General features: G+C 62.6%; 53 protein-coding genes (2 of these 53 only partly in view). 19 read left to right on the top strand and 34 right to left on the bottom strand.

The window, feature by feature from the left end; translation table 11 throughout:
• Both ACX93L_RS14805 and gatB read right to left on the bottom strand, forming a co-directional pair.
• Nucleotides 1–181, bottom strand: partial view of a GNAT family N-acetyltransferase gene (locus tag ACX93L_RS14805; protein WP_459405561.1) — the 5' end (the start) only. It extends 317 nt beyond the left edge of the window; the window shows 181 of its 498 coding nt (coding positions 1–181); it begins with the start codon at nt 179–181; its stop codon lies off the left edge, out of view.
• 3 nt (nt 182–184) lie between these two features.
• Nucleotides 185–1,690, bottom strand: a complete 1,506-nt coding sequence (gatB, locus tag ACX93L_RS14800; protein WP_459405560.1) for an Asp-tRNA(Asn)/Glu-tRNA(Gln) amidotransferase subunit GatB — start codon at nt 1,688–1,690, stop codon at nt 185–187.
• 149 nt (nt 1,691–1,839) lie between these two features.
• On the opposite strand from gatB, the gene ACX93L_RS14795 reads away from it, so the two are divergent.
• Entirely contained in the window at nt 1,840–2,172 is a 333-nt protein-coding gene (locus ACX93L_RS14795; protein ID WP_459405559.1) for a DUF1294 domain-containing protein, read from the top strand.
• On the opposite strand, the gene ACX93L_RS14790 is transcribed toward ACX93L_RS14795, so the two are convergent.
• Nucleotides 2,169–2,678, bottom strand: a complete 510-nt coding sequence (locus ACX93L_RS14790; RefSeq protein ID WP_459405558.1) for a GNAT family N-acetyltransferase — start codon at nt 2,676–2,678, stop codon at nt 2,169–2,171. The genes ACX93L_RS14795 and ACX93L_RS14790 overlap by 4 nt on opposite strands.
• A gap of 431 nt (nt 2,679–3,109) precedes the next feature.
• Here ACX93L_RS14790 and ACX93L_RS14785 point away from each other — a divergent pair, with 431 nt between their 5' ends.
• On the top strand, nt 3,110–3,367 hold the full coding sequence (locus tag ACX93L_RS14785) for a YjhX family toxin (RefSeq protein WP_459405557.1): 258 nt from the start codon (nt 3,110–3,112) through the stop codon (nt 3,365–3,367).
• Nucleotides 3,368–3,423: 56 nt separating this feature from the next.
• Here the strand turns inward: ACX93L_RS14785 and gatA are convergent, their stop codons facing one another.
• The 3 genes from gatA to ACX93L_RS14770 form a co-directional block, all read right to left on the bottom strand.
• A complete protein-coding gene (gene gatA / locus ACX93L_RS14780; protein WP_459405556.1) occupies nt 3,424–4,905 on the bottom strand; it encodes an Asp-tRNA(Asn)/Glu-tRNA(Gln) amidotransferase subunit GatA in 1,482 nt (493 codons plus the stop codon).
• Nucleotides 4,906–4,996: 91 nt separating this feature from the next.
• Nucleotides 4,997–5,284, bottom strand: a complete 288-nt coding sequence (gene gatC / locus ACX93L_RS14775) for an Asp-tRNA(Asn)/Glu-tRNA(Gln) amidotransferase subunit GatC (RefSeq protein WP_169588732.1) — start codon at nt 5,282–5,284, stop codon at nt 4,997–4,999.
• Nucleotides 5,285–5,353: 69 nt separating this feature from the next.
• Entirely contained in the window at nt 5,354–6,058 is a 705-nt protein-coding gene (locus ACX93L_RS14770) for a metal-dependent hydrolase (RefSeq protein ID WP_459405555.1), read from the bottom strand.
• 204 nt (nt 6,059–6,262) lie between these two features.
• Between ACX93L_RS14770 and ACX93L_RS14765 the strand changes: the two genes are divergently transcribed.
• A complete protein-coding gene (locus ACX93L_RS14765) occupies nt 6,263–6,562 on the top strand; it encodes an alkylphosphonate utilization protein (protein ID WP_169588736.1) in 300 nt (99 codons plus the stop codon).
• A gap of 17 nt (nt 6,563–6,579) precedes the next feature.
• Nucleotides 6,580–7,077: a Holliday junction resolvase RuvX gene (ruvX, locus tag ACX93L_RS14760; RefSeq protein WP_459405554.1), complete on the top strand. Its 498-nt coding sequence runs from the start codon at nt 6,580–6,582 to the stop codon at nt 7,075–7,077.
• On the opposite strand, the gene ACX93L_RS14755 is transcribed toward ruvX, so the two are convergent.
• The gene (locus tag ACX93L_RS14755) at nt 7,011–7,346 is read right to left on the bottom strand and encodes a DUF6105 family protein (protein WP_459405553.1); all 336 of its coding nucleotides are present in this window, start codon (nt 7,344–7,346) and stop codon (nt 7,011–7,013) included. The genes ruvX and ACX93L_RS14755 overlap by 67 nt on opposite strands.
• Nucleotides 7,343–7,516 (bottom strand): hypothetical protein, encoded by a 174-nt coding sequence (locus ACX93L_RS14750; protein WP_459405552.1) that lies wholly within the window; start codon nt 7,514–7,516, stop codon nt 7,343–7,345. The genes ACX93L_RS14755 and ACX93L_RS14750 overlap by 4 nt, the downstream gene beginning before the upstream one ends.
• A gap of 253 nt (nt 7,517–7,769) precedes the next feature.
• On the opposite strand from ACX93L_RS14750, the gene ACX93L_RS14745 reads away from it, so the two are divergent.
• Nucleotides 7,770–8,705 (top strand): AEC family transporter, encoded by a 936-nt coding sequence (locus tag ACX93L_RS14745; RefSeq protein WP_459405551.1) that lies wholly within the window; start codon nt 7,770–7,772, stop codon nt 8,703–8,705.
• Here the strand turns inward: ACX93L_RS14745 and ACX93L_RS14740 are convergent.
• Nucleotides 8,687–10,339, bottom strand: a complete 1,653-nt coding sequence (locus ACX93L_RS14740) for an acyl-CoA dehydrogenase family protein (protein ID WP_459405550.1) — start codon at nt 10,337–10,339, stop codon at nt 8,687–8,689. The genes ACX93L_RS14745 and ACX93L_RS14740 overlap by 19 nt on opposite strands.
• 122 nt (nt 10,340–10,461) lie before the next feature.
• Between ACX93L_RS14740 and ACX93L_RS14735 the strand changes: the two genes are divergently transcribed.
• Genes ACX93L_RS14735 through dprA form a run of 4 tightly spaced genes read left to right on the top strand, consistent with a single transcriptional unit; the run spans nt 10,462 to nt 14,501 of the window.
• Nucleotides 10,462–11,418 (top strand): aspartate carbamoyltransferase catalytic subunit, encoded by a 957-nt coding sequence (locus ACX93L_RS14735; protein ID WP_169588749.1) that lies wholly within the window; start codon nt 10,462–10,464, stop codon nt 11,416–11,418.
• Nucleotides 11,415–12,707: a dihydroorotase gene (locus ACX93L_RS14730; protein ID WP_459405549.1), complete on the top strand. Its 1,293-nt coding sequence runs from the start codon at nt 11,415–11,417 to the stop codon at nt 12,705–12,707. Before ACX93L_RS14735 ends, ACX93L_RS14730 begins: the two co-directional genes overlap by 4 nt.
• A gap of 22 nt (nt 12,708–12,729) precedes the next feature.
• Nucleotides 12,730–13,347 carry a glycerol-3-phosphate 1-O-acyltransferase PlsY gene (gene plsY, locus ACX93L_RS14725; protein WP_169588753.1) on the top strand — a complete coding sequence of 206 codons (618 nt, stop codon included), beginning with the start codon at nt 12,730–12,732 and terminating at the stop codon, nt 13,345–13,347.
• A 5-nt stretch (nt 13,348–13,352) separates the two neighbouring features.
• Complete coding sequence (dprA, locus tag ACX93L_RS14720) at nt 13,353–14,501, top strand: DNA-processing protein DprA (protein WP_459405548.1); 1,149 nt, start codon at nt 13,353–13,355, stop codon at nt 14,499–14,501.
• Here dprA and ACX93L_RS14715 read toward each other — a convergent pair.
• On the bottom strand, nt 14,454–14,687 hold the full coding sequence (locus ACX93L_RS14715; RefSeq protein ID WP_169588757.1) for a hypothetical protein: 234 nt from the start codon (nt 14,685–14,687) through the stop codon (nt 14,454–14,456). The two genes, dprA and ACX93L_RS14715, sit on opposite strands and share 48 nt — an antisense overlap.
• 242 nt (nt 14,688–14,929) lie before the next feature.
• Here ACX93L_RS14715 and topA point away from each other — a divergent pair, with 242 nt between their 5' ends.
• The 6 genes from topA (at nt 14,930) to rpmG (ending at nt 22,590) form a co-directional block, all read left to right on the top strand.
• Nucleotides 14,930–17,599, top strand: coding sequence for a type I DNA topoisomerase (topA, locus tag ACX93L_RS14710; protein WP_459405547.1), 2,670 nt, complete (start codon nt 14,930–14,932; stop codon nt 17,597–17,599).
• A gap of 101 nt (nt 17,600–17,700) precedes the next feature.
• Complete coding sequence (rnr, locus tag ACX93L_RS14705; protein ID WP_459405827.1) at nt 17,701–19,959, top strand: ribonuclease R; 2,259 nt, start codon at nt 17,701–17,703, stop codon at nt 19,957–19,959.
• 24 nt (nt 19,960–19,983) lie between these two features.
• Nucleotides 19,984–20,436: a DUF983 domain-containing protein gene (locus ACX93L_RS14700; RefSeq protein WP_459405546.1), complete on the top strand. Its 453-nt coding sequence runs from the start codon at nt 19,984–19,986 to the stop codon at nt 20,434–20,436.
• Nucleotides 20,433–21,137 carry an NUDIX hydrolase gene (locus ACX93L_RS14695; RefSeq protein ID WP_459405545.1) on the top strand — a complete coding sequence of 235 codons (705 nt, stop codon included), beginning with the start codon at nt 20,433–20,435 and terminating at the stop codon, nt 21,135–21,137. The genes ACX93L_RS14700 and ACX93L_RS14695 overlap by 4 nt, the downstream gene beginning before the upstream one ends.
• 10 nt (nt 21,138–21,147) lie before the next feature.
• The gene (locus tag ACX93L_RS14690; protein WP_169588767.1) at nt 21,148–22,332 is read left to right on the top strand and encodes an MFS transporter; all 1,185 of its coding nucleotides are present in this window, start codon (nt 21,148–21,150) and stop codon (nt 22,330–22,332) included.
• A gap of 90 nt (nt 22,333–22,422) precedes the next feature.
• Complete coding sequence (gene rpmG, locus ACX93L_RS14685; RefSeq protein ID WP_169588769.1) at nt 22,423–22,590, top strand: 50S ribosomal protein L33; 168 nt, start codon at nt 22,423–22,425, stop codon at nt 22,588–22,590.
• Nucleotides 22,591–23,447: 857 nt separating this feature from the next.
• Here rpmG and ACX93L_RS14680 read toward each other — a convergent pair.
• The gene (locus ACX93L_RS14680; protein ID WP_169588771.1) at nt 23,448–24,821 is read right to left on the bottom strand and encodes a PleD family two-component system response regulator; all 1,374 of its coding nucleotides are present in this window, start codon (nt 24,819–24,821) and stop codon (nt 23,448–23,450) included.
• Between the two features lie 13 nt (nt 24,822–24,834).
• Complete coding sequence (locus ACX93L_RS14675; RefSeq protein ID WP_169588773.1) at nt 24,835–25,206, bottom strand: response regulator; 372 nt, start codon at nt 25,204–25,206, stop codon at nt 24,835–24,837.
• A 136-nt stretch (nt 25,207–25,342) separates the two neighbouring features.
• Here ACX93L_RS14675 and ACX93L_RS14670 point away from each other — a divergent pair, with 136 nt between their 5' ends.
• The 3 genes from ACX93L_RS14670 to ACX93L_RS14660 all read left to right on the top strand — a co-directional run bounded on the left by ACX93L_RS14670 (nt 25,343) and on the right by ACX93L_RS14660 (nt 27,672).
• A complete protein-coding gene (locus ACX93L_RS14670) occupies nt 25,343–25,636 on the top strand; it encodes a DUF3572 domain-containing protein (protein WP_459405544.1) in 294 nt (97 codons plus the stop codon).
• The gene (locus tag ACX93L_RS14665) at nt 25,637–26,272 is read left to right on the top strand and encodes a hypothetical protein (RefSeq protein ID WP_459405543.1); all 636 of its coding nucleotides are present in this window, start codon (nt 25,637–25,639) and stop codon (nt 26,270–26,272) included. It abuts the gene before it with no gap.
• A 116-nt stretch (nt 26,273–26,388) separates the two neighbouring features.
• The gene (locus tag ACX93L_RS14660; protein WP_459405826.1) at nt 26,389–27,672 is read left to right on the top strand and encodes a DNA polymerase IV; all 1,284 of its coding nucleotides are present in this window, start codon (nt 26,389–26,391) and stop codon (nt 27,670–27,672) included.
• Nucleotides 27,673–27,675: 3 nt separating this feature from the next.
• On the opposite strand, the gene ACX93L_RS14655 is transcribed toward ACX93L_RS14660, so the two are convergent.
• Nucleotides 27,676–29,400, bottom strand: coding sequence for a GNAT family N-acetyltransferase (locus tag ACX93L_RS14655; RefSeq protein ID WP_459405542.1), 1,725 nt, complete (start codon nt 29,398–29,400; stop codon nt 27,676–27,678).
• 149 nt (nt 29,401–29,549) lie between these two features.
• On the opposite strand from ACX93L_RS14655, the gene ACX93L_RS14650 reads away from it, so the two are divergent.
• Nucleotides 29,550–30,797, top strand: coding sequence for a L,D-transpeptidase family protein (locus ACX93L_RS14650; RefSeq protein ID WP_459405541.1), 1,248 nt, complete (start codon nt 29,550–29,552; stop codon nt 30,795–30,797).
• 17 nt (nt 30,798–30,814) lie between these two features.
• Here ACX93L_RS14650 and dnaE read toward each other — a convergent pair whose 3' ends face one another.
• The 21 genes from dnaE to ACX93L_RS14545 all read right to left on the bottom strand — a co-directional run.
• Nucleotides 30,815–34,309, bottom strand: coding sequence for a DNA polymerase III subunit alpha (dnaE, locus tag ACX93L_RS14645; RefSeq protein WP_459405540.1), 3,495 nt, complete (start codon nt 34,307–34,309; stop codon nt 30,815–30,817).
• Nucleotides 34,310–34,682: 373 nt separating this feature from the next.
• A complete protein-coding gene (locus tag ACX93L_RS14640; RefSeq protein ID WP_459405539.1) occupies nt 34,683–35,372 on the bottom strand; it encodes an ABC transporter ATP-binding protein in 690 nt (229 codons plus the stop codon).
• A gap of 13 nt (nt 35,373–35,385) precedes the next feature.
• Nucleotides 35,386–36,693, bottom strand: coding sequence for a lipoprotein-releasing ABC transporter permease subunit (locus ACX93L_RS14635; RefSeq protein WP_459405538.1), 1,308 nt, complete (start codon nt 36,691–36,693; stop codon nt 35,386–35,388).
• A gap of 21 nt (nt 36,694–36,714) precedes the next feature.
• On the bottom strand, nt 36,715–38,037 hold the full coding sequence (gene proS / locus ACX93L_RS14630) for a proline--tRNA ligase (protein ID WP_459405537.1): 1,323 nt from the start codon (nt 38,035–38,037) through the stop codon (nt 36,715–36,717).
• A 588-nt stretch (nt 38,038–38,625) separates the two neighbouring features.
• Nucleotides 38,626–38,895 carry a DUF1467 family protein gene (locus ACX93L_RS14625; RefSeq protein WP_459405536.1) on the bottom strand — a complete coding sequence of 90 codons (270 nt, stop codon included), beginning with the start codon at nt 38,893–38,895 and terminating at the stop codon, nt 38,626–38,628.
• Nucleotides 38,896–38,991: 96 nt separating this feature from the next.
• Nucleotides 38,992–39,396: a methylmalonyl-CoA epimerase gene (gene mce, locus ACX93L_RS14620; RefSeq protein WP_459405535.1), complete on the bottom strand. Its 405-nt coding sequence runs from the start codon at nt 39,394–39,396 to the stop codon at nt 38,992–38,994.
• Nucleotides 39,397–39,457: 61 nt separating this feature from the next.
• Nucleotides 39,458–41,125, bottom strand: a complete 1,668-nt coding sequence (locus ACX93L_RS14615) for a ribonuclease J (RefSeq protein ID WP_459405534.1) — start codon at nt 41,123–41,125, stop codon at nt 39,458–39,460.
• A 17-nt stretch (nt 41,126–41,142) separates the two neighbouring features.
• The gene (locus ACX93L_RS14610) at nt 41,143–41,910 is read right to left on the bottom strand and encodes a biotin--[acetyl-CoA-carboxylase] ligase (RefSeq protein WP_459405533.1); all 768 of its coding nucleotides are present in this window, start codon (nt 41,908–41,910) and stop codon (nt 41,143–41,145) included.
• Nucleotides 41,907–43,352, bottom strand: a complete 1,446-nt coding sequence (nuoN, locus tag ACX93L_RS14605; protein WP_169588799.1) for an NADH-quinone oxidoreductase subunit NuoN — start codon at nt 43,350–43,352, stop codon at nt 41,907–41,909. The genes ACX93L_RS14610 and nuoN overlap by 4 nt, the downstream gene beginning before the upstream one ends.
• An 18-nt stretch (nt 43,353–43,370) precedes the next feature.
• On the bottom strand, nt 43,371–44,882 hold the full coding sequence (locus ACX93L_RS14600; protein ID WP_459405532.1) for an NADH-quinone oxidoreductase subunit M: 1,512 nt from the start codon (nt 44,880–44,882) through the stop codon (nt 43,371–43,373).
• The gene (nuoL, locus tag ACX93L_RS14595; protein WP_459405531.1) at nt 44,882–46,882 is read right to left on the bottom strand and encodes an NADH-quinone oxidoreductase subunit L; all 2,001 of its coding nucleotides are present in this window, start codon (nt 46,880–46,882) and stop codon (nt 44,882–44,884) included. Before nuoL ends, ACX93L_RS14600 begins: the two co-directional genes overlap by 1 nt.
• Nucleotides 46,883–46,889: 7 nt before the next feature.
• Entirely contained in the window at nt 46,890–47,198 is a 309-nt protein-coding gene (gene nuoK / locus ACX93L_RS14590) for an NADH-quinone oxidoreductase subunit NuoK (protein WP_459405530.1), read from the bottom strand.
• A 28-nt stretch (nt 47,199–47,226) separates the two neighbouring features.
• Nucleotides 47,227–47,841 (bottom strand): NADH-quinone oxidoreductase subunit J, encoded by a 615-nt coding sequence (locus tag ACX93L_RS14585; RefSeq protein WP_459405529.1) that lies wholly within the window; start codon nt 47,839–47,841, stop codon nt 47,227–47,229.
• A 153-nt stretch (nt 47,842–47,994) separates the two neighbouring features.
• Entirely contained in the window at nt 47,995–48,486 is a 492-nt protein-coding gene (gene nuoI, locus ACX93L_RS14580; RefSeq protein ID WP_169588809.1) for an NADH-quinone oxidoreductase subunit NuoI, read from the bottom strand.
• Nucleotides 48,487–48,525: 39 nt separating this feature from the next.
• Entirely contained in the window at nt 48,526–49,569 is a 1,044-nt protein-coding gene (gene nuoH / locus ACX93L_RS14575; protein WP_459405528.1) for an NADH-quinone oxidoreductase subunit NuoH, read from the bottom strand.
• 12 nt (nt 49,570–49,581) lie between these two features.
• A complete protein-coding gene (gene nuoG, locus ACX93L_RS14570; protein ID WP_459405527.1) occupies nt 49,582–51,663 on the bottom strand; it encodes an NADH-quinone oxidoreductase subunit NuoG in 2,082 nt (693 codons plus the stop codon).
• Between the two features lie 142 nt (nt 51,664–51,805).
• On the bottom strand, nt 51,806–52,558 hold the full coding sequence (locus ACX93L_RS14565) for a 5' DNA nuclease (protein WP_459405526.1): 753 nt from the start codon (nt 52,556–52,558) through the stop codon (nt 51,806–51,808).
• Nucleotides 52,559–52,570: 12 nt separating this feature from the next.
• Nucleotides 52,571–53,875, bottom strand: a complete 1,305-nt coding sequence (nuoF, locus tag ACX93L_RS14560; RefSeq protein ID WP_169588816.1) for an NADH-quinone oxidoreductase subunit NuoF — start codon at nt 53,873–53,875, stop codon at nt 52,571–52,573.
• An 11-nt stretch (nt 53,876–53,886) separates the two neighbouring features.
• The gene (locus ACX93L_RS14555; RefSeq protein ID WP_459405525.1) at nt 53,887–55,059 is read right to left on the bottom strand and encodes an NADH-quinone oxidoreductase subunit E; all 1,173 of its coding nucleotides are present in this window, start codon (nt 55,057–55,059) and stop codon (nt 53,887–53,889) included.
• Nucleotides 55,060–55,077: 18 nt separating this feature from the next.
• Nucleotides 55,078–55,329: a hypothetical protein gene (locus ACX93L_RS14550; RefSeq protein WP_459405524.1), complete on the bottom strand. Its 252-nt coding sequence runs from the start codon at nt 55,327–55,329 to the stop codon at nt 55,078–55,080.
• Nucleotides 55,329–56,518, bottom strand: partial view of an NADH-quinone oxidoreductase subunit D gene (locus ACX93L_RS14545; protein WP_459405523.1) — the 3' portion only. The gene runs 1 nt beyond the window's last position; 1,190 of the gene's 1,191 nt are visible here — the last part of the coding sequence; its start codon straddles the right edge of the window (only 2 of its three bases are visible, at nt 56,517–56,518); its stop codon occupies nt 55,329–55,331. The genes ACX93L_RS14550 and ACX93L_RS14545 overlap by 1 nt, the downstream gene beginning before the upstream one ends.

Below are 56,518 nucleotides of genomic sequence, written 5' to 3'. Positions count from 1 at the left end.
AAAATTCGCCGCCTTTCTTCCCGATCCGGGCCTTCAAGGCCGGGATCGAATGCCAGGCATCGACCAGCTCGCGCACCTTCTGCTCACCGTAGAGTGGATCATAGGTGGCGTGAAAGGCGTCCGACAGCAGGGTGCGGAGCGCTTCCGCGTCCTTGAGGCTGGCGGTGCGGACGAAGAACAAGGCCTACTCCTCGACGATGCCGAGCTTGGCCTTGACGAGGGCCTGCACCGCCTGCGGGTTGGCCTTGCCGCCGGTCGCCTTCATCACCTGGCCGACGAACCAGCCGGCGAGCGTCGGCTTGGCGAGAACCTTGGCGACCTGGTCCGGGTTGGCGGCGATGATCTCGTCGACGGCCTTTTCGATGGCGCCGGTGTCGGTCACTTGGCGCATGCCGCGGGCTTCGACGATCTCCGCCGGGTCACCGCCTTCGTTGAAGACAATTTCGAACAGGTCCTTGGCGATCTTGCCGGAGATGGTCTCGGCCTTGATGAGGTCGATGATGCCGCCCAGCTGGGCGGGCGAAACCGGAGTCTCTTCAATGGCTTTGCCGGCTTTGTTCAAGGCACCCAACAGGTCGTTGATGACCCAGTTGGCGGCCGTCTTGCCGTCGCGGCCCTCGGCCACGGCCTCGAAATAGTCTGCGATCGCCTTTTCCGAGACCAGCACGGAGGCGTCATAGACCGACAGGCCGAGTTCGCGGACGAAACGGGCCTTCTTGTCGTCAGGCAGTTCCGGCAGGTCCTTCTTCAGCGCCTCGATGAAGGCATCGTCGAACTCGAGCGGCAGCAGGTCCGGATCGGGGAAATAGCGGTAGTCATGCGCGTCTTCCTTGGAGCGCATCGAACGGGTCTCGCCCTTGTTCGGGTCGAACAGGCGGGTTTCCTGGTCGATCGAGCCGCCGTCCTCCAGGATGGCGATCTGGCGACGGGCTTCGTATTCGATCGCCTGGCCGATGAAGCGGATCGAGTTGACGTTCTTGATCTCGCAGCGCGTGCCGAACTCACCGCCCGGCTTGCGCACGGAGACGTTGACGTCGGCGCGCATCGAGCCTTCATCCATGTTGCCGTCGCAGGTGCCGAGATAGCGCACGATCGAGCGCAGCTTGGTCATGTAGGCCTTGGCCTCGTCGGACGAGCGCATGTCGGGCTTCGACACGATTTCCATCAGCGCGACGCCGGAGCGGTTCAGATCCACATAGGACATGGTCGGATGCTGGTCGTGCATCGACTTGCCGGCGTCCTGCTCCAGATGCAGGCGCTCGATCCCGATCTCGATATCCTCGAAGTTGCCCTGGCGGTCGGGGCCGAGCGAGATGATGATCTTGCCCTCGCCGACGATCGGATCCTTGAACTGCGAGATCTGGTAGCCCTGCGGCAGGTCCGGATAGAAATAGTTCTTGCGGTCGAAGATCGAGCGCTTGTTGATCTGCGCCTTCAGGCCGAGACCGGTGCGCACGGCCTGAGCCACGCATTCCTCGTTGATGACCGGCAGCATGCCGGGCATGGCGGCATCGACAAGCGAGACGTTGGCGTTCGGCGCATTCCCGAAGGTCGTCGAAGCGCCGGAGAAGAGCTTCGACTGGCTCGTCACCTGGGCGTGGACTTCCATGCCGATAACGATTTCCCAGTCGCCGGTTGCTCCCGGGATGAGGCGTTTCGGATCGGGCGTGCGGGTGTCAACAAGGGTCATCGGCTGCTCGTGTCATGCGTTGTTTTCGTATCGGTTGAGGTAGAGCAAATGGTGCGGAGGCGCAAGGCTTGTCGGGCCTGGACGAGCGATCGCGGGAGCGGTGCGGCGGACTTTGCCAAGCGTTAATCCGGATCGGCCATCATGGCTCGATGCCAAGCGAAACGAGCCTAACCCTCCTTGCGATCCTCGCGCTCTACAACGTCGTCGTCTTCTGCGTCTATGCCTGGGACAAGCTGGCAGCACAAAACGGTGGCTGGCGGATCCGGGAAGACGCGCTTCTTGGCCTTGCCTTCTTCGGCGGAGGCGCGGGCGCCTTCCTCTGCCAGCGCCTCATGCGCCACAAGACCCGCAAGCCGCCATTCCGGGTAGCGCTGCCGGCGCTCTTCATTCTGCAGACGGTCATCATCGGCGTGGCGGTTCTCGCTCCGGGCCCGGCGCTAGCAGGGAGCCGGGCGACACTGACGATTTTCCGCGGCTTCTAGAACTCCTGGCCATAGGCCGGGACGGCGGGGGCGGCGAGCTGTTTCGACAGGCCGACCGACTGGATGTCCCGGTCGAGCTTGGGATTGTAGACAGTGGTCAGCCAGTGGACCGCATAACCGTGCTTCTCGAAAAAGCCTACCGCCTCGATGTTCTTGGCATGGGTCTGGAGGCTCGCCCTGGAAAACCCCTGATGGACGATCTCCTTCTCGATCTCGGCGAGCAGCGCGGTCCCCAGACCCTGTCGCTGAAAATCAGGATCGATCCAGAAATCGGTGATGTTCTCGTCCAGATGCTCCCGCGCCGCCCAGCCGGCCGGCTGGCCGTTCTTGTCGATCACCGAAATCGTCAGCCACTCACTGTGGGTGAAGTTGACGAAGGCGCTACGGGCACTTTCGACCATCGACTTGGTCTCGCCGACGAGGACCATCGCCTTTTCCCAGGCCCGAAGGCCGATCTCGGCCAAAAGGTCCGCCTCGTCGCGGCGCGCATTGCGTATCGTGATCATTGGCTGCCCATCCTTCGATCGCAGTAGACCATCCGGGGCAGCGATTTTCCAGCCTTGAGCCCGAAGGACAATTTTCCGGCGGACATTATGTATACACATCAATGCTTTGGCGCATCGTCCCGGATGCTCCTCGAAGAGGCGGGTCCATTCTCGCCCGGCGAGAAGGCCTTGTGACCGAATCACCACGGCGCCGCGACAAGACGTCCCGCCGCGGCTCAGGTGCTTGACGAAGACAGGCGGCGCGCCCATCTTGAGGGCGCAACCAATGGAGTGTGGATGTTCGGTTCGTCCGAGACCCGGTAAGGGCCCCTGCCCGCGATCAATTCCGATCCGCGCGCACGGGCCAGTGAAAAACGCATAGCCCCGACGCCGCAAGGCGCCGGAAACGGTTTTTCATGCGCTCTTCAAGAGCGCTATCCGGATCGACAATCATGGACATCTCTCGCGCCGAACAGCGCATCCTCCACCTGCTCGCCCAGGGCGGGCGCATCGAAATCACCCGCGACGAAAACCACAGAATAGAGAAGATCCAGCTCTTCACCCGCGAAGGCTGGATGTTCACCGGCCTCGACGTGATCGCCTTCCGAAAGCTGAAACAGAAGAGGGCCATCAAATCACAAGGCGGCAAGCCCTACCGCATTACAGAACGCGGCCTGGTGCTGGTCCGGTCACAGCCTGACAACAGGTAGCGTAAACGAAAGCGGCGCCCCAGGGCGCCGCTCTTTTCATTCCGATTGTGGGTCGATCACCACCACTTCGCCGGGGTGAACTTGCCGGCAGCCTGTTCGATGACGTGGGCGGTCTTGAAGAGGGTTTCCTCTTCGAACGGCTTGCCGATCAGCTGCAGGCCGAGCGGCAGGCCCTTCGAGTCGAGGCCGGCCGGAACAGACAGGCCCGGCAGGCCGGCCATGTTGACGGTGACCGTGAAGATATCGTTGAGGTACATTTTGACGGGATCGGCCGCCAGTTCCTTGTCGCCGATGGCGAAGGCGGACGACGGGGTTGCCGGGGTCAGGATCGCATCGACGCCGGCGTGGAAGGCCAGTTCGAAATCACGCTTGATCAGCGTGCGGACCTTCTGCGCCTGCAGGTAATAGGCATCATAATAGCCGGCCGAGAGCACGTAGGTACCGATCATGATGCGGCGTTTGACCTCGGTGCCGAAGCCGGCAGCGCGGGTCTTTTCGTACATGTCGGCAATGTCCTTGCCGTCGACGCGCAGGCCGTAGCGCACGCCGTCGTAGCGGGCCAGGTTCGAGGAGGCTTCGGCGGGCGCGACGATGTAATAGGCCGGGAGCGCATACTTGGTGTGCGGGAGCGAGATGTCGACGATTTCGGCGCCGGCATCCTTCAGCCAGGCGATGCCCTGGCTCCACAGCGTCTCGATCTCGCCCGGCATGCCGTCGACGCGGTACTCCTTCGGGATACCGATCTTCATGCCCTTCAATGACTGGCCCAGCGCCGCTTCATAGTCCGGAACCGGCAGGTCCACGGAGGTCGTGTCCTTGGCATCGACGCTTGCCATCGACTTCAGGAGGATGGCGGCATCGCGAACGTCACGGGCGATCGGGCCGGCCTGATCGAGCGATGAGGCGAAGGCGATGGTGCCCCAGCGCGAGCAACGGCCATAGGTCGGCTTGATGCCGACGGTGCCGGTGAAGGCCGCCGGCTGGCGGATCGATCCACCCGTGTCGGTCGCGGTCGCGCCGGCGCACAGATGGGCAGCCACGGCAGCGGCCGAACCGCCGGACGAACCACCGGGCACCAGCTTCTCGTCGGAGCCCTTGGCCTTCCACGGGTTGACGACCGGTCCGTAATGGGACGTCTCGTTGGACGAGCCCATGGCGAATTCGTCCATGTTGAGCTTTCCGAGCATCACGGCGCCGTCATCCCAGAGGTTCTGCGTGACGGTCGATTCGTATTTCGGCTTGAAGCGGTTCAGGATGTCGGAGCAGGCCTGGGTATGGACATCACGCGTGGCGAACAGGTCCTTGATGCCGAGCGGGATACCTTCGAGCGCGCCGGCCTTACCTTCGGCATAGCGGGCATCCGAGGCTTTCGCCATCTCGCGGGCCTTTTCCGGCGTGACGGTCACATAGGCGTTGATCACGTCATTGGCGGCCTCGATCGCCTGGATATAGGCATCGGTCAGTTCGACGGCCTTGATCTCCTTCGCGGCCAGTTTGGCGCGGGCTTCGGCAATGGTGAGGCTGGTCAGTTCGCTCATGAGGTCGGTTCACTTCAGAATGCGGCGCTCGGCTTCAAGCGCCCGGATAGCGGGATCGGCGGCGACAGGAGGCGGCGGGCGCCCTCCCCGGCTATTCAACCACCTTCGGCACCAGGAAGAAGTTGCGGTCGGTTTCCGGCGCATTGGCGACAATGTCGTCGGCCTTGTTGCCGTCATTGACGACATCCTGGCGCTTCTTCATCGCCATCGGGGTTACGGACGTCATCGGCTCGACTCCGGAGACGTCCACCTCGGAAAGCTGCTCGACGAAACCGAGGATACCGTTGAGCTCACCCATCATCCGCTGGGCTTCTTCCTCGTTCAAGGCAATGCGAGCCAGATGCGCGACGCGCTTGACGGTCTTGAGATCAACGGACATCGGTATTCTCCAGGTCTTTCGTTTCCTCCGCTATAATGGCCGCAAAGCTCTGGCGCAACGGGGGATTTGTCAGAGGTCGACGCTATGACCGGCCGCTGGCGTAGCGACCCGCGTACGGGTGCCTTCCATGCCGAGGACGAACTTCTCCGGGGTCTGGTCGATGATCGGAAACGAGCCGTAGTGGCAAGGAATCGCCGTCTTGAAATCGAAGAAGCGCTGGCAGGCGAGCGCGGCCACGGCACCGCCCATGGTGAAACGATCACCGATCGGGACGATGCCGATGTCGGGCTGATGCAGTTCGTTGATCAGCTTCATATCGGAGAAGATGTCGGTGTCGCCCATGTGCAGCAGAGAGGCATCGCCTTCGAAATGCATCATCAGGCCATTGGCGTTGCCGAGCGAATGGGAAACGCCATCCTCGCTGATATGGGCAGACGAGTGAAGAGCGTTGGTGAAGGTCGCACTGAACCCTTCAAAACCGATCGTGCCTCCGGTGTTGCCGGGTGAGAAGTTCTTCAATCCCTTGTGGGCCAGCCACATGCAGAGGTCGAAATTGGCGACAACCGTGGCGCCCGTCTCGCCGGCGATCTGCAGCGTGTCGCCTACGTGGTCGCCGTGACCGTGGGTCAAGAGAATGTGGGTGATGCCGGCCGTCGCGTCCTTGGGGTCAAGCCCGACAAAACCGGGGTTTCCGGTGAAGAACGGATCGATGAGGATGCTGGCCTTGGCTGTGTCGACACGAAATGCGGAATGGCCGAGCCATGTTATCTTCATGATGTTCTCCCTTCGGTGCGTTGCCCGGAATATATGCCATGCCCGGTCGACGGCAACCGGGTTCTCGTCAAACGTCCGGCACGCCTTGTTGCACGCCGCCGACGTGTAGGATAAGCCGCGACTACCAGCCTTCGGGTTGGCAAGGCCGCCCTCACCGCTCCGGTCGTCCGGCCGAACCTCAAACCCTTACGACAGGAGACCAGAATGGCCGACGACGACGATTATGTATATGACGAAGTGACCGGCGAATGGCGCCCGGCCTCCGAAATGGCAGCAGCGGCCAACAGCAAGCCGGTCGCCAAGGATGCCGCCGGCAACGTGCTGGCCGACGGCGATTCCGTAACGCTGATCAAGGACCTCAAGGTCAAGGGTACGAACACCACCCTCAAGCAGGGAACCGTCATCAAGTCGATCCGCCTGACGGAGGACCCTGAGGAAATCGATTGCCGGCACGACACGGTCAAGGGACTGGTTCTCCGGACCGAATTCGTGCGCAAACGCTGATTGGCCGGGGCAGCAGCATGACCACGCTCACCATCGAAGAACTCGCGGACGTGCTGCAGCCCCGACAGGCGATTGCCGGGCTCGATCTCGGGACCAAGACCATCGGGCTCGCCATGTCCGACCTCGGGCGCCGCTTCGCCACGCCGCGCACCGTCATCAAGCGGGTGAAGTTCACTCAGGATGCGGAGGTCCTGCTGGCCTTCGCCGCCAAGGAAAACGTCGCCGCCTTCGTCATCGGGCTGCCGATGAACATGGACGGGTCTGCTGGACCCCGTGTCCAGGCCACCCGAGCCTTTGTGCGCTCGATGTCGGAAAAGACCGACATTCCCTTCATCTTCTGGGACGAAAGGCTGTCGACGGTCGCGGCCGAACGGGCCTTGCTGGAAATGGACGTTTCGAGGGCCAAGCGCAGCGAGCGGATCGATTCCGCCGCGGCGAGCTTCATCCTTCAGGGCGCCTTGGACAGGCTGTCGATGCTCGGCAATGCGGCCGCGCGCGGAGCGGACGCCGACTGACGGGCCGCCCACCAGGCAGCGATCTTCCTGCGACGACGAAATGCAATGATCGAAAAGACGATGGCGCTGTCGACCACGATGGCGCGCGCCACCAGCGGCGGAATGGTCTCGGGCGGCAGACCGAGCGCATGGCCGTAGACGGCAAACACCAGGTCATGCGCCTGCCGGGTCAGCATGAAGATGCCGAAATTCATGTCGTAGTAGGAAAGACTGTACCAGCTGCCGAGCAGCAGGATCGGAAGTGCCCACAGGACCAAAAAGACTTTCACGCGGGTGTTCCCTTCCATCGCCGTGACAAGGACCAGCCGCCCGAAAGCGATTCGGGCCAGGACTGGACCAGCCAGTTCGACACCGCCATGGCGCCGAGCACGACCGTCGGGACAGCAATGTCCAATGCGAGGCCGGCAAAAAAAGCAACCATGACGACGGTCAACGTCACTCTCACCAATCCGGTTCCCATTGCGATCCGCCTGCCCGCCTTCCTTGTCTTGAAGAAAGACTGGCCTGTTAACCCGAGGCTCGCAACGTAAACTCTTTGTTAAGGTTAACGGGCGTTGGGGATAACCTGCAAGTCTCGGGGCCACGTTCCCCGTTCAACTCTTCTCGATCGGTGGCGGTCGCGGGTTTGCGTCCGCGCATGGCGAACTGCTAGGTACGTTCCCGGTCCCCAATCGGCAGCGGAAAGCCAAAGCATGCTCGTGATATTCGAAAGCGTCCTGCCGATCTTCCTGCTCGTGCTGCTGGGTGCGCTCCTCAAGCGCTGGCCGCTCATCAATGACAGCCTCTGGGACGGGCTCGAGCAGTTCGGCTTCTACGTCCTCTTCCCCGCCCTTCTCTTCGAGACGCTTGCCAAGGCGGATTTCGCGGTCATGGATACCGGCGTCGTCAGTGCAAGCGCGCTTGCCGCCGTCGGAATCATGTCCGCCCTGGTGCTTGCGCTCTGGCGCCCCCTCAACCGGTTCGGGATCGAGGGACCGGCCTTCACCTCGATCTTCCAGACCGCGACGCGCTGGAACGGCTTCATGGCGCTGGCGATTGCAGAGAAGCTCTCCGGCCCGGTCGGACTGACCGTGGTTGCGGTGGTGATGGCGGTGATCATCATTCCGCTCAACGTGATCAACGTCGGCGTGATGATCTGGTTTTCCGGCAACGGCGGAAGCCTCCGGGATTTCGCCCTGAAGATCGTCTCCAACCCGATCATCCTCGGATCGGCCTTCGGCGTGCTGTTCAATCTCTTGAGGATACCGGTCTACGAACCGGTCATGACCGCGGTCGAACTGGTCGCCAATTCGTCGCTCGGCCTCGGACTGATCATGGTCGGTGCGGGCCTGAGAGTGATGGACGCGCTGCGACCGCAGCCGAACGTGTTGCTCGGCTCGGCGCTCAAGCTGCTGGTCTTTCCGCTGGTGATGGCGGGCACGGCCTTGTTCTTCGGCGTCCAGGGAGAGGCGCTCACGATGTTGATCCTGAGCGCGGCCGTACCGACTGCTATGAACGGCTATATCCTAGCCAAGCAGATGGGCGGAGACGCACCGCTCTATGCGGCAACGGCGACCGTGCCGACGGTCGCCGCGGTGCTGACCATTCCGCTGGTCCTATACGTCGCCAGTCAGCTCGCCGCGGGATAGAGCAGGTCAAGCACGTAGCGGGCGTCGAACCGGGCGTCGAGCACACCATAGGTGTGACGCCAGCCGCCCGCGAGACGCGATTCGAGGAAGGCGTCGGCGATCTTGCCGGCACCGAGCTTGTAGAGTTCGGCCGCCGCCGCGGCGAGTGCGAGTTGCTCGATCAGCAGGCGGGCAGCTCCCTCGTCCCGCTCGGCAAGAGCGGTTGCGACGCGCAGGACCTCCACGGTCTTCTTGCCGGAGGCGCCCAGATCCCGTTCCAGGCCGGCAAAGATGGTTTCGAACAGGTCCTTCCCGCGGCTGAGCACCCGCAGGACGTCAAGCGCCATGACATTGCCGGAGCCTTCCCAGATCGCATTGACCGGGGCCTCGCGGTAGTGCCGCGCGATCGGCCGTTCCTCGATGTAGCCGCTGCCGCCGATGCTTTCCATGGCCTCGTAGATCAGGCCCGGCGCGATCTTGCAGATCCAGTATTTGACGACCGGGGTCATCACCCGCGCATAGGCGGCGTCGACGGCGTTTTCGCGGGCGCGGTCGAACGAGTCGGCAAGCTTGAAGGCAAGGGCCGTGGCCGCAGCCACGTCGAGGGCCATGTCGGCAAGCACCCGCGTCATGATCGGCTGGTCTATCAGCTTCTTGCCGAAGACAGAGCGGCCGCGCACGTGGTGCACGGCTTCGGCCATTGATGCACGCATGATGCCGGCGGATGCGAGCGCGCAGTCGAGGCGCGTCAGCGTCACCATGTCGAGGATGGTGCGGATCCCGTCACCCGGCGTACCAAGAAGGAAACCAAAGGCATCGGAGAACTCGACTTCGGAAGACGCGTTCGAGCGATTGCCGATCTTGTCCTTCAGGCGCTGGAACTGCAGTCCATTGGCCGAACCGTCCTCAAGCAGTCTCGGAACGAGGAAACAGCCCATACCGTCCTTGGTCTGGGCGAGCATGACGAAGGCATCGCTCATCGGCGCGGACATGAACCACTTGTGGCCGGACAGGCGATAGATCCCCTCGCCGACCCGCTCGCCGGCGGTGGTGTTGGCGCGAACGTCGGTCCCGCCCTGCTTCTCCGTCATGCCCATGCCGATGGTGACGGCCGTCTTCTGCATGGCGGGTTTGTTGGAGGAGTCGTATTTGCGGGCGAGGATCTTCGGAACCCACTCCTTCTGCACCTGCGGCGAGGCGACCAGAGCGGCCACCGAGGCGCTGGTCATGGTCAGCGGGCAGAGATGACCACATTCGAGCTGGGCGGTGAGGAAGAAGCGCACGGCACGCGCCAGGTGTTCGTGACCACGGGCATCCGGCTGGTTCTCCCAGACGGAGGAATGCAGGCCAACCGACATCGACCGGCGCATCAGGGCATGCCAGGCAGGATGGAACTCGACGACATCGAGCCTCTCGCCGCGCACGCCATGGGTACGAAGCTGCGGCGGGCTCTGGTTGGCCATGCGCGCCAGTTCCTGCGCCTCGTGGGAGGTCACGTACTTGCCGATGACGTCGTATTCCTCGCGCAAAGCGCGCGAAAGTCCGGCCGTCAGATCGACGATCAGGGGGTCGGAACGATAGGCATTGATACCGGACCAGGGTTTCGGCTGGTTCAGTTCCGCGAGTTTTTCTTCAGTCCGGTTCATAGAGCTCATGCCGATCTTCTAGACGAAATTGATTGATTTAACATGGGGACCGCGCCGCTATCCACATAGCATATGCTTGCCCCTCGGCGTGGCCTTCTTTATAGACCGCGTGACATCTGCGGAGGACGTCCATGGTCTTCTTTCCCCATCGCCATCTCATCGGCATCAAGGGCCTTACCGAACAGGACATTACCTACCTGCTCGACAAGGCTGACGAAGCCGTCAAAATCAGCCGCCAGCGCGAGAAAAAGACCTCCACGCTTCGCGGTCTCACCCAGATCAACCTTTTCTTCGAAGCCTCGACCCGAACGCAGTCCTCGTTCGAGCTCGCCGGAAAGCGGCTCGGCGCCGACGTGATGAACATGTCGGTGGGCAACTCCTCGGTGAAGAAGGGCGAGACCCTCATCGATACGGCAATGACGCTCAATGCCATGCGCCCCGACGTGCTGGTGGTCCGCCACTCCTCGGCTGGCGCGGCAGCACTGCTCGCCCAGAAGGTCGCCTGCTCGGTCGTCAATGCCGGCGACGGCCAGCACGAACATCCGACGCAGGCGCTCCTCGATGCGCTGACAATACGGCGCGCCAAAGGCAAGCTATCGCGCATCATCGTCGCGATCTGCGGGGACGTGCTCCACTCGCGCGTCGCCCGCTCGAACATTCTCCTGCTCAATGCCATGGGCGCCCGCGTCCGGGTCGTCGCACCGGCAACCCTCCTGCCCTCGGGCATCGCCGACATGGGCGTGGAAGTCTTCCACGACATGAAGGAAGGACTGAAGGACGCCGACGTCGTGATGATGCTGCGCCTGCAGCGCGAGCGCATGTCGGGCGCCTTCGTGCCTTCGGTGCGGGAATATTTCCACTTCTACGGCCTCGACGCCGAGAAGCTGAAGGCTGCCAAGGAGGATGCACTCGTCATGCATCCGGGTCCGATGAACCGCGGCGTCGAGATCGCCTCGGAAGTGGCGGACGGGCCGCAAAGCGTGATCGAACAGCAGGTGGAAATGGGTGTCGCGGTGCGCATGGCCGTGATGGAGGCGCTGCTCGTCTCGCAGAACCAGGGTCCCCGCAGCGAAGGAATGGGCGCATGACCAAGCCGCTCGTCTTGAAGAATGTCCGCATCGTCGATCCGTCGCGCAAGCTGGACGAAGTCGGCACGATCATCGTCGGAGAGGATGGCCGCATCCTTGCGGCCGGCGCCAACGCCCGCAACCAGGGCGAACCGGCTGGCGCGGAAGTCCGTGACTGCAGCGGGCTGGCGGCCATTCCGGGCCTGGTCGACGCGCGCGTGTTCGTCGGCGAACCGGGCGCCGAGCATCGCGAGACGATCGCGTCTGCCAGCCGTGCGGCCGCCGCCGGCGGCGTGACGTCCTTCATCATGATGCCGGAAACCGATCCGGTGATCGACGACATCGCGCTCGTCGAGTTCGTCAAGAAGACCGCCCGCGACAAAGCCGTCGTCAACGTCTATCCGGCAGCAGCCCTGACCAAGGGGCTGGACAGCAACGAGATGACCGAGATGGGCCTGCTTCAGGAAGCCGGAGCGGTCGCCTTCACCAACGGCCGCCATGGGCTTCACGACACGCAGGTGCTCCGCCGGGCAATGACCTATTCGCGCGAATTCGGCGCTGTCATCGCGCTCGAGACCCGCGAAAAATACCTCGCCGCCAACGGCGTGATGAACGAAGGCCTGCTCGCCAGTTGGCTCGGCCTTTCCGGCGTACCGAAGGAGACGGAGATCATTCCGTTGGAGCGCGACCTCAGGATCGCGGGCCTCACCAAGGCCAAGTACCATGCCGCCCAGATTTCCGTCCCGGAATCGGTCGAGGCGATCGAGTTGGCGCGCAAGCGGGGCACAAGGGTGACCTGCGCGATCTCGATCAATCACCTCTCCCTCAACGAAAACGACATCGGCGAATACCGCACCTTCTTCAAGCTCTATCCGCCGCTGCGCTCCGAAGACGACCGGATGGCGATGGTCCAGGCACTTGCCGAGGGCAAGATCGACATCATCGTCTCGTCGCACGATCCGCAGGACGTCGACACCAAGCGTCTGCCCTTCGGCGAGGCCGCCGACGGGGCGATCGGGCTCGAAACCATGCTTTCGGCGGCGCTGCGCCTGCATCACAACGGCCAGGTTCCGCTTATGCGCCTGATCGACGCCATGTCGACCCGCCCGGCGGAAATCTTCGGCCTCGACGCCGGCACGTTGAAGCCGGGCGCCCGTGCCGACATCGCACTGCTCGACATCGACGAACCGTGGCTCGTCGCCAAGGAGCAGTTGCTTTCGCGTTCGAAGAACACGCCGTTCGAGGACGCGCGCTTCTCCGGCCGGGTGGTCGCGACCTATGTCACCGGCAAGTGCGTGCATCTCGTGTAATCGGGCCATCAGGGGGAACACCGTGCCAAGCGTCAACTTTCTCGCAATCGGCTGGCCAGCGGTGATCGCCGTTCTCAGCCTCGGTTATCTGCTGGGCTCGATCCCGTTCGGCCTCGTTCTCACCCGAATGGCGGGGCTCGGCGACCTGCGCTCGATCGGCTCGGGCAATATCGGCGCGACCAATGTTCTTCGAACCGGCAACAAGAAGCTCGCCGCAGCGACCCTCCTGCTCGATGCGCTGAAGGCGACGATCGCCGCCGTGATCGCGCAGGCCGTCTTCGGCGCCAATGCCGGACTGCTCGCCGGCTTTGCCGCCTTCATCGGCCACCTCTTCCCGATCTGGCTAGGCTTCAAGGGCGGCAAGGGTGTCGCAACCTATATCGGCACGCTGCTTGGCGTCGCGCCCCTGATGGTGCTGGTGTTCGCGGCAGCATGGCTTTCGGTCGCCTTCCTGTCGCGCTATTCCTCGCTCTCCGCCCTGGTTGCAACGCTTGTCGTTCCGGTTGTATTGTGGTTCACCGGCAGCCATGAGGCGGCGATCGTCACCATCGTGATGACCGCGATCACCTATTGGCGCCACAAGGCCAACATCGAAAGACTGATTGCGGGAACCGAGAGTAAGATCGGACAAAAGGGATAGGTCGCATGTCGGCAGCCAGCGCAGGACGAACAGGGATTGCGCTGACGGACCGACAAAGGATCAGCTGGTTGAGACTGATCCGTAGCGACAACGTCGGCCCTGCCACGTTCCGCGACCTCATCAATCATTTCGGCTCTGCCGAAACGGCCCTTGCCATGCTGCCGGAGCTTTCCCGGCGTGGCGGTTCGACCCGCGCCATACGGATCGCTACGCAGGCGGAAGCCGAGGCGGAGCTGGAAACGGCCACTCGCTTCGGCGCCCGGTTCGTGGGGATCGGCGAACCCGACTACCCACCGGCACTGCGCCAGATCGACGGTGCCCCGCCGCTGATCGCCGCAAGGGGCAATCTCGCCATCGCGACGGTTCCGAGCGTCGGTGTTGTCGGTGCCCGCAACGCCTCGATCAGCGGGGCGAAGTTTGCCGCCCTGATGGCCCGTGATATCGGCCGCGCCGGCTACGCCATCGTCTCCGGCCTCGCGCGCGGCATCGATACCGCCGCCCACCGGGCAAGCCTCGATACAGGAACGATCGCCGCACTCGCCGGCGGCCTCGACCGTCCCTACCCTCCCGAAAACCTCGACCTGTTGCGCGAGATCTGGGACGGCCGCGGGCTTGCCATCTCGGAGATGCCGTTCGGCTGGGACGCACGCGCCCGCGATTTTCCTCGCCGTAACCGACTGATTGCCGGTGTTGCGCTGGGCGTCGTCGTCGTCGAGGCGGCGGCACGTTCGGGTTCGCTCATCACGGCACGCCTCGCGGCGGACTTCGGGCGGCAGGTCTTTGCCGTTCCCGGCTCCCCGCTCGATCCGCGCTGCGAGGGAACCAATGGACTGCTGAAGGACGGCGCGACGGTCACCACCCGCCCCGACGACGTGCTGCAGGCTCTTGCGCCGCTCTCCGAGATCGATCTGTTTTCGGGCCGTGAAGCGGATGAGCCCGGAGAGGACGACCGGTCGATGATCCTGCCGCCGAGCGACGGCGACCGGGCGCGCATCACCGACGCTCTGGGGCCGACGCCTGTCGAGGTCGACGACATCATCCGGCACACCGGGCTTCCGGCCCAGGCGGTCTATCTCGTCCTGCTGGAACTCGATATCGCCGGCCGCCTACACCGGCATCCGGGAGGGCTTGTTTCCATTGGGATGATGGATTGAAAGAGCACGACGACCGCTCTGCAAGTCCCCGGCCTCGACATAGGCCATTTCGATGAGGTAGCAGAGCATCTCGGCGCCTTCGCTTTCCGCGACAGCCCTGAGCTCGGCCAGCATCTGCCGGACATAGGCGATCTTCTCGCGGGTGCGTGCTTCGCCGATATCGCCACCTGCCGATTTTGAGACCATGTTTTCAATCCGAAAAGACCGCCCAGCGCGGTCGAACACTGACACCGGGAACGATAAAACCAATTATCTTAAATTGCAATAACGAGCATATCTACACTAGGTTGCATATCGTTGCACGCCTCAGAAAATCGAGCCCCCCTCTTGACCGCGACCGAATCCCTGTCCATGTCGGGGAACCGGTTTTCACGGTCATGCTGTAAATGACCGGAACTGAAAGCCTTTCCGAAGTACAGAGAAGCGCAATGGATGTCGTAGTCGTAGAATCTCCGGCCAAGGCCAAGACGATCAACAAGTATCTTGGGCCTGGCTACAAGGTGCTTGCGTCCTTCGGGCACGTGCGCGACCTGCCCGCCAAGGATGGCTCGGTTCTTCCCGACCAGGATTTCGAGATGCTGTGGGAGGTCGACGGCGCGTCACAGAAGCGCATGAAGGACATTTCCGATGCCGTAAAGGCGTCCGACCGCGTCTTTCTTGCAACCGACCCCGATCGCGAAGGCGAGGCGATTTCCTGGCACGTGCTCGACCTTCTGAAAAAGAAGAAGGTGATCGGCGACAAACCGGTCAAGCGCGTTGTCTTCAACGCGATCACCAAGAAGGCCGTGCTCGACGCGATGGCCGATCCGCGCGACATCGATGGCTCGCTGGTCGACGCCTATCTCGCGCGCCGCGCACTCGACTACCTCGTCGGCTTCAACCTGTCGCCAGTTCTCTGGCGCAAGCTTCCCGGCGCGCGCTCGGCGGGGCGCGTTCAGTCGGTTGCGCTTCGGTTGGTTTGCGACCGTGAAACCGAGATCGAGCGTTTCGTCGCCGAGGAATACTGGAACATCTCCGCGCTCCTCAAGACGCCGCGTGGCGACGAGTTCGAAGCCAAGCTCGTCTCGCATCTGGGCAAACGCATCCAGCGCAACTCGGTAACCAATGCCGATCAGGCCAATGGGATCAAGTCTCTTCTGGAAGGCGCCCGCTATGCCGTCGACAGCGTCGAGGCCAAGCCGGTCAAGCGCAATCCGGGACCGCCTTTCACCACCTCGACCCTGCAGCAGGCAGCTTCCTCGAAGCTCGGATTCTCCGCCTCGCGGACGATGCAGATCGCCCAGAAGCTCTATGAGGGCATCGACATCGGCGGCGAAACCGTCGGTCTCATCACCTATATGCGTACCGACGGCGTGCAGATGGCACCCGAAGCGGTCGACGGCGCCCGTGCAGCCGTCGCCGACCAGTTCGGTCCGCGCTATGTGCCGGAAAAGCCGCGCTTCTATTCAACCAAGGCGAAGAACGCCCAGGAAGCCCACGAAGCGATCCGCCCGACCGATTTCAACCGCTCGCCGGACAAGGTTCGCCGGTTCCTCGACGCCGACCAGATGCGCCTGTATGACCTCATCTGGAAGCGCGGGATCGCCAGCCAGATGGCATCCGCAGAAATCGAGCGGACCACCGTCGAGATCCTGGCCGACAACAATGGCGAAAAGGCCGGCCTGCGCGCGGTCGGCTCTGTCATCCGCTTCGACGGCTTCATCGCCGCCTATACCGACCAGAAGGAAGACGGCGAACCGAGCGAGGACGGCGACGACGAGGATGGCCGCCTGCCCGAGATCAACGCGCGCGAAAGCCTCGCGAAGCAGAAGATCAATGCCAGCCAGCATTTCACCGAGCCGCCGCCGCGCTATTCGGAAGCCTCGCTAATCAAGAAGATGGAAGAGCTCGGCATCGGCCGCCCCTCGACCTATGCGGCGACGCTGAAGACGCTGTCCGACCGCGAATACATCATTACGGAGAAGCGCAAGCTCATCCCGCATTCCAAGGGTCGTCTCGTCACGGCATTTCTCGAAAACTTCTTCACGAAGTATGTCGAGTACGACTTCACCGCGGACCTCGAGGAAAAACTCGACCAGATCTCGGCCGGCGAGCTCAAGTGGAAGGACGTTCTCCGCGACTTCTGGAACGACTTCTTCGCGCAGATCGAAGTGACAAAGGAACTGCGCGTCACCAACGTGCTCGATGCGCTCAACGAGGCGCTCGCTCCGCTCGTCTTCCCGAAGCGCGAAGACGGCTCGGACCCGCGTATCTGCCAGGTCTGCGGCACCGGCCAGTTGTCGCTGAAACTCGGCAAATATGGCGCCTTCGTCGGCTGCTCCAACTACCCGGAATGCAACTACACGCGCCAGCTCTCCTCGGAGAACGGCGGCGAGGCGGAGGCATCCGGCACCAACGAGCCGAAGGCGCTCGGCAAGGATCCGGCGACGGGCGAAGAGATCACGCTGCGCAGCGGCCGTTTCGGACCGTATGTGCAGCGCGGTGACGGCAAGGACGCTAAGCGTTCGTCGCTGCCCAAGGGCTGGACGCCGGCAACGGTCGACTACGAGAAGGCACTGGCGCTGCTTTCTCTGCCGCGCGATGTCGGCCAGCATCCCGAGACCGGCAAGATGATCTCTGCAGGCCTTGGCCGATACGGGCCCTTTGTCCTGCACGACGGCACGTATGCCAACCTGGAAAGCATCGAGGACGTATTCTCGATCGGGCTCAACCGTGCGGTCACTGTGCTTGCCGAAAAGCAGAGCAAGGGACCGGGCGGACGCGGTCGAACGGCAGCAGCCGCACTCAAGGAAGTCGGGGAACATCCCGATGGCGGTGCGATTACTGTTCGCGATGGCAAATATGGTCCCTATATTAACTGGGCCAAGGTCAATGCCACCCTGCCCAAGGGTAAGGATCCGCAATCGGTGACGCTCGAGGAAGCGCTGGCGATGATCGCCGAGAAGGCGGGCAAGAGCGGCGGCAAGACGACCAAGGCGAAGAAGGCACCCGCGAAGACGGCCAAGGCCAAGGCCGAGGGCACCGAAGACGCCAAGCCGAAGAAGAAAGCCGCTGCCAAGCCGAAGGCAAAGGCGGCACCGAAGACGAAGAAGAGCTAGATTTGAGCAAGACCCCGCGTGACCGTTCTCCTCACCCCGCCTCCGGCAACCGCAGGAGCCGGCGCGCGGAGAGTGCGGCGGCGAAAGGCGACAAGCAGACCATCATCCACGGCGCCATCCCGCCGCGGGAGGTGCTCCTGCAGTTCATCGCCGACAATCCGGACCGGGCATCCAAGCGCGAAATCGCCAAGGCCTTCGGGCTGAAGGGCGATGCGCGGGTCGAACTCAAGGATGTGCTTCGTTCCCTCGAGGACGACGGACTGGTCCAGAAGGACCGCAAGTCTCTGAAGCGCCCGGGCGCCCTGCCGCCGGTTACGGTTCTCGATATCACCACGCGCGACAAGGACGGCGAGCTCATCGGCCGGCCGGCAGAGTGGAACGAGGAGCTGGGCGTGGCCCCGGCGGTTGCGATCCGCCAGTCGAGTGCCGACCGCGCCAAGGGCAAGGCGCCCGTCGGCGGACTGGGCGACCGCGTGCTCGCCAAGATCTTTGCGTCCAAGGACCGCGCAGGCCCTGCCTATACCGCGCGCATCATCAAGGTCATCGACAAGCACCGCAATGCGCTTCTCGGTGTCTATCGCGAAATGCCGGGCACCGGTGGCGGCCGCCTGATGCCGATCGAGCGACGCGGCGAAGAAATGCAGGTCGACGGCAGCGATCTCGGCGACGCCAAGGACGGAGATCTGGTCGAGGTCGAGGTTCTGCGCTCCGGCCGCTTCGGGCTGACGCGGGCCAGAGTGCTTTCCGTGATCGGTTCGGTCGCCTCCGAAAAGGCGATCTCGATGATCGCCATCCATGCCCATGGCATTCCGCACATCTTTCCGCATTCGGTACTTTCCGAGGCCGATGAAGCGAAGGCCGCGACGATGTCGCATCGCGAGGACTGGCGCGACGTTCCCCTGATCACCATCGACCCGCATGACGCCAAGGACCACGACGACGCGGTTTATGCCGAACCGGACACGTCGCCGGACAATCCCGACGGCGTGATCGTCACCGTCGCGATCGCCGACGTGTCCTGGTATGTCCGCCCGAAGTCCGCCCTCGATCGCGAGGCGCTGAAGCGCGGCAACTCGGTCTACTTCCCCGACCGCGTCGTACCGATGCTGCCGGAGCGGATCTCGAACGACCTCTGCTCGCTGCGCGAAGGCGTCGACCGCCCGGCGCTTGCGGTTCGCATGGTCTTCTCCAAGGAAGGCCGCAAGGCCGGCCACACCTTCCACCGCATCATGATGAAGAGCGCGGCCAAGCTTTCCTACCAGCAGGCCCAGGCGGCAATCGACGGCAAAGCGGACGACAAGGCCGGACCGCTGCTCGAACCGATCCTCAAGCCGCTCTGGCATGCCTATGCCGTCCTGAAGCGCGGCCGCGAACGGCGCCAGCCGCTCGAACTCGACATGCCCGAGCGCAAGATCATCCTGAAGCCGGACGGCACGGTGGACCGCGTCCACGTGCCGGAACGCCTCGACGCCCACAAGCTGATCGAGGAGATGATGATCCAGGCCAACGTGGCCGCCGCCGAGACGCTCGAGAAGAAACGGCAGCCGCTGGTCTACCGCGTTCACGATGCGCCCGCACTTTCCAAGCAGGAAGCGCTGCGCGAGTTCCTCGGCACCATCGGCCTGTCGCTGGCCAAGGGCAACCTGCGGTCCAACTCGTTCAACGGCATCCTTGCCAAGGCGCTCGACACGCCGCACCAGACGATGGTCAACGAGATGGTCCTGCGGTCGCAGAGCCAGGCGATCTACAGCCCAGAAAACATCGGACATTTCGGCCTCAACCTGCTGAAATATGCGCATTTCACCTCGCCGATCCGGCGTTATGCCGACCTGATAGTGCATCGCGCTCTGGTCGGCTCGCTCGGCCTCGGCGACGGCGGCATCACGCCGGACGAAGAGGCGGCACTCGACGACATCGCCGCCGAGATCTCGACCTTCGAGCGGCGCGCCATGGCGGCCGAGCGCGACACCATCAACCGGCTGATCGCCCACCATCTTGCCGGCCGCGTCGGCGAGGAGTTCGACGGCCAGGTCTCCGGCGTCACCAAGGCCGGATTGTTCATCGCGCTGCCGCAGTTCGGCGCGGACGGCTTCGTACCGGTCTCGACGATCGGGCGGGACTACTACATCTACGACGAGGCACACCAGGCGCTTTCGGGCGAACGGACGGGGCTCGGCTACCGGCTGGGCGATTCGGTGCAGGTAAAGCTCGTCGAGGCCGTTCCGCTCGCCGGCGCACTACGTTTCGAGATGCTGAGCGAAGGTCGACCGATGCCGGTGGCCGTACGCTCGTTCCACAAGTCGAGCCGGCGCGGCGCGTCGAAGAAGCCGGGTACCCGGCCGAAGCGCCCGCATCGCTGATTGATGACCATGGGGAGTGAAGGAATGTCTGCCAGCCAGCAACAGGAAGCCGTCCGATTCGGCGGCGAGGCTCAGGCCGAACGGCCTCTCGGCCGCTCGATCACGCGCGGCCTGCTCAACCGCTGTCCGGCCTGCGGCAGCGGCAAGCTGTTTCGGGCCTATCTGAAACCGGTGGACGCGTGCGCCGCCTGCGGCGAGGAGATGTTCCACCATCGCGCCGACGACCTTCCGCCCTATCTGGTGATCATGGTGCTCGGCCATGTGCTGCTCGGCGGCTTCATGATGACCGACCTCATCTTTCCGGCCTCGGAATGGATCCACCTGGCGATCTGGGCGCCACTCGGCGTCATCACGGCACTCGCCACCATCCAGCCGATCAAGGGCGGCGTCATCGGCCTGCAATGGGCGCTCAGGATGCACGGTTTTGGCGGAGTGGCGGACGAAACCGAGGACTTTGGTCCGGCAAAAAAGCCATGAGCGAGCATCCGTTCAACCGGCAGGATGCGGCGTCCCGGGCGCCGGTGAAATTGCGGCCGCGGGATGCAGCCTCACTCCTTCTCGTTGACCGTACGAACGGTGCACCGCGCGTCCTGATGGGCAAGCGCGGGAGCGCACATGCCTTCATGCCCAATCTCTACGTCTTTCCCGGCGGCCGGCGCGATCGCGAGGATAGCCGGGGCGCATTCCTTCGGGATCTCGATCCGCTCGTGCTCGCCCGGCTGAGCGGAGGGGACGACAGCGCATCGGCAATGAATCGTTGCCGGGGTCTGGCGCTCGCGGCCGTGCGCGAACTGGTCGAGGAAACCGGCCTGCTGCTGGGGAGCATGGACAATGCGCGGGACGGCAATCCGCGACTGGTGGCCGATCTCGGCAGCCTGCGCTATGTCGCACGCGCCATCACGCCGCCCGGCAACGTCCGCCGCTTCGATACCCGCTTCTTCCTGACCTTCACGGACGAAACCACGATGGATCCCACCGGATTCCGCGATTCGTCCGAGCTCCACGACCTTCGTTGGCTTGACATGAACGACCTTTCCAGTCTGAACATGCCGCCAATCACGCGGACGATCCTCGAGGACGTGAAAGCACAGATGAGAAACGATCCATCCCTGCCCTTCGGAAGCGACGGACCTTTCTATTTTTCCCGCCGCGGCAAGTTTCTCCGCGAAACGATTTGAGGTCAGTCTGATGTCACAGCCGGAATGCGGCGCCAACGGTCACCGCGAGGAGATACACTGGCCCTCCCTCGTCGCCGCGATTGCGGCGATCACGGCGGTCGGTATCGCAATCGGCCTCGGCCTGCCGCTGCTCAGCATCATTCTCGAAAAGCGCGGCATTTCCTCGACGCTGATCGGTCTCAATTCGGCGATGGCCGGGATCGCGGCCATGGCTGCGGCGCCTATCACCACCAAGCTCGCCCATGACTGGGGCGTGGCGCCGACCATGCTCTGGGCCGTCGTCATTGCAGCGGTGAGTTCGATCGGCTTCTATTATGCCGAACAGTTCTGGATGTGGTTTCCGCTTCGCATCGCCTTCCACGGCGCGACCACAACGCTCTTCATCCTTTCCGAGTTCTGGATCAATGCCGCCGCCCCGCCAAAGCGTCGTGGGCTCGTTCTCGGCATTTATGCCACCGTGCTGTCGGTCGGCTTCGCGTCGGGGCCCCTGCTCTTCTCCCTGCTCGGCAGCGACGGCATTCTGCCGTTCGCCGTCGGTGCTGTGGCAATCCTTGCCGCTGCGATCCCTATCTATGTCGCGCGGGGCGAAAGCCCGGCACTCGACGAGAAGCCGAGCAATCATTTCCTGCGCTACATCTTCCTCGTCCCGACGGCGACGGCCGCCGTGTTCATCTTCGGTGCCGTCGAGGTGGGGGGGCTGTCGCTCTTTCCGATCTACGCGACGCGAATCGGTTTCGGCGAATCGCAGGCCGCGCTGTTGCTGACGGTGATGGGCATCGGCAACATGATCTTCCAGATTCCGCTCGGAATGCTGTCCGACCACCTGAAGGACCGCAGGCTGCTGCTCTCCGCCATGGCGGTCATCGGCCTTGCGGGTTCGCTCGCCCTGCCCTGGCTTTCCGGGAACTGGCTGCTGATGGCGGTCGTGCTGCTGTTCTGGGGCGGCAGCGTATCCGGCCTCTATACGGTCGGCCTCAGCCACCTCGGCTCCCGGCTGACCGGATCCGATCTCGCCGCCGCCAATGCCGCCTTCGTCTTCTGCTACGCGGTCGGTACCGTTGCCGGTCCGCAGGTGATCGGCGCGGCCATCGACATCTCCGGAAACCACGGTTTTGCCTGGGCGATCGCCGGTTTCTTCGGCCTCTATGTGGCCCTTTCCGTGGGAAGGCTGCTTTTTAGGGGCAAACGGACTTGACTTTTCGGGCGCGATTTGTAGTTTCGCGCCAGATTTGCCGTGGGCTTCGTTCGGTCGTCCACGGCTTCGTTTATTAGAGGCAGGACGACCATGGCCAAGGCTACAACCATCAAGATCAAGCTGCTGTCGACAGCCGACACGGGTACCTTCTACGTTACGACGAAGAACAGCCGCACGATGACGGAAAAGATGACCAAGACGAAGTACGATCCGGTCGTCAAGAAGCACGTCGAATTCAAGGAAACCAAGATCAAGTAATTTCTTGATCGGTTATCCGAACGTTCAGGCGCGTTGCCCCGGCAACGCGCCTTTTCGTTTTGGTACATCGCGACGGCGACCTCCCCCCCCCACGCGCATCCAACGGTCTGGCACTGTAGAGCAAAGAAAAAGGGCACCGCGCCGGTCTGGCTGCGGTGCCCTTTTCAATAGGGGGTCGGTCGACACGCAAAGACGGCACGAGGAACCGTTTTTATTTTGCGTATCAACCGACCGACCCCACGACCCAGGAGATGCGGCGGACCTGAGCATCATGGGGTATCGATCAGCCTCTTTTCGAGGCATCTCTTTCGTTGGTGTCAACTTCGCTCAACTTCAGATGAAAATCAACAGTTTCTTAACCCTTCCACATTTTGCTTGTGGCTATGGTTAAGATCGGGAAGTCGCGCCTAGACTAGAGCGAGCGTTACTCAAGCTCGCCCTCCGAATACTTTCAAGTAAAACTCAGCGAGACCAAAGTCCATCACCCAAAAAATAAGCATTCTCATCACAAATGGTCACCGTGCATACCCATCAATATAATTGAATTCTAATATTTATCGGTAAGAATCGACAGCGATCGACGCGATTCGAGAGTTCTCTTGTGATCTAGACTTAGAAAATCGCACAAGACAGCGAAAAGTGGCTTAAATCCGCCAAATCAGACTGCGCCTGTTCTTCGTCATCCAGCCGACATGACGCCGGACTGGGCGCGGAAGCGTATAAAGAGACGCTTATATATTGGTATTTTCATCAAAGGCGGCGGATCGCGCAATCCCCGATTCAGGCCTCTTGACAAAAGAAGTTTGTCATCACGTCCGCCGATGGCGCAAAATGCCGCAGGCTTGGCGAAGAAAGCGTCAGGCAGCAGCAGCCACGACGCGGTTGCGGCCGGAGCGCTTGGCCTCGTAGAGCGCCAGATCGGCCTGTTTCAACAGCTGTTCCGGGGTCTCGACGCCACCGCCGACAGTCGCAATACCCATCGACGCCGTTACGTCGAGCATCTGGCCCGCCCCGCGCAATTGGAAGGGCTTAGTCTCGATGATGCTGCGCAGGCGCTCGGCGATGACCGCCGCTGCCTGCGCCGGAGTATCCGGCATGACCAGAACGAATTCCTCGCCACCATATCGGCAGGCGAGATCCGCGCCGCGCACCGTCGAGCGGACGCGCATCGCAAACTCTTTCAACACCTCGTCGCCCGCGTCGTGGCCGAAGGTGTCGTTTACGTGTTTGAACCGGTCGATGTCGGTGATGCAGACGGAAAGCGGCCGTCCCCGCGCCTGGGCACGGGTGAACAGCATCTTGAGATGGCTATCGAGATAGCGGCGGTTGTGCAGCCCCGTGAGCCCGTCGGTGACGGCCAGCTCAATGGTCTGGGTCACGCTGTTGCGCAGACGATCATTGAAACGCTTGCGGCGGATCTGGGTCAGCGTGCGGGCCACCAGTTCATTCGGATCGAGCGGACGGACGATATAGTCGTTCACGCCGAGGTCGAGGGCGCGGACGATCATCTGGTCGTCGCCGTGTTCGGTAATCAGGAGGATCGGCACGAAACGCGTCCGCTCGAGCGAACGCAGCTGCGAGCAGAGGCGCAGCGGGTCGTAGTCATCGAGATTGCCGTTGACGATCACGAGATCGAAGGGGTTTTCGACCGCCTCAAAGACCGCGGCCTGCGGATCGGACATGGCGTTAACCACGGCGATCGGCTTCAGTGTCTTGATGATGCGCTCCTGCGAGCTGCCGCGGCTGTCGACCAGCAGGACCTGACCGGCCTCTTCCAGGCGTCCGTCACTCAGGCGCAGGCTGTCGTCGATGCCGATCTGCTGCGCGGTGTCGGCGCGGATGCGCAGTTCGTCGCTCAACGTCTTGAGGCGCACGAGACTTTTCACACGCGAGATCAGCTGCAGGTCGTTGACCGGCTTGGTAAGAAAGTCGTCGGCTCCGGCCTTCAGGCCGCGCACGCGGTCGGAGGGCTGATCGAGTGCGGTGACCATGACCACCGGAATGTGAGCGGTGCGCGGGTTGGCCTTCAGGCGCTCGCAGACTTCGAAACCGTCCATGCCGGGCATCATGATGTCGAGCAGGATGACGTCGACCTGGGTGCGGTCGCAGATATCAAGCGCATCACGCCCATTGTCGGCTGTCAGCACTTCGAAATATTCGGCGAGCAACCGCGCCTCGAGGAGTTTGACGTTGGCCGGGATATCGTCGACGACTAGGATTCTCGCGGTCATCTTTGCCGTTCCCTCACGCGTCGCCGAGATAGGTCTTGATGGTCTCGATGAACTTCGGCACCGAGATCGGCTTCGAGACATAGGCCTCGCAGCCACCCTGTCGGATGCGTTCCTCGTCGCCCTTCATCGCAAAGGCCGTCACCGCAATGACCGGGATGACATGAAGCTCGGGATCTGCCTTCAGCCAGCGCGTCACGTCGAGGCCTGAGACTTCGGGCAGCTGGATGTCCATGAGAATGAGATCGGGATGATGCTTGCGGGCAAGATCGAGCGCCTCCAGACCGTTGCGGGTCTGAATCGTCTCGTAGCCGGATGCTTCGATAAGATCGCGGAAGAGCTTCATGTTGAGCTCGTTGTCTTCGACAATCATTACCTTCTTCGGCATTCACCCTGTCCCTCAATCCCGCCTGGCGCCAGTAAATATCTGTACGACAAAGGCAGTCTGCACATTGCGCGCGATGTCATGCTAAGGTCATTTGGTTGAGAAATAGGTAACTCTGTTGGGAATTTCGGAAAGGCTCATGAACAATACCAGCATACCCGCCGAAGCCGAGGAAACCGCCATCGCCGTGCTCGGCTGGCTGGCCAACGAACCGGACATGCTCGGCCGATTCCTTGCACTTTCCGGCACACGGCCGGACCAGTTGCGGCAAGCGGTGGGCGACCCTAGCTTTCTGGCGGGCATGCTCGACTTCCTGATGGCCCACGAGCCCAGCCTGATGGCCTTCTGCGAGGCGAGCGGAATCAAGCCGGAGACCGTCGTCTCCGCGTCGCACCATTACACCGGGCCGTCGCTCGGGTCCGGCGAGTATTGAGTGTCCGAGTCCGTTGAGAACATCCGGCTGACGGAACGCCCGCTGGTCGTGTGCGACGTCGACGATGTGGTGCTCGAATTCGTCACGCCGTTTCGCGCCTTTCTCGCCAGTCACGGGCTCAGGTTGATTCCCCGCTCCTTCCGCCTGCATGGAAATATCGTCGGAGAAACCGATGACACACCGGTCGAGGCCGATGCCGTCAGCGCGCTGCTCGAGGGCTTCTTCGCGGAACAGGAACAATGGCAATCGCCCTTTTCCGACGCCACCGGCGCTCTGCGCGCGCTTTCCGATACAGCGGATCTGATCTTCCTCACGGCCATGCCGCCCCAGCACTTCGCGGCGCGCCGTCGCCTTCTCGACCGCTTCGGGTTCACCTATCCGCTCATTGCGGCGAAGGAGGCCAAAGGTCCGCTTGTCCGGTGCCTGCACGGCGAGAGGGCCCTGCCCGTCGCCTTCATCGACGACATGGTCCACAACCTCCATTCGGTCGGTGAGCATTTGCCGCAATGCCTCCTCGTCCACCTTCCTCCGCCGATCGACATCCATCAATTGGCACCTCCTGCAGGCGACCGCGTCCGGCGGGCGCGCGACTGGCCGGAGGCACTGGGTCTCATTTCCGCGCACCTTGCGGGCTGACCGGCGGAAGGCCTCCCGTCCCGCAAGGTTTCGGGATCGCACGCACAGGCCATCGTTTCGCTTGCCAGTCCGCAGGCTAGCGCCTAATGTCCAGACGTTCAACCTTTGTTCCCCAGATGACGACGGATAGCACTCAATCTCCGGGCTTCTGCCGAGACTGCCTGAAGGCGCAACCGGACGAGCGGCGGCGTTGCATCGCGTGCGGCAGCCCTCGCCTCGTTTATCATCCGGAACTCAACCAGCTGACGCTCGCCCATATCGACTGCGATGCCTTCTATGCCGCCGTCGAGAAGCGCGACAATCCGGATCTGGTCGACAAGCCGGTGATCATCGGTGGCGGCAAGCGCGGCGTCGTTTCGACCGCCTGCTACATTGCCCGGATCCACGGAGTGCGCTCCGCGATGCCGATGTTCAAGGCGCTGGAGGCCTGTCCGCAGGCAATCGTCATCCGTCCCGACATGGAAAAATACGCGCGCGTCGGCCGGCAGGTGCGCGCCATGATGGAGGAATTGACCCCTCTCGTGCAGCCCCTGTCGATCGACGAGGCCTTTCTTGAGCTCAAGGGCACGGAACGCCTGCATCACGACCCGGCCGCCCGGGTGCTTGCCCGCTTCGCCAGACGCGTCGAACAGGAAGTGGGCATCACCGTCTCCGTCGGGCTATCCTACTGCAAGTTCCTGGCGAAGGTGGCGTCCGACCTGCAGAAACCGCGCGGCTTCTCGGTCATCGGCGAGGCCGAGGCGCTCGACTTCCTCGCGCCGCGCCCGGTCACCACGATCTGGGGCGTCGGCAAGGCGTTTGCAGCCACGCTGGAGCGCGACGGGATTCGAACGGTGGGCCAGTTGCAGACCATGGAGGAAGGCGACCTGATGCGGCGCTACGGCTCGATGGGACAGCGTCTCTTCCGGCTGTCGCGCGGCATCGACGACCGCGAGGTCCATCTCAACGAGGCGGCCAAGTCCGTTTCGGCTGAGACGACCTTCTTCGACGACATCTCATCCCATGAAGAGCTTGTTCCGCATCTGCGAGCCCTCTCGGAAAAGGTTGCCTGGCGCTTGAAGCGCTCCGGCATAGCCGGCCAGACGGTCGTGCTGAAGCTTAAGACCGCCGACTTCAAGGGGCGAACCCGAAACCGACGGCTCGATGATCCGACCCAGCTCGCCGACAAGATCTTCCGGACCGGGCTCGGCCTTCTGGAAAAGGAGACGGACGGAACGCGCTTTCGCCTGATCGGGATCGGTGTGAGCGACCTGCAGGACGAGGCGCTTGCCGATCCGCCTGACCTGGTGGACGAACAATCGCAACGGCGGGCGGCCGCAGAAGCGGCGATGGACAAGCTGCGGGAAAAATTCGGCAAGGGGAGCGTCCAGACCGGCTACACCTTCGGCCGGGACAAATGAGCGTCAGGCGCCGTCCGGCGTCCCGCCCGCCTCGCTTTGGAGCCGACCGAGATTGCGCGCCGCCTGCTCGTTGGCGGGATCGAGCGCAAGCGCTTGCCGATAGCTCTCCTCGGCCTCGTCTAGGCGCCGGAGCTTACGCAATAATGTGCCGCGATTGCTGAAGGCCACCGCATTCGTTCCGTCCAGGGCGATTGCCTTGTCGTAACTCTGCAGAGCCTCGTCCAGCCTTGATTGCATGATGAGTACGTTTCCGCGCTGGAGGTGAACTGCGGCGGAAGATGGAGCCACAGCGAGCGCTCGGTCGAGAAGTTCGGCAGCCAAATCCGTCGCGTTCTTCTGAATCAGCAGTGCGGCGAGGCTGAGCAAGGCCGGCAGGCAGTCCGGATCAAGGTCGAGCGCGTCCCGTAAATCGGCTTCCGCGGCGGCGAGCGCGCCTGAGCGCAGGTGGGAGAGCGCGGCTGCGACAAGACCGTCCACGCGCTGCCGCAGCGACTGTTCCAACCTCTGACCAAGCTCCAGGGCCGGCTGATAGGCCGGGTCGGTGGCGAGGATCTGTTGACAGCAAAGGGCGGCGGCGTCCGCCTGCCCGGCACGGTCGAAGGCGGCGGCCTTCGAAAAGGCAGCGTCGAGCGTTCGTGGGTCGAGCCTGCCGCCAAGGTTCTGCCCGGACAGGGTCGATATGCGGAAGCGCTCGACCTGGCGATGTTCCGCCCCGAAGGAATCCTTGTAACTGTAGTCGCCCGTGCCGAGATCGTAGATCTGGTAACCGTTTTCGATTGCCCAGCGCAGGCTGTGGCAGTGGAGGATCAGACCGGGACTGACGGACCTGTCCGCGGTCAGGTCACGCCCGCTGACGAAGGCAATGACGGTATGCCGCGCGGGATCGAGGAAGAGGACGAAGGCGGCGATCGCCTTGCCACGGTGCCAGAGGATAGGCATGTGAAGACTGCCATCCGCGAAGCATGCCGGGAGCATGTGGCGCGTATTCTCGAGAATGAAGCGGCCATAGGCCGGACGCTGCGGTCCCCACTGGCTCCACCAGAGGGAGCAGAAGATGTCGATATCCCGTTCCAGCGTATCGGTGGTCGCAACAGAAATTACGAGTTCCCGCTCCGGCGTATGAAATTCCCTCATAGCCCTTCGCGCATGATAGCGCGCGCGCGACCCCAGGCGCTCGTTCAGCAGCGTCTCGTAGTCCCCGGGCAATGGCACATAGACATAGGTGTCGTGATCGATGTCCTCGCCGGCATCCGTGATGTGCTCGGCCCGTTTCACCTTGGCGTGACGGAAGGTTTCCACCGGAAAGGCCGAAAAGAGCCGCTGCAATCGCTCCGGTGGCAACACGACATCGTCCAGGGCCAGGTGGCGCCAGGCCAATCCCTTGAGATGGGTGGCGAATGCATCCACTGCATCGTCGGCGTGAGCTGGTAAGGTGAGCATGCCGCAATAGGCCGAGAAATACGCGCCCGCGAGGCCAACGGTGTTGAAGAGGCCCCTCGCCTCATCGAATTCAGTGCGAAACTGAAGCGGAAGAAAGGCGACATATCCTTCGCTCGCGGCACCGCTGCGGGCGGCGAGAACAACCCATGGGCCTGATTTTTCAAACCAACGCCTCAACCAATGCCAGGACAAGAAATAGTGCCCGTCGGGATCGGCCACAAAGACTTCGTCCCAGTTCTGCTTGAGCGCATCCAGTTCAGCCAATGAAGATAGAGCATCGACATGCATCGCGGCCTCCCCCGGCACTCGACGCATCAGGCTCTCACAAAGAAGCGATTTACACAATCTCGTGAACCAGGCCGGGCCACGCGGCAAAGCTTCATTAAACTTCGACCTATATTTTGGCCGCGTTCGTATTGCGTATAGGATCAAGCCCCATGATGAAGTCCCTGGCCGCCACCCTTGGCCTGTTGTCCGCGACCATCCTTTCAACACCGGCGAGCGCTGGAAGCGGCGGCAACCTGCAGATCTTCGTCTCGAAAACCGAACAGTCGCTGGTGGTCTATGACGGCGACAAGGTCGTGGCGACGTCGAACGTCTCCACCGGCAAGCCCGGCCACACTACCCCGTCAGGGGTGTTCTCCATCCTCGAAAAGCGCAAGTATCACGAGTCCAATCTCTATTCGAACGCGCCGATGCCCTGGATGCAACGCATCACATGGTCGGGCGTCGCCTTGCATGAATCCGGCAGCGTGCCGAACTATCCCGCCTCCCACGGCTGCGTGCGCCTTCCGGCGGCCTTCGCCAAGGAGCTGTTCAAGCTGACGGAACGCGGCGCGCATGTCATCATCACCGATCACCCGGCTGTTCCCGCCTGGTTGACCCACCAGGCGCTCTTCACCCCGCGCGCGCCGGTGGCAGACGGCCAGTTGCTGTCCGACGCCGAACTGCGGCCAAGCACGATCGACGCGTCGCTGAAGCCTGTAGAGGTGGCGATGGCCGACGTCTTGCCGAAGGCCGGCGCGACCGCGAAGGTGGTGCTCGAGGAGGCACCGCCGCTCCGCATCCTGATCACGCGCCGCGGCGAGCGCGAAACCATGATCGACGTGCAGACGCTGCTCGGCGAACTCGGCTTCGACGCCGGCGTGCCTGACGGCCATGCCGGCAAGATGACCGTCGCGGCGATCAACGGCTTCAAGCGCTGGAAGGGTCTTTCCAACAAGGGCGTGCTGGTCGGCGCCGACTTCCTGACCGAGCTCTACAAGAGCAGCGGCAAAGGCGTTCCGCCGCTCGGCCAGCTCATGGTTCGACAGAACTTCAAGCCGCTGTTCGAAGCGCCGGTCGGCATTGCCGATCCGGAGAAGGCGCTGGGTACGCATTTCATCGAGGCGACCGATGTCGACCGCTTCGGCCACAAGGCCGAATGGCGCGCCGTCACGCTCGAAAACCATCTGACGAATTCGACGATGAAGCGGCTCGGCATCACCCAGGCGGCCGATGACACGGCAGTCTTCACCGCCGCAGCGGCGCTCGACCGCATCACCATTCCCGACGAGATCCGCCATCGCATCGAGACGATGATGAGCGAAGGTACATCGATCACGATTTCGGACAACGGCATCGGCCCGGAAACGGGTCCCGGCACCGACTTCATCACCATCACCCATCGCGCGCCGAAGGCCTGAGGCCTTCGGTCAGCCGGTCAGACCAGCTCGACGTCGATGACGCCGGGCGCCGAACGCATCGCGGCGGCAATCTCCGGCGAGATGCGGTATTTCTCGGTGAGTTCGACCTCGATCTCCCGCTGCCCGTCATCCTTGATGACGATGAACGACACGAGACCGTCACCGCGCGTGTTGAGATGGGCGGCTACCGTCTTCAACGGACCGCTGTCGCGTACATAGACACGCAGCGCCTTCTGCATCTGGACGGATTTTTCCTCGAGCGACTGCGCCGTCTGGATCCTGAGACCGATGCCTTCCGGCCGCTCTTCCGCGGCGACGGTAATCACCAGGGACTTGCCGGATTCGAGCAGGTCACGATACTGGTTGAGGCCTTCCGAAAAGAGGATGGCCTCGAACTGGCCGGACGCGTCCGAAAAGGTCACGATGCCCATCTTGTTGCCGGTGCGGGTCTTGCGCTCCTGGCGCGAAATCACCGTTCCCGCAAGCCGGCCCGCCGTTGCCCCCTGGCGCACCGCCTGGGAAAAATCCGCGAAGTTCTGAACGCGCATCTTCTCCAGCAGCGAACGGTAGGAATCAAGCGGATGGGCCGTCAGGTAGAAACCGAGGACCTGAAACTCGCGCATCAGCTTTTCGGACGGCAGCCAGGCCGTATAAGAGGCGAAAGAAATTCGCTCGGGCCCCGTGGCACCGCCGGCGCCGAACATGTCCGACTGGCCGCTGACGGCATTCTCCTGCGCGCGCTGGGCATAGCCTAAGACCCGATCGAGGCCGGCCACCAGCTCGGCACGATCGCGACCAAAACAATCGAATGCACCGGCGCAGATCAGGCTTTCGAAGACGCGCCGGTTGACCTGCTTGGGGTCGATCCTGAGGCAGAAGTCCTCGATCGAATCGAACGGCTTGTCGCCGCGGACCTCGACGATGTGCTGGACGGCGGAGTCGCCGACGCCCTTGATGGCGGCCAGCGCGTAATAAATACGGTTCGGACCGGTCTGGAAATGCCGGAACGAGGTCTGCACCGACGGCGGAACGACCTCGATGCCGAGACGGCCGGCATCCTGACGGAAGTCGTTGAGCTTTTCCGTGTTCGCCATGTCGAGCGTCATGGAGGCGGCGAGGAATTCGGTCGGATAATGTGCCTTCATGAAGGCGGTCTGATATGAAACGATGGCGTAGGCCGCAGCATGTGACTTGTTGAAGCCGTAGTTCGCGAACTTGGCGAGCAGGTCGAAGATCACGTCGGCCTGGTTCTTCGACACACCGTTCTCGACGGCACCATCGACGAAGCGGGCGCGCTGCTTGTCCATCTCCTCCTTGATCTTCTTACCCATGGCGCGGCGCAGAAGGTCGGCCTCACCGAGCGAGTAGCCCGAGAGCACCTGAGCGATCTGCATGACCTGCTCCTGGTAGACGATAACGCCCTGCGTTTCCTTGAGAAGGTAGTCGATCTTCGGGTGGATCGACTCGATCTCTTCCTCGCCGTGCTTGCGGGCATTGTAGACGGGGATGTTCTCCATCGGACCCGGACGGTAAAGGGCCACCAGCGCGATGATGTCCTCGATGCAGTCCGGCCGCATACCGATCAGCGCCTTGCGCATGCCGGCACTTTCCACCTGGAACACGCCGACCGTCTCACCGCGCGACAGCATCTCGTAGGTCAGCTTGTCGTCGAGCGGAATGGCCGCCAGGTCGACATCGATGCCCCTCTGTTCCTTGACGAAATCGACAGCCGTCTTGAGAACGGTCAGCGTCTTCAGACCGAGGAAGTCGAATTTCACGAGCCCCGCCTGCTCGACCCACTTCATGTTGAACTGGGTGACCGGCATGTCGGATCGCGGATCGCGATACATCGGCACCAGCTTCGACAGCGGGCGGTCACCGATCACGATTCCGGCCGCATGGGTCGAGGCATGACGGTAGAGGCCCTCGATCTTCTGGGCGATGTCGAGAAGACGGGCGACGACCGGCTCCTCTTCGGCTGCTTCTTGCAGCTTGGGCTCTTCCTCGATCGCCTTCGACAAGGGCGTCGGATTGGCCGGATTGTTCGGCACCAGCTTGCAGATCTTGTCGACCTGGCCATAGGGCATCTCGAGCACGCGGCCGACGTCGCGCAAGGCCGCGCGCGCCTGCAGCGAACCGAAGGTGATGATCTGTGCCACCTGCTCGCGGCCATACTTACGCTGGACGTAGCGGATCACCTCTTCGCGGCGATCCTGGCAGAAGTCGATGTCGAAGTCGGGCATCGACACGCGTTCCGGATTGAGGAAGCGTTCGAAGAGCAGCGAAAAGCGCAAAGGATCGACGTCGGTGATGGTCAACGCATAGGCGACGAGCGAGCCCGCACCCGAGCCGCGACCGGGGCCAACCGGGATGTCATGCTGCTTGGCCCATTTGATGAAGTCCGAAACGATCAGGAAGTAACCCGGAAACTTCATGCGCTCGATGATCGAAAGCTCGAACTCGAGACGCTCGCGGTAGTCTTGTTCGGTGAACCCCGCCGCCATGCCGAGCGCGGCGATACGTCCATCCAGGCCCTCGACCGCCTGACGGCGCAGTTCCAGCGCCTCGGCGCGCTCGGCCTCCTCCGGATCCTCGACGCCGCCGGTGAAGCGCGGCAGGATCGGCTTGCGGGTGTCGAGCACGAAGGCGCAGCGCCGGGCGATCTCGACGGTGTTGGCGAGCGCTTCCGGCAAGTCGGCGAACAGAGCCTGCATCTCTTCCCGGCTCTTCAGATAGTGATCCGGCGTCAGGCGGAAACGGCTGTCGTCAGATACGATCGCGTTGTGCGCGACCGCCATCAGCGCGTCATGGGCTTCATAGTCACCCCGCGACGGAAAGAAGGCCTCGTTGGTCGCGACCAGCGGAACGTCATGGTCATAGGCAAGCCCGACCATGCGGCGTTCATGGGACTTGTCGTATTCACCGTGGCGCTGCAGCTCGACATACAGCCGGTCGCCGAACAGACGCTTCAGCTCGAGCAGACGGGCTTCGGCCTGGGCGCGGTGGCCCTCCTTCAGCGCTGAGTCGACCGGACCCTTCGCCGCCCCGGTCAGGCAGATCAGTCCCGCCGTTCCGATCTCCTCCAGCCAGGACATGCCGATATGCACGGCCTGGGTCGAATCCCCGCCGAGATAGGCCCGGCTGACAAGATCCACGAGACGTTCATAGCCCCCGGCATCGGCCGCAAGCAAAACGATCGCCGGATAGCCGCCCGGCTGGCCTGCCCGCTTCTCGACGCTGCCATCCTCCATGTCGATGGAAAGCTGGCAGCCGATGATCGGCTGCAGACCGTCGCCCAAGGCCTTCTGTGAGAACTCCAGCGCCACGAACAGGTTGTTGGTATCGGTGATGGCGATCGCAGGCTGGTTGTCGGCAACGGCCTTGCCGAGAACTTTCTTGAGCGGCAGCGCGCCTTCAAGCAGCGAATAGGCCGAGTGGAGTCTCAGGTGAACGAAACCCGGGCCAGCACCGGTCTTTACCGGATCGTTCCCGTCAATTGCAGTCTCGCCCATGAAGCTTCCCCGGCACATTTTGAATCGGCCGCGATTTTCGGCCGAGCGCGCGATGAAGTCCAGAATTCTTTGCCGAGATCAGGCGCTCTATACAGCTTTGCTGTGTGGCACCTAAGGGCGCCGGGTCACAGAGCCAGCATGATCACCGAGAGGCTGGCAACAAACATGGAAATCGAGGCGAATGCGGCGACGTCACGAAGAATTTCGGTCATGTCTCTCTCCTGGCTCGTTATGTTTTTAATTTGTTCGCTTTTTGTTCCGTTGTCAACCAAAAAAAGGCCACACCTCGCCGGAGCATGAATCCGGTAAGGTGCGGCCCGTTGATGCTTAGCGATTCAGCGAAGCCGTTGGCTCCGGTCGCTCGACGATGCGATCAGGCGGCGTAGTCGACGACGCGACCGTCGACCAACGTCACACAGCGATCCATGCGCCGTGCAAGCTCGTGATTGTGGGTAGCGATCATCGCGGCGAGACCCGACTGGCGCACCAGGGCTTCGAGCGCGGAGAAGACGTAGGATGCGGTCTCGGGGTCGAGGTTGCCGGTCGGCTCGTCGGCGAGCAGGACGAGCGGCGCATTGGCAACGGCGCGGGCGATCGCGACACGCTGCTGCTCACCGCCGGAGAGCTCGGCCGGACGATGGTCGCCGCGGTGGCCGATGCGCATATAGTCGAGCAGCTGGGCCGCCCGTTCGCGGGCCTCGGCGTGCGACAGGCCGGCGATCAGCTGCGGCATCATGATGTTTTCCAGCGCCGAGAACTCCGGCAACAGGTGGTGAAACTGGTAGACGAAGCCGATCGAGTTGCGACGGATCGCGGTGCGCTTTTCGTCGGAGAGCCCCTGGCAGGCGACACCGCCGATGGTTACCTCGCCCGCATCGGGATGTTCGAGCAAACCGGCGACGTGCAGAAGAGTCGACTTGCCGGTGCCCGAGGGGGCCACGAGCGCGACCGTCTCGCCGCTTCTCAGGCTGAAATCGGCGCCCTTGAGGATGCTGAGCAGGGTTTCGCCCTGGCCATAGTGCCGGTCGATACCCGTGAGTGAAAGTACAGTGTCGGAGGCCATCAAACCGGTATCCTTATTCGTAGCGCAGGGCCTGGACCGGGTCGAGGCGCGAGGCGCGCCAGGCCGGGAAAATCGTCGCCAGGAAGGACAGGCTGAGAGCCATGACGACGACGGATACCGTCTCGCCCACGTTCATGTCGGCGGGCAGCTGGCTGAGGAAGTAGAGCTCGGGATCGAAAAGAACGGTTCCGGAAACCCAGCTGAAAAACTGGCGGATCGATTCGATGTTGAGACAGACGATAACACCGAGCGCCACGCCCGCTAGCGTTCCGGCCGTGCCGATCGCCGCCCCGGTCATGAAGAAGATGCGCATGATGGCATTGGCACTGGCGCCCATGGTGCGCAGGATGGCGATGTCGCTCGACTTGTCCTTCACCAGCATGATGAGGCCGGAAATGATGTTGAGCGCCGCGACGAGGACGATCAGCGTCAGGATCATGAACATCACGTTGCGCTCGACCTGAAGCGCCGAGAAGAAGGTCTGGTTGCGCTGGCGCCAGTCGGTGATGAAGATCTGCCGGCCGGCGGCCTGTTCGATCTGCGGGCGCAGCGCGTCGACGTCATCGGGATTCGAGACGAACAGCTCGATCGACTGCACGATGCCCTCGGCATTGAAATAGAGCTGCGATTCCTCGAGCGGCATGTAGATGATCGAGGAATCATACTCCGACATGCCGATCTCGAAGACGCCGGAGACCGGATAGGCCTTGACGCGCGGATTGACACCGAGCGGCGTCACGTCGCCCTCCGGGGAGACCAGCGTAATCGTGTCGCCGGCGGTGATGCCGAGATCGGCCGCCATGCGCGAGCCGACCAGCACGCCCTGCCCCGCAGCGAAGCCGACGAGATCGCCCGCACGAATATTGGTGGAGACGGTCTTGAGCTTGGTCACGTCCTCGGGACGAATGCCGCGCACCAGCGCCCCCGTGCCGGCGCCGGCGCGACCTGAGGCCAAGGTCTGTCCCTCGACCAGCGGCAGGGCCATGGTCACGCCGGGAACGGCTGCGAACTTGATGGCGAGCTCGGCATAGTTCTCCAGCGGGCCGTCGACCGGCTGGACGATCATGTGGCCGTTGATGCCGAGGATGCGGCTGATGAGCTCGGTGCGGAAACCGTTCATCACCGCCATGACGATGATGAGCGTCGCCACGCCGAGCATGATGCCGACGAAGGAGAAACCGGCGATCACCGAGATGAAGGCCTCCTTGCGCCGGGCGCGCAGATAGCGCCAGGCGACCATGCGCTCGAAGGCGGAGAAAGGCCGGGCGGCGCTGCCGTTTCCGGCCCCGGCCGTCTCGTTGGCGGAGGCTGCACTCGTCATTACGTCTCCTCGCTCGGGAAGTTACCCGACCAGCTTGTTGATGGCAGCCTCGATGGTCATCGTCTCGCGGGCACCGGTCTTGCGGTCCTTCAATTCGATTTCCCCGTTGGCGACCGACCGGGGACCGGCAATCACCTGGACCGGAACGCCAATCAGGTCGGCGGTCGCGAACTTCGTGCCGGCACGGTCGTCCGTGTCGTCGTAAAGCGTATCCTTGCCGGCCTTCGTGAGTGCCGCGTAGATCTTCTCGCAGGCCGCATCGCAAGCCGCGTCGCCGGCCTTCATGTTGATCACGACGGCATCGAAGGGCGCGACGGATGCCGGCCAGATGATTCCGTTCTCGTCATGCGAGGCTTCGATGATGGCGGGAACAAGGCGCGTCGGGCCAATGCCGTAGGAGCCCATGTGGACAACATGTTCCTTGCCGTCAGGCCCCTGAACCTTGGCGCCCATCGGCTCGGAATACTTCGTTCCGAAATAGAAGATATGGCCAACCTCGATGCCGCGCGCGGACAGGCGGTCGCCTTCGGCGATCGTGCCAAAGGCCGCCTCGTCATGCATTTCCGAGGTTGCGGCATAAACCGAGGTCCACTTGTCGAAGATCGACTGCAAGCCGGCGACGTCATCGAAATCCGTGTCGACGGAAGGAATGTCGAAATCGACGAAGCTCTTGTGGCAGAAGACTTCCGACTCGCCGGTTTCGGCGAGGATGATGAACTCGTGGCTGTGATTGCCGCCGATCGGGCCGGTATCCGCACGCATCGGGATGGCGCGCAGACCGAGCCGGTCGAAGGTGCGCAGATAGGCGACGAACATCTTGTTGTAGGAATGGATGGCGTCCTCGCGGGTCAGATCGAAGGAATAGGCATCCTTCATGAGGAACTCGCGCGAACGCATCGTGCCGAAGCGCGGACGAATTTCGTCACGGAACTTCAGCTGGATGTGGTAGAGATTGAGCGGCAGATCCTTGTAGGACTTCACATAGGAACGGAAGATGTCGGTGATCATCTCCTCGTTGGTCGGGCCGTAGAGCATCGGGCGGTCCTGGCGGTCCTTGATGCGCAGCATTTCCTTGCCGTAGTCGTCGTAGCGGCCGCTTTCCTGCCAAAGATCGGCCGACTGCAGCGTCGGCATCAGGAGCTCGATCGCGCCGGAGCGATTCTGTTCCTCACGAATGATCTTGTTGACCTTGTCGAGAACGCGCTTGCCGAGCGGGAGCCAGGAATAGATCCCCTGGCTCTGCTGACGGATCATGCCCGTCCGCAGCATCAGGCGGTGGGATACGATTTCCGCTTCCTTCGGGTTTTCCTTGAGGATCGGCATGAAATAGCGCGAAAGACGCATAACAGGTTCCAGACAGTTTAGGATTCCGCAAACGGCGGAATCAGCCATGACACGGGTGTTTCTCGAAGCGTACATAGCGGTTTCCCAACCCGAAGAAAACCCGCTCGCTGAGAGCCTTCGAGACAGCCCACGGACCCACTTTCTTCCGCCCGAAGCAACTTTCGGCAAGGCAAAATGCAGGTTTGCGTCATCACAAGTGCGACATTTGGGTATTTTTGGATTTTTTCTGGTGACTGTAGCAAATATGCAAAAAATGGGGTGACAAAGCGCACAGATTGGGCTAGCGTGAGCCCATAAAAGAGGCAAGAAGTTCAATTTCTTGCCAAATTCGCGGTCAAGTCTTGGGAGGATCAGATCTTAGGCGCGCTTGTTCGCAGCCCCTTAAATGGTGAAGGATCACGCGATAATTGAAACAAGGTCTTCGGACCTTGTTTTTTTTTGCCCTTGTCGCAGCCTGCCGCCGTGCCGGCAGGAATTACTCAGCGATCGTCGTTAAAGATCTGAGTCTTAGGTCACTTCCCTCACATTCAGAATCACAAAGGCGCGGGGTATAAGCCCGCGCCTCTCGCTCTCTCCCGCTATCGGGAATTAGTCGAATTTGGGGACCACGTTGGGCAGGCTGTCGAGCCCGATGCCAAAGTACGTGGATGCGACGTACCAGCCGGAAAAAATCAGTCCGGAGACCAGTGTCGTCACCAGAACGACCCGGCTGCCCCGGAATCGGGCCGGCGCACTTTCGACACTGCCCGGCACCACGTCATTCGCTTCAGCCTGGGTCTTCATGCCAATCGGCAGGACGGCGAAAAGCGTGATCCACCAGATGACGAAATAGATGGCAAAGGCGGACAGAATGGGCATCGCGTGCGGGCCTCGCTGGCTGACCGGCGCCACCTGGCACCGGGAACGGCCGACTTATAGGTCGGGATCGGCCGGAGTGCAATTCTACGTGAGGCCTCAGACCTGCTCGAGCTCGATGAGGGTGCCGTAGAAGTCCTTGGGGTGAAGGAAGAGCACCGGCTTTCCATGGGCGCCGATCTTCGGCTCACCGCCGCCGAGCACACGGGCGCCGCCGCTTGCAAGCTGGTCGCGCGCGGCAAGGATATCCTCGACCTCGTAGCAGATATGGTGCATGCCGCCGCCGGGGTTCTTGGCCAGGAATGCAGCGATCGGGGAATCGGCGCCGAGCGGCTCCAGGAGCTCGATCTTGGTGTTCGGCAGTTCAACGAAAACCACGGTCACGCCGTGTTCCGGAAGGGCCTGTGCAGCCGACACGCTGGCGCCGAGTGTGTCGCGGTAAGAGGCGGTTGCGGCCGACAGATCCGGAACGGCGATGGCGACGTGATTGACGCGTCCAAGCATGAACTTACTCCTCGATGACGAAACGGCGCCGAAGCTATACCAGCTTCCGCGCCCCCGTCACTCAGACTTTGGTCACGAAGACGGTGACCACGGGCTTCTTGCCCCAGGCATCGTTTGCAGTGCCGCGAACGGCGCGCCGGATGCTTTCGCGCAGCATCTCCAGATCCTTGCGGCGCGCACGCGGAATGCTCTCCACTGCCCCCAGGACGGCGTCATAGAGCGTATCCTCCATGCTTTCGCCCTCGTCGTCGAACTCAGGCAAGCCGAACGGCACGAGCTCGGGATCACCGGCAAATTCGTAGCGACTGTCGAGCAAGACGTTGACCGCGACATGGCCGACATAAGACAGCTTCCGGCGGTTCGCGATGCCCATCTCGTCGAGGTCGCCGACCAGCTTGCCGTCCTTGTAGACGCGGCCGTGCGGGACCTGATCGATGACTTCGGCCGGCCCCGGGGCCAGACGCAGCATGTCGCCGTTGCGCACGCGCGGCACGGTCTCGATGCCGGCCTGCAAGGCGAGTTCCCCCTGGGCGATCAGATGCGCGGCCTCGCCGTGGACGGGCACCAGAACCTTCGGCTTGGTCCACTCGTACATCTGCAGCAGTTCATTGCGCCGCGGATGGCCCGAGACGTGCACAAGCGCCTCACTATCGGTGACGATATGGATGCCCTGCTCGACGAGACCGTTCTTGATATCGAGGATCGCCTTCTCGTTTCCCGGGATGGTTCGCGAGGAGAAGACCACCGTATCGCCGGCGGTTAGCGCGACATTTCGCATCTCGTCGCGGGCGATCTTCGCCAGCGCCGCGCGCGGCTCACCCTGGCTGCCGGTCAGGATCACGACGACCTTGTCGCGCGGAATGAAGCCAAATTCGTCCTCGGCGATGAAAGGCTTCAGGCCTTCCATCAGCCCGAGATCGTCGGCGACGGCAACGACGCGCTTCAGCGAACTGCCGAGCAGCAGGACCTCGCGGCCGGCGGCCTCGGCTGCCTGGGCGATCGAGCGGATACGCCCGACGTTCGACGAAAACGTCGTGATCGCAACGCGGCCCTCGGCCGCCTCGATGATCTTGCGCAGTCCTTCAGAAACTTGCTCCTCGGAGGGAGACACGCCATCACGCATCGCATTCGTGCTGTCGCAGAGAACGGCGAGAACACCCTCCTCACCGATCGCGCGGAACCGGGCCTCGTCCGTCAACGGTCCCAGCGAGGGATCATGGTCGATCTTCCAGTCGCCGGTGTGAACGACGTTGCCAAGCGGGGTGCGGATGACGAGCGACATCGGCTCGGGGATCGAATGGTTGACGCCGACCGCCTCAATGGAGAACGGGCCGACATTGATGCGATCGCCGGCCTTGAACGGCGTGATCGGGATCTCGGCGCGCGAGCCTTCGTAGTCGCGTTTGGCCTCAAGCATGCCCGCCGTGAAGCCGGATGCGTAGACGGGCACATTGAGGCCCGGCCAGATGTCGTTCAGGCCGCCATAGTGGTCTTCGTGCGCATGGGTGATGATGATCGCCTTGAGCTTGTTCTTGCGCGCGGCGATGAAGCTGATATCGGCAAGCACGAGATCGACGCCCGGCAGTTCCGGCCCCGGAAAGGTCACGCCGCAATCGACCATGATCCATTCGCGGTTCGACGGCGCACCATAGCCGTAGAGCGCGAGATTCATGCCGATTTCGCCGACGCCGCCCAGCGGCACGAACACCAGTTCTTCGTTGTTTGCCATTCTGTCCCTGATCCAGTTCACCCGAAGAAGACGTCGCCTGCTGCGATCGCCATGCGGCCGTCTTCGCCACGGTCGAGTATCAGCATGCCTTTATCATCGATTCCGGAAAAGTAACCGGAAATCGAACGGTCCGGCAGGTTCACCGTAATTTTTTCGCCTATGCCACAGGCGACCCGGCGCCAGAGGTCGGCGACCTCAGCAACACCCCTGCCCTCGTCCCAGATCGCAAGAATGTCGGCCATCGCGGCGAAGAGGAGGCTGAAGAGTTCCTGGGGTGAGACGGCCGCGCCATTGTCCGCAAGCGAGGTGACCGGATAGGCGGTCTCCTCCGGCTTCACCTTGATGTTGATGCCGATCCCGATCACCAGGGCCTGGCGACCGTCTGCGAGACGCTCGCCCTCCAGCAGAATTCCGCAGGTCTTCCGGCGACCGATCAGGATGTCGTTCGGCCACTTGACCTCGAGCGGCGGCGCATCGAGCGGCAAGACGGCGCGAACCGCCGAATGGACCGCCAGCGCGACCGCGAGCGGCAGTGAAGGCAACCGCTCCATCGGCGCGGGATCGATCAACAGAAGCGAGGCATAGAGATTGCCGGGCTCGGAGGCCCAGCTGCGGCCACGGCGGCCGCGACCGCCCGTCTGACTGTCCGCGGTGATCCAGAGAAAACCGCGATCGCCCGCGCGAGCGCGGGCGAGGCATTCCGAGTTGGTCGACGCCACGGCGCCGAGTGCTTCGTGCCGGAAGTCGTCGAACGACAAGCGGCGATGTCCGTCGCGGAGGCTCAATTAAAGAGCGTCTTGGCGGCGGCCTCGGCTGCGGCGCCGAGCGGGCCGCCGACGAGCACGTAGCCGATGACGAACAGACCGGAGAGGCCAAAGACCAGACGAAGCTCGCCGGCAATCCGCGAGAACTCACCCTTGGCGTCGTCGAACCACATGACCTTCACGACACGCAGGTAGTAGAAGGCGCCGACGACCGATGCGAGCACACCGATGATGGCAAGTGCGTAGAGCTTGGCCTCGATGGCGGCAACGAAGACGAAGTACTTTCCGAAGAAGCCTGCGAGCGGCGGAATGCCAGCCAGCGAGAACATCAGCGCGGTCAGAACGAGCGCCATGAACGGCTTCGTGGTGGAGAGGCCGGCGAGATCGTCGATGTTCTCGACGTTGCCGCCTTCCTTCTGCTTCATCGCCATGATGCAGGCGAAGGTGCCGAGCGTCATGATCAGGTAGATCAGCATGTAGGTGATGACGCCGCTGACGCCGGTTTCCGTGCCGGCGGCAAGGCCGACGAGCGCGTAGCCCATGTGACCAATCGACGAATAGGCCATCAGTCGCTTGATGTTGCGCTGGCCGATCGCGGCGAACGAACCGAGCAGCATCGAGGCGATCGAGATGAACACGATGATCTGCTGCCATTCGGCGAAGACCGGCATGAAGGCGTCGACGACGATGCGGACGAGGATCGCCATGGCACCGATCTTCGGAGCGGCGGCCAGGAAGGCGGTGACCGGGGTCGGCGCACCTTCATAGACGTCCGGCGTCCACATGTGGAACGGAACGGCGGAGATCTTGAAGGCGAGGCCCGCGAGGATGAAGACCAGACCGAAGATCAGGCCAAGGCCCGGCTTGCCGGCGGTCAGCACGGCAGCGATTTCCTGGAAGCCGATATTGCCGGTGAAACCGTAGACCAGCGACATGCCGTAAAGCAGCATGCCCGACGACAGGGCGCCAAGCACGAAGTACTTGAGGCCCGCTTCCGTCGAACGCAGGCTGTCGCGGTTGATCGCGGCGACCACGTAGAGGGCGAGCGACTGCAGTTCCAGCGACAGGTAGAGCGAGATCAGGTTGTTGGCCGAGATCATCAGCATGATGCCGAGGGTGGCGAGAACCAACAGGACCGGGAATTCGAACTTGTCGAGCTGGTCGCGGCGGGCATGGCCGACGGCCATGATCATGGCGGTGATCGAGCCGACCAGCGCCAGGATCTTCATGAAGCGGGCAAAGCCATCGGAGAGATAGGCACCACCGAAGGCGGTACCTTCCGCCGGGAAGGCAAGGAGCCAGCCACCCGAGATGATCAGCAATGCGACTGCCAGGCCCATCACGGTGCTCGCCGAGCGTTCGCCAGCGAAGACGCCGATCATCAGCAACGCCAGGGCGCCGACCGCGAGGATCAGTTCCGGCGTGACCAGATGCAGACTTGCGAGGAGAGTTTCAGCGGTCATGTCCAAAGGATCCTGTCGTCAGTTCGCGGTGAGCGCAACGGATTGCGCTGCCTGCAGTGCTGCGTCGTAGTTGTTGACGAGAAGGTCGACCGATGCGGCCGTCGCGTCGAAGATCGGAGCCGGATAGACGCCGAAGAAGATGGTCAGCGCAATCAGCGGGTAAAGGATGAGCTTTTCGCGGCCCGACAGGTCGAGCATCGCTTTCAGGCTTTCCTTCTCGAGTGCACCGAAGACCACCCGGCGATAGAGCCAGAGCGAGTAGCCGGCCGAGAAGATCACACCGGTGGCGGCGAAGAGCGCAACCCAGGTGTTGGCGCGGAACACGCCGATCAGGGTCAGGAATTCGCCGATGAAGCCAGAGGTGCCCGGAAGGCCGACGTTCGCCATGGTGAAGACCATGAAGGCAACCGCATATTTCGGCATGTTGTTGGCCAGACCGCCATAGGCCGCGATCTCGCGGGTGTGGAGACGGTCATAGATGACGCCGACGCAGAAGAAGAGCGCGGCGGAAACGAAGCCGTGGCTGATCATCTGGAAGATCGCACCCTGCACGCCCTGCGTATTGGCGGCAAAGGTACCCATGGTCACGTAGCCCATGTGGGCAACCGACGAGTAGGCGATGACCTTCTTCATGTCCTCCTGCATCATGGCCACCAGCGAGGTGTAGACGATCGCGATGACGGAGAGCGTGAAGACCAGCGGCGCGAAGAAGTCGGAGGCGAGCGGGAACATCGGCACCGAGAAGCGCAGAAGACCGTAGCCGCCGAGCTTCAGCAGGATGCCGGCAAGGATCATCGAGCCGGCGGTCGGTGCCTGCACGTGCGCGTCCGGCAGCCAGGTGTGCACCGGCCACATCGGCATCTTCACGGCGAAAGAAGCGAAGAAGGCGAGCCACAGCCAGGTCTGCATTTCGGCCGGGAACTTGTGGCCGAGCAGCTGGGTGATGTCGGTCGTGCCGGCGTTCCAGTACATCGCCATGATGGCGAGCAGCATCAGGACCGAGCCGAGCAGCGTGTAGAGGAAGAACTTGTAGGAAGCGTAGACGCGATCCTTGCCGCCCCAGACGCCGATGATGATGAACATCGGGATGAGGCCGGCTTCGAAGAAGACGTAGAAGAGAACGATGTCGAGCGACACGAAGACGCCGATCATCAGCGTTTCCAGGATCAGGAACGCAATCATGTATTCCTTCAGACGCTTCTCGACCGAGACCCAGCTAGCGAGGATGCAGAAGGGCATGAGAAGCGTGGTCAGGATGACGAACAGCATCGAAATGCCGTCGACGCCGAGGTGATAGGCAATCCCGGTGCCGAGCCATTCATGCTTCTCGACCATCTGGAAACCGGCATTCGAATTGTCGAAGCCGATCCAGACGAAGAGCGAGACGACGAAGGTGAATACCGTTGTCAGCAGCGCCACGCTGCGGATGTTGCGGCGGCCAAGTTCCGTGTCCTGCCGCGTCAGGAGCAGCAGCAGCACGCCGACCAGCGGCAGGAAGGTGACCGTTGAAAGAATGGGCCAATCGGTCATCAGAAGGAACTCCCGAGCATCATCCAGGTAACGAGGGCTGCGACACCGATCAGCATCGCAAAGGCATAGTGGTAGAGGTAACCCGACTGCAGGCGAACGACCTTCTGGGTCAGCCCGGCGACGCCGGCGGCGATGCCGTTCGGGCCGTAGGCGTCGATGACGCCGATGTCACCCTTCTTCCAGAAGAAGCGGCCGAGGGCCTTGGCGGAGCGCACGAACAGGAAGTCGTAGAGCTCGTCGAAGTACCACTTGTTGAGCAGGAACTGGTAGAGAACGCGATGCTGCTCGGCGAGGACCTTCGGGGTCGAGGGCGACTTGATGTACATGTACCAGGCAGTGAGAAGACCGGCGACCATCGCGGCGAACGGGCTCCACTTCACCCACAGCGGGACGTGGTGGAACTCTTCGAGGATCTCGTTGTGCTCGGCCGTGAAGAGCGCGCCCTTCCAGAACTCGGCATATTCGTGGCCGAAGAAGTAGCCTTCGAAAACGACGCCGGCAAAGACCGCACCGACCGCGAGGAGGATGAGGGGGAACAGCATGACCATCGGCGATTCATGCACATGGTGCATGACGTCGGCGGAAGCGCGGGGCTTGCCGAAGAAGGTCATGAAGATCAGACGCCACGAATAGAAGCTGGTGAACAGCGCTGCGATAACCAGAAGCGTGAAGGCGAAACCGGAGACGGCCGAATGCGAGGCATAGGCGGACTCGATGATCACGTCCTTGGAGAAGAAGCCGGCGAAGCCGAGCATCGTACCCGGGATACCAACGCCCGTGATGGCGAGCGTGCCGAGGATCATCATCCAGAAGGTCACCTTGATGTGCGGACGCAGGCCGCCCATGTAGCGCATGTCCTGCTCGCCATCGACGGCGTGAATGACCGAACCGGCGCAAAGGAACAGCAGTGCCTTGAAGAAGGCGTGCGTGAACAGGTGGAACACGGCGCCGCCATAAGCCCCTACCCCGAGCGCCACGAACATATAGCCGAGCTGCGAGCAGGTCGAATAGGCGATGACGCGTTTGATGTCGTTCTGCACGAGACCGACGGTCGCGGCAAAGAAGGCGGTGATCGCGCCAATCAGCGTGACGACGGTCAGCGCGTCCGGCGACAGTTCGAACAGCGGCGACATGCGGGCGACGAGGAAGACGCCGGCGGTGACCATGGTTGCGGCATGAATAAGCGCAGACACCGGGGTCGGGCCTTCCATGGCGTCCGGCAGCCAGGTGTGCAGCAGGAACTGGGCCGACTTACCCATAGCGCCCATGAAGAGCAGCAGGCAGACGGCGGTGATCGCATGGGCCTTGTCGAGGTTCATGCCGAAGAGGTTGATGACCGCTTCGGTGCTTTCGGCACCCTCGTGCGGCAGATAGGTCTGCGCAGCGGCGAAGATGGTCTCGAAGTTGATCGAACCGAAGAGAACGAAGACGCCCGAGATGCCGAGAATGAAGCCGAAGTCGCCGACGCGGTTGACGATGAAGGCCTTCATGGCTGCAGCGCTCGCCGACGGCTTCTTGAACCAGAAACCGATCAGCAGATAGGACGCCAGGCCCACGCCTTCCCAGCCGAAGAACATCTGCAGCAGGTTGTCGGACGTCACCAGCATCAGCATGGCGAAGGTGAACAGCGACAGATAGGAGAAGAAGCGCGGCCGATGCGGATCGTGGTGCATGTAGCCGATCGAGTAGACATGGACGAGCGTCGAAACCGTGTTGACGACGACCAGCATGACGGCGGTCAGCGTATCGATGCGCAGCGACCATTCAACGTCGATGCCGCCAGACTGGATCCAGCGCAGCACGGAGACCTTGATGACTTCATGGCCTTCGCCGTGGGCGAGTGCCACGTTGAAGAAGACGATCCAGGACAGGACCGCAACGATGACCATCAGACCGGTGGTGACGTATTCGGAAGCCTTGGCGCCAATCTGGCGGCCGAACAGGCCTGCGATGATCGAACCGATCAGGGGAAGAAAGACGATAGCCTTGTAGAGCAGCATAACCGTATCAGCCCTTCATCACATTGATGTCTTCGACGGCAATCGAGCCGCGATTACGATAGAAGACGACGAGAATTGCCAGACCGATCGCCGCTTCGGCAGCCGCCACGGTCAGGATGAAAAGGGCGAAGACCTGGCCGACCATGTCGTTAAGGAAGGCCGAGAAGGCCACCATGTTGACATTGACGGCGAGCAGGATGAGCTCGACCGACATCAGGATGATGATGACGTTCTTGCGGTTCAGGAAGATACCGAAGACGCCGAGCGTGAAGAGAAGCGCGCTGACCGTCAGGTAGTGGGAAAGACCGATTTCCATATTCTTGTTCCTTGACCTCTCAGCTGCCTCAGATGCCCTGGCCCGGCTTGACCTTGACCACCTTGACGGCGGTCTCGGGATTGCGGGCGACCTGGGCCGAAATATCCTGCCGCTTGATGTTCTCGCGGTGGCGGAGCGTCAGCACGATGGCGCCGATCATCGCCACCAGAAGCACCAGGCCGGCGATCTGGAAGAAATAGACGTAATTCGTATAAAGCACGTCACCGAGGGCTGCCGTGTTGGTGCGTTCGGTCAGCGCCGGGATCGGCATGGTGATTGCGTTCGCAGCTTCCGGCGAAAGCGCGCTGCCGCCGATGACGATCATCAGCTCGGCGGCGACGACGATGCCGATCAGCGAGCCGATCGGGGCATACTTCAACACGCCCGAGCGCAGTTCAGTGAAGTCTATGTCGAGCATCATCACGACGAAGAGGAAGAGAACCGCGACCGCGCCGACATAGACCACCAGCAGGATCATCGCCAGGAACTCCGCGCCGACCAGCAGGAACAGACCCGAAGCGTTCACGAAGGTAAGGATCAGGAACAGGACCGAATGGACCGGGTTCCGTGCGGAAATGACCATGAACGCCGACGCTACCGCGACAAAGGCGAAGAGATAGAAAAAGAGAGCCTGAAGACCCATGTTGGTGCCTTTTCATCTTCCCCCGGACAAGGGCCCCTGCCCTTTGTCCGATGACGAACGACCGGCATCCCCACCGGTCGATACGCCCCGTTTAAAATTCTGCCGCGGCGGAGAAGCGTCCTGCCCTTCGCCATGGCCTCGTCACGCCGCTTGTCAGCGGTACGGCGCATCCAGCGCGATGTTGCGCGCGATTTCACGTTCCCAGCGGTCGCCGTTGTCGAGCAGCCGGGCCTTGTCGAAATAGAGCTCTTCGCGGGTCTCGGTGGCGAACTCGAAGTTCGGGCCTTCCACGATGGCATCGACCGGGCAGGCTTCCTGGCAGAAGCCGCAATAGATGCACTTCACCATGTCGATGTCGTAGCGAACCGTGCGGCGGGTACCGTCGTTGCGGCGCGGGCCGGCCTCGATGGTGATCGCCTGGGCAGGACAGATCGCCTCGCACAGCTTGCAGGCAATGCAACGCTCTTCGCCGTTCGGATAGCGGCGAAGCGCATGCTCGCCACGGAAGCGCGGGCTGACCGGGCCTTTTTCGAACGGATAGTTGATCGTCGCCTTGGGGGCGAAGAAATAGCGCATCGACAGGAAAAAGGCGCCGACGAACTCTTTCAGGAACAGGGAACTGACAGCCTGGGAAAGACCAGCCATCTCAACCTCCAATTTTGCCGAGGAAACGGGTGGCCATGATCATGCCCAACCCATGAACTTCAGCACGAATGCAACGATGACGACCATGGCGAGCGACAGCGGAAGGAAGACCTTCCAGCCGAGGCGCATCAGCTGGTCATAGCGGTAGCGCGGCACGAAGGCCTTCACCATGGCGAACATGAAGAACACCAGCGATGCCTTGAGCACGAACCAGATGATGCCCGGGACCCAGTTGAGGATCGCGATGTCGACCGGCGGCAGCCAGCCACCCAGGAACAGGATGGTGGTCAGCGAGCACATCAGGACGATGGCCGCATATTCGCCGAGCATGAACATCATGTAAGGGGTGGAGCCGTACTCGACCATGAAGCCGGCGACCAGTTCGGATTCAGCTTCCGGCAGGTCGAAGGGCGGACGGTTCGTTTCCGCGAGTGCCGAGATGAAGAAGATCACGAACATCGGGAAGAGCGCCAGCCAGTGCCAGTCGAGGAACGAGCTCGGCATGCCGAGCATGGTGCCGATGCCGTCCTTCTGCGCATAGACGATGTCGGTGAGGTTCAGCGAGCCGACGCAGAGCAGAACGGTGACGATGACGAAACCGATCGAAACTTCGTAAGACACCATCTGCGCCGCCGAACGGAGCGCACCGAGGAAGGGATACTTCGAGTTCGAAGCCCAGCCGCCCATGATGATGCCGTAGACTTCGAGCGAGGAGATCGCGAAGACGTAGAGAATGCCGACATTGATGTTGGCGATCACCCAGCCGTCGGCGAGCGGCACGACGGCCCAGGTGGCGAGCGCCAGCGTCACGGCGACGAGCGGGGCAAGCAGGAAGACGCCCTTGTTGGCACCGGCCGGGATCACCGGCTCCTTGAACACGAACTTCAGAAGGTCGGCGAAGGACTGGAACAGACCCCATGGACCGACGACGTTCGGGCCGCGGCGCATCTGGACGGCCGCCCAGATCTTGCGGTCGGCCAGAAGGATGTAGGCAATGAACAGCAGCAGGGCGACCAGAAGCAGAAGCGACTGGCCGATCATGATGGCCGCCGGCCAAACATATGTGGAAACGAAACTATCCATGATCCCCTGCCCTTACTCTGCCGCAGCCTTGAAATTGTTGCGGGCCAATGCCGAGCACTCGGCCATGACGGCCGAAGCGCGTGCGATCGGGTTCGTCAAATAGAAGTCTTTGACCGGCGACGCAAATGCGGATTTGCCCATCTTCCCGGCTTTTTTCGCAACTGCCGCAATTTCGGCACCCGTGCCCGGAGCGATTTCGTCGATCGCCGCGAAATGCGGGTGATCGGCGTAGAGCTTGGCCCGCAGAGCGCCCAGCGAATCGAAGGGCAGCTTCTTGCCGAGCACGTCGGAGAGCGCGCGGATGATCGCCCAGTCTTCGCGGGCGTCGCCCGGTGCGAAGCCTGCGCGGTTGCCCATCTGGACGCGGCCTTCGGTGTTGACCCAGGTGCCCGACTTCTCGGTGTAGGTCGCAGCCGGCAGGATGACGTCGGCATGGTGTGCGCCGTTGTCGCCGTGGCTGCCGATGTAGACTGTGAACTTCGCGGACTTGCCGGCGAAGTCGAGTTCGTCTGCGCCGAGCAGGAAGAGAACGTCCATGGCGGTCAGCATTTCGGCTGCTGCGACACCGCCCTCGCCCGGGACGAAGCCGAGATCGAGCCCGCCGACGCGCGACGCGGCGGTGTGCAGGACGGAGAAGCCGTTCCACTCTTCGGAAATCGCACCGACGGCATTGGCGAGCTTGGCAGCGTTCGCCAGCACGGCCGCACCGTCAGCGCCGATCAGGGCGCCCTGGCCGATGATGATCAGCGGGTTCTTGGCGGCATTCAGCTTCTCGACGAAGCCGTTCTTGCCGGAAACCAATTCAGCCAGCGTTTCGGTGCCGGCGCCGAGATATTCGTAAGGATAGCGAAGCTCGCCGCCCTCGCCGATCACGCCGATCGGCAGGCCGCCACGGCGCCAGCGCTTGCGGATGCGGGCGTTGAGAACGGCGGCCTCGTAGCGCGGGTTGGCGCCGACGATGAGGATCGCATCGGCGGCTTCGATGCCTTCGATGGTGGCGTTGAAGAGGTAGCTTGCGCGACCGAACGACGGATCAAGTGCCGCCCCATCCTGGCGACAGTCGAGATTGGCCGATCCGAGGGAGGTCAGCAGCGACTTCAGCGCATACATTTCCTCGACGGAGGCAAGGTCGCCGGCGATCGCGCCGATCTTGGCACCCGAGGTCGCCGAAACGGCGTTCTTGATCGCGCCGAAAGCCTCGGCCCAGGTGGCGGGCTGCAGGCGACCGTCGCGACGGACGTAAGGACGGTCGAGGCGCTGGGTCTTCAGGCCGTCCCAGATGAAACGGCTCTTGTCAGAGATCCACTCTTCGTTGATCTGCTCGTTGACGCGCGGCATCACGCGCATGACTTCGCGGCCACGGGTATCGACACGGATCGCCGAACCAAGGGCGTCCATGACGTCGATCGATTCGGTCTTGTTGAGTTCCCACGGACGGGCCGTGAAGGCAAACGGCTTCGAGGTCAGCGCACCGACCGGGCAGAGGTCGACAACGTTGCCCTGAAGCTCGGAGGTCATGGCCTGCTCGAGATAGGTGGTGATCTCGGCATCCTCGCCGCGGCCGATCAGGCCGAGTTCGGCAATGCCGGCGACTTCGGTGGTGAAGCGGACGCAGCGCGTGCAGTGAATGCAGCGGTTCATGACCGTCTTGACCAGCGGGCCGATATACTTGTCCTCGACGGCGCGCTTGTTCTCGGTGTAGCGCGAACTGTCGATACCGAAGGCCATGGCCTGGTCCTGCAGGTCGCATTCGCCACCCTGGTCGCAGATCGGGCAATCGAGCGGATGGTTGATCAGCAGGAATTCCATTACGCCTTCGCGGGCCTTCTTGACCATCGGCGTGTTGGTGAAGACTTCCGGCAGTTCGCCGTTCGGTCCGCCGCGAATGTCGCGAACGCCCATGGCGCAGGATGCGGCCGGCTTCGGCGGGCCACCCTTCACCTCGACGAGGCACATACGGCAATTGCCGGCGACCGACAGCCGTTCATGGAAACAAAAGCGCGGGACTTCGGCGCCGGCTTCCTCGCACGCCTGCAACAGCGTGAAATGATCCGGGACTTCGATCTCTTTACCGTCGACTTTCAGCTTTGCCATATTCGCCTTCCTGCCTCACGCATACTGCGCATTGCACCGGAGATTTCGCCCCGGCAGGCGGAACCGCCCAATCCTGCGATTGGCACGTCCCCACCGATTATTCCCTCGCCCGTACCCCGCGCCCCGCGAAGCTGGACATTCGTCATTTCCATCGGCCGCGTCGTCCGGAAGGACGACGCGGCCTCTCTTTCCTTGCGCTCGCCAGTGCCCGCGCCTGACCGGCCCAGTCATCCCGGATCGCCCGACCGCCAAGCCCGATCGCCTCGTCGAGCGCGGCAAGCGCCGTGTCATCGAGAGCGGCCAAATCGGCGAAGCGCCGAATGCCCCTGCCGTTCAGCACCTGTTCGAGCTTCGGGCCGATGCCTTCGATCTTCTTCAGATCGTCGGCCTTTCCCGTCGCACGAGCCGGCTTTCCGACCTTGGCTTCCTTCACCGGCGCCGTCTTTGCAGGCGCATCAGCTTTCGCTGCGGCCTTCTTCGTCTTTTCGGTCGCGGGCTTCGCCACCACCGGCGCTGCCTTCACAGCCTTTGGCGCCACCTTCCGCGGTGCCGTTGCCTTACGCGGCTTTTCGTCCGCTACCGGCACCGACGTCTCAAGCTCCGCCGGCGCACTCGTCGATCCGTTTCCAGCCGCGGCAGCCTGCTCTTCCTCGAGCCTGCGTGCCAGATTTCCGCTCGCCTCGATCGCCCCTTGCAGGGATCCGAGGATGACGTTCGTCATGTGCGTCGCCATTCCGAAGCCGATCGCCGTTGCCGCGGCAAATGCCGCGGCCGGATGGGCCATCAGCGGATGCAGCGGCACGTTGGGCATGTCCTTCAAAACGTCGGCGACATGAGACAGATCGACCGGCTCTGCCGGCTGCCCTCCCCCCGTCTTGTCCGACGCCTTGGCCATACCGCCCGCTCCTTACTCGGCCGCTTCCAGTACCACGCCATGCGCCATGGCATTGCGGGTATACTGGTCGATGCGGGCCTCCATTTCCGGGCGGAAATGCTTGATCAGGCCCTGGATCGGCCAGGCAGCCGCGTCGCCGAGCGCGCAGATGGTGTGGCCTTCGACCTGCTTGGTGACCTGGAACAACATGTCGATCTCGCGCTTCTGGGCATTGCCCTTCACCATGCGCTCCATCACCCGCATCATCCAGCCGGTGCCTTCACGGCACGGCGTGCACTGGCCGCAGCTCTCGTGCTTGTAGAAGGCCGAGAGGCGCCAGATCGCCTTCACGATGTCGGTCGACTTGTCCATGACGATGACGGCGGCGGTGCCGAGGCCGGAGCCCAGCTCGCGCAGGCCGTCATAGTCCATGATCGCGTCCTTCATCTGGGCGCCCGGAACGCAAGGCACCGAAGAGCCGCCCGGAATAACTGCGAGCAGGTTGTCCCAGCCGCCCCGGATGCCGCCACAGTGCTTTTCGATCAGTTCGTGGAACGGGATCGACATCGACTCCTCGACGGTGCACGGCTTGTTGACGTGGCCGGAGATCGAATAGAGCTTGGTGCCCGCATTGTTCGGGCGGCCGAAGCTAGAATACCAGCCGGCGCCACGGCGCAGGATGGTCGGGGTGACCGCGATCGATTCCACGTTGTTGACCGTGGTCGGGCAGCCGTAGAGACCCATGTTGGCTGGGAACGGAGGCTTCAGGCGCGGCTGGCCCTTCTTGCCTTCCAGGCTTTCGAGAAGTGCTGTCTCTTCGCCGCAGATATAGGCGCCGGCGCCGTGATGCACGACGATGTCGATGTCGTAGCCCAGCTTGTTGTTCTTGCCGAGCAGGCCATACTCATAGCATTCGTCGATCGCCGCCTGCAGCGCCTCACGCTCGCGCATGAATTCGCCGCGCACGTAGATGAACGCATGATGGGCAGCCATGGCGAAGGAGGCGATCACGCAGCCTTCGATCAGCGTGTGCGGATCGTGACGCATGATGTCACGGTCCTTGCAGGTGCCGGGCTCGGACTCGTCGGCATTGACCACGAGGTAATGCGGCCGGCCATCGCTCTCCTTCGGCATGAAGGACCACTTGAGGCCGGTCGGGAAGCCAGCGCCGCCACGGCCGCGCAGGCCCGAGGCCTTGACCTCGTTGATGATCCAGTCACGGCCCTTTTCAAGCAACTGCTTGGTGCCGTCCCAGTGGCCGCGAGCCATCGCGCCCTTCAGGGACTTGTCCTTGAGGCCGTAGATATTGGTAAAGATGCGATCCTGATCCTTCAACATATCCTAACCTCTTACCGCGGCTTCTTGCCGAAGACCTTGATGTATTCGGCCTCGCCGCCCTTGGCGAGGGCCTTGGCCTGCTTGACCCAGTCGTCGCGCTCGATGCGGCCAGCGAACTTCAGATAGCCGTCCACCCATTCGCGTTCGGCCTTCTTCCAGCCGGCGACCTGGGCGAAAGTGTAGATACCGAGACCGTTCAGGATGCCCTCGATCTTAGGACCGACGCCGGAGATCATCTTGAGGTCATCCGGCGTTGCCGGCTTCTCAACGGCTGCCGGACGGTTCTTGTCGTCGAGCGACGGCTGGGCAGCGGCAGCGGCCTTCGGCGCCTTGCCGGCGGCATCTGCGGCTGCCGTTTCGGAAACCACGGCCTTGACTTCGTCGCTTGCAGGCTTGGCGCTCTTGCGAGCCGGCTTGACCGCCTCGCCACCCGGGGTCGCGGACTTGCCGTCGGCCGGGGTCTTGAGCGCAGCATTGGTCTCTTCCGCAGCAGTCACCGGCTTGGCCGCATTGGCCGGCGGCACGGATACCGCCTCGGCGGGAGCAGCCTTGGCCTTTGCAGCCGGCTTGGCGTCGGCCTCGGTCAGCGAGGTCAGTCCACCGGCAGGCGCGGAATAGACGCGGTCGACCTGCGGACCGGGCGTGATGTCGGCGCCGCGGCCGGCTTCGAAGCGGTCGATGATGTGTTCGAGCTGCGTCGGCGTCAGGTCTTCGTAGCTATCCTTGAAGATCATGACCATCGGTGCGTTGACGCAGGCGCCCTGACACTCGACCTCTTCCCACGACAGCGTGCCGTCGGCATTGAGTTCGAAGGGCTCGGCATGGATCTTCGACTTGCAGACCTTGATCAGGTCTTCGGCGCCGCGCAGCATGCAAGGCGTGGTGCCGCAAACCTGCACATGGGCGCGCGTGCCGACCGGCTTCAGCTGGAACTGGGTGTAGAAGGTCGCCACTTCCAGCACGCGGATATACGGCATGGAGAGCTTTTCGGCGACGAATTCGATCGCCGCTCGCGTCACCCAGCCGTCCTGTTCCTGTGCCCGCATGAGAAGCGGAATGACCGCCGACTGCTGGCGACCCTCAGGATACTTGGCAATGGTTGCCTCAGCCCAAACGGCGTTCTGCTCGTTGAACGAGAAGCCTGCCGGCTGGAATTGATCTTCGGCTAGTCGACGAACGGACATTCTTCCTCACGCCTTGTCTCAGTTTATGGATCCACACCGCGAATTCGTCAGCGAGGCGAATTCGCAGGCATAGGCCGAATTGTCTTTCTGCATGAACACGATGAGCTTGGAGCCGTTGGAGACGGCTGTCTTGATCTCGTAGCCCTGCTGGATGAGCTTCGCCATCGAAACGGAGGAGCTGCTGTTGCCGCTCGACGACAGCGCTGTGCTCTGCGCCTGCACGTTGGCGGCGAAAAGCATGGCGGCAATCGTCAGCAGCGTGCGGATCATCAGCGGTCAACCTCACCGAAGACGATGTCGAGCGAACCGAGGATCGCCGAAACGTCGGCCAGCTGGTGGCCGCGGCAGATGAAGTCCATCGCCTGCAGGTGGGCATAACCCGGAGCGCGGATCTTGCAGCGGTAGGGCTTGTTGGTGCCGTCCGACACGAGATAGACGCCGAACTCGCCCTTCGGGGCTTCCACGGCGGCATAAACCTCGCCTTCCGGCACGTGATAGCCCTCGGTGTAGAGCTTGAAGTGATGAATGAGCGCTTCCATCGACCGCTTCATCTCGCCACGCTTCGGCGGCACGATCTTGCCGTCGAGCGACGAAACCGGGCCGACCTTGGCATCGCCGAGCAGGCGGTTGACGCACTGCTTCATGATCTTCACCGACTGGCGCATTTCGAACATGCGGATCAGGTAGCGATCGTAGCAGTCGCCGTTCTTGCCGACCATGATGTCGAAGTCGAGGTCGGAGTAGCACTCGTAGGGTTGCGAGCGACGCAGATCCCAGGCAGCGCCCGAACCGCGTACCATCACACCCGAGAAGCCCCAGGCCCAGGCATCATCCAGCGACACGACGCCGATATCGACGTTGCGCTGCTTGAAGATGCGGTTGCCGGTGAGAAGGTCGTCGATGTCGTCGAGTGTCTTCAGGAAGGGATCGCACCACTTGCCGATGTCCTCGACCAGCTCGTGCGGCAGATCCTGGTGAACGCCGCCCGGACGGAAATAGGCCGAGTGCATGCGGGCGCCACAGGCGCGCTCGTAGAACACCATCAGCTTTTCGCGCTCTTCGAAGCCCCAGAGCGGCGGAGTGAGCGCGCCGACGTCCATAGCCTGCGTCGTGACGTTCAGAAGATGCGACAGGATACGGCCGATCTCCGAATAGAGAACGCGGATAAGCTGGCCGCGGATCGGGATCTCGACGCCGAGCAGCTTTTCGACCGCCAGCGAGTAGGCGTGTTCCTGGTTCATCGGCGCGACGTAGTCGAGCCGGTCGAAGTAAGGAAGCGCCTGCAGGTAGGTCTTGGTCTCGATCAGCTTCTCGGTACCGCGGTGCAGCAGGCCGATATGCGGATCGACGCGCTCGACGATTTCACCGTCGAGCTCGAGAACGAGACGCAGAACACCGTGCGCCGCGGGATGCTGCGGGCCGAAGTTGATGTTGAAATTGCGGACGTTATGTTCAGTCA

This window comes from Rhizobium sp. CAU 1783, from assembly GCF_054551725.1.
The sequence above is the reverse complement of the archived record's forward strand: the minus strand, read 5'-3'. Positions and strand labels throughout refer to the sequence as shown.

Excerpts from the sequence above, each read along its gene's own strand:
- gatB (WP_459405560.1), bottom strand. The coding sequence starts at position 1,690 with ATGACCCTTGTTGACACCCGCACGCCCGATCCGAAACGCCTCATCCCG.
- ACX93L_RS14795 (WP_459405559.1), top strand. The coding sequence starts at position 1,840 with ATGCCAAGCGAAACGAGCCTAACCCTCCTTGCGATCCTCGCGCTCTAC.
- ACX93L_RS14790 (WP_459405558.1), bottom strand. The coding sequence starts at position 2,678 with ATGATCACGATACGCAATGCGCGCCGCGACGAGGCGGACCTTTTGGCC.
- ACX93L_RS14785 (WP_459405557.1), top strand. The coding sequence starts at position 3,110 with ATGGACATCTCTCGCGCCGAACAGCGCATCCTCCACCTGCTCGCCCAG.
- gatA (WP_459405556.1), bottom strand. The coding sequence starts at position 4,905 with ATGAGCGAACTGACCAGCCTCACCATTGCCGAAGCCCGCGCCAAACTG.
- gatC (WP_169588732.1), bottom strand. The coding sequence starts at position 5,284 with ATGTCCGTTGATCTCAAGACCGTCAAGCGCGTCGCGCATCTGGCTCGC.
- ACX93L_RS14770 (WP_459405555.1), bottom strand. The coding sequence starts at position 6,058 with ATGAAGATAACATGGCTCGGCCATTCCGCATTTCGTGTCGACACAGCC.
- ACX93L_RS14765 (WP_169588736.1), top strand. The coding sequence starts at position 6,263 with ATGGCCGACGACGACGATTATGTATATGACGAAGTGACCGGCGAATGG.
- ruvX (WP_459405554.1), top strand. The coding sequence starts at position 6,580 with ATGACCACGCTCACCATCGAAGAACTCGCGGACGTGCTGCAGCCCCGA.
- ACX93L_RS14745 (WP_459405551.1), top strand. The coding sequence starts at position 7,770 with ATGCTCGTGATATTCGAAAGCGTCCTGCCGATCTTCCTGCTCGTGCTG.
- ACX93L_RS14740 (WP_459405550.1), bottom strand. The coding sequence starts at position 10,339 with ATGAGCTCTATGAACCGGACTGAAGAAAAACTCGCGGAACTGAACCAG.
- ACX93L_RS14735 (WP_169588749.1), top strand. The coding sequence starts at position 10,462 with ATGGTCTTCTTTCCCCATCGCCATCTCATCGGCATCAAGGGCCTTACC.
- ACX93L_RS14730 (WP_459405549.1), top strand. The coding sequence starts at position 11,415 with ATGACCAAGCCGCTCGTCTTGAAGAATGTCCGCATCGTCGATCCGTCG.
- dprA (WP_459405548.1), top strand. The coding sequence starts at position 13,353 with ATGTCGGCAGCCAGCGCAGGACGAACAGGGATTGCGCTGACGGACCGA.
- ACX93L_RS14715 (WP_169588757.1), bottom strand. The coding sequence starts at position 14,687 with ATGGTCTCAAAATCGGCAGGTGGCGATATCGGCGAAGCACGCACCCGC.
- topA (WP_459405547.1), top strand. The coding sequence starts at position 14,930 with ATGGATGTCGTAGTCGTAGAATCTCCGGCCAAGGCCAAGACGATCAAC.
- ACX93L_RS14700 (WP_459405546.1), top strand. The coding sequence starts at position 19,984 with ATGTCTGCCAGCCAGCAACAGGAAGCCGTCCGATTCGGCGGCGAGGCT.
- ACX93L_RS14695 (WP_459405545.1), top strand. The coding sequence starts at position 20,433 with ATGAGCGAGCATCCGTTCAACCGGCAGGATGCGGCGTCCCGGGCGCCG.
- ACX93L_RS14690 (WP_169588767.1), top strand. The coding sequence starts at position 21,148 with ATGTCACAGCCGGAATGCGGCGCCAACGGTCACCGCGAGGAGATACAC.
- rpmG (WP_169588769.1), top strand. The coding sequence starts at position 22,423 with ATGGCCAAGGCTACAACCATCAAGATCAAGCTGCTGTCGACAGCCGAC.
- ACX93L_RS14680 (WP_169588771.1), bottom strand. The coding sequence starts at position 24,821 with ATGACCGCGAGAATCCTAGTCGTCGACGATATCCCGGCCAACGTCAAA.
- ACX93L_RS14675 (WP_169588773.1), bottom strand. The coding sequence starts at position 25,206 with ATGCCGAAGAAGGTAATGATTGTCGAAGACAACGAGCTCAACATGAAG.
- ACX93L_RS14670 (WP_459405544.1), top strand. The coding sequence starts at position 25,343 with ATGAACAATACCAGCATACCCGCCGAAGCCGAGGAAACCGCCATCGCC.
- ACX93L_RS14660 (WP_459405826.1), top strand. The coding sequence starts at position 26,389 with ATGACGACGGATAGCACTCAATCTCCGGGCTTCTGCCGAGACTGCCTG.
- ACX93L_RS14655 (WP_459405542.1), bottom strand. The coding sequence starts at position 29,400 with ATGCATGTCGATGCTCTATCTTCATTGGCTGAACTGGATGCGCTCAAG.
- ACX93L_RS14650 (WP_459405541.1), top strand. The coding sequence starts at position 29,550 with ATGATGAAGTCCCTGGCCGCCACCCTTGGCCTGTTGTCCGCGACCATC.
- dnaE (WP_459405540.1), bottom strand. The coding sequence starts at position 34,309 with ATGGGCGAGACTGCAATTGACGGGAACGATCCGGTAAAGACCGGTGCT.
- ACX93L_RS14640 (WP_459405539.1), bottom strand. The coding sequence starts at position 35,372 with ATGGCCTCCGACACTGTACTTTCACTCACGGGTATCGACCGGCACTAT.
- ACX93L_RS14635 (WP_459405538.1), bottom strand. The coding sequence starts at position 36,693 with ATGACGAGTGCAGCCTCCGCCAACGAGACGGCCGGGGCCGGAAACGGC.
- proS (WP_459405537.1), bottom strand. The coding sequence starts at position 38,037 with ATGCGTCTTTCGCGCTATTTCATGCCGATCCTCAAGGAAAACCCGAAG.
- ACX93L_RS14625 (WP_459405536.1), bottom strand. The coding sequence starts at position 38,895 with ATGCCCATTCTGTCCGCCTTTGCCATCTATTTCGTCATCTGGTGGATC.
- mce (WP_459405535.1), bottom strand. The coding sequence starts at position 39,396 with ATGCTTGGACGCGTCAATCACGTCGCCATCGCCGTTCCGGATCTGTCG.
- ACX93L_RS14615 (WP_459405534.1), bottom strand. The coding sequence starts at position 41,125 with ATGGCAAACAACGAAGAACTGGTGTTCGTGCCGCTGGGCGGCGTCGGC.
- nuoN (WP_169588799.1), bottom strand. The coding sequence starts at position 43,352 with ATGACCGCTGAAACTCTCCTCGCAAGTCTGCATCTGGTCACGCCGGAA.
- ACX93L_RS14600 (WP_459405532.1), bottom strand. The coding sequence starts at position 44,882 with ATGACCGATTGGCCCATTCTTTCAACGGTCACCTTCCTGCCGCTGGTC.
- nuoL (WP_459405531.1), bottom strand. The coding sequence starts at position 46,882 with ATGCTGCTCTACAAGGCTATCGTCTTTCTTCCCCTGATCGGTTCGATC.
- nuoK (WP_459405530.1), bottom strand. The coding sequence starts at position 47,198 with ATGGAAATCGGTCTTTCCCACTACCTGACGGTCAGCGCGCTTCTCTTC.
- ACX93L_RS14585 (WP_459405529.1), bottom strand. The coding sequence starts at position 47,841 with ATGGGTCTTCAGGCTCTCTTTTTCTATCTCTTCGCCTTTGTCGCGGTA.
- nuoI (WP_169588809.1), bottom strand. The coding sequence starts at position 48,486 with ATGGCTGGTCTTTCCCAGGCTGTCAGTTCCCTGTTCCTGAAAGAGTTC.
- nuoH (WP_459405528.1), bottom strand. The coding sequence starts at position 49,569 with ATGGATAGTTTCGTTTCCACATATGTTTGGCCGGCGGCCATCATGATC.
- nuoG (WP_459405527.1), bottom strand. The coding sequence starts at position 51,663 with ATGGCAAAGCTGAAAGTCGACGGTAAAGAGATCGAAGTCCCGGATCAT.
- ACX93L_RS14565 (WP_459405526.1), bottom strand. The coding sequence starts at position 52,558 with ATGGCCAAGGCGTCGGACAAGACGGGGGGAGGGCAGCCGGCAGAGCCG.
- nuoF (WP_169588816.1), bottom strand. The coding sequence starts at position 53,875 with ATGTTGAAGGATCAGGATCGCATCTTTACCAATATCTACGGCCTCAAG.
- ACX93L_RS14555 (WP_459405525.1), bottom strand. The coding sequence starts at position 55,059 with ATGTCCGTTCGTCGACTAGCCGAAGATCAATTCCAGCCGGCAGGCTTC.
- ACX93L_RS14550 (WP_459405524.1), bottom strand. The coding sequence starts at position 55,329 with ATGATCCGCACGCTGCTGACGATTGCCGCCATGCTTTTCGCCGCCAAC.